General features: G+C 36.7%; 41 protein-coding genes (1 of these 41 only partly in view). 36 read left to right on the top strand and 5 right to left on the bottom strand.

Annotated elements, in window-relative coordinates; all coding sequences use genetic code 11:
* The first annotated feature begins 110 nt into the window (after positions 1–110).
* From KO464_02010 to KO464_01945, 14 genes are all read left to right on the top strand, one after another.
* Positions 111–1,037: a phosphoribosylaminoimidazolesuccinocarboxamide synthase gene (locus tag KO464_02010; GenBank protein MCC7572147.1), complete on the top strand. Its 927-nt coding sequence runs from the start codon at positions 111–113 to the stop codon at positions 1,035–1,037.
* A gap of 5 nt (positions 1,038–1,042) precedes the next feature.
* Positions 1,043–1,285: a phosphoribosylformylglycinamidine synthase subunit PurS gene (gene purS / locus KO464_02005; GenBank protein MCC7572146.1), complete on the top strand. Its 243-nt coding sequence runs from the start codon at positions 1,043–1,045 to the stop codon at positions 1,283–1,285.
* On the top strand, positions 1,282–3,591 hold the full coding sequence (gene purL, locus KO464_02000) for a phosphoribosylformylglycinamidine synthase subunit PurL (GenBank protein ID MCC7572145.1): 2,310 nt from the start codon (positions 1,282–1,284) through the stop codon (positions 3,589–3,591). The genes purS and purL overlap by 4 nt, the downstream gene beginning before the upstream one ends.
* Before the next feature lie 4 nt (positions 3,592–3,595).
* Positions 3,596–4,363, top strand: coding sequence for a phosphoribosylformylglycinamidine synthase subunit PurQ (gene purQ, locus KO464_01995; GenBank protein ID MCC7572144.1), 768 nt, complete (start codon positions 3,596–3,598; stop codon positions 4,361–4,363).
* Positions 4,364–4,365: 2 nt separating this feature from the next.
* Positions 4,366–5,748, top strand: coding sequence for an amidophosphoribosyltransferase (gene purF / locus KO464_01990; GenBank protein ID MCC7572143.1), 1,383 nt, complete (start codon positions 4,366–4,368; stop codon positions 5,746–5,748).
* 21 nt (positions 5,749–5,769) lie between these two features.
* Complete coding sequence (locus tag KO464_01985; GenBank protein ID MCC7572142.1) at positions 5,770–7,281, top strand: hypothetical protein; 1,512 nt, start codon at positions 5,770–5,772, stop codon at positions 7,279–7,281.
* Positions 7,282–7,465: 184 nt separating this feature from the next.
* Entirely contained in the window at positions 7,466–7,630 is a 165-nt protein-coding gene (locus KO464_01980; protein MCC7572141.1) for a DNA-directed RNA polymerase, read from the top strand.
* 128 nt (positions 7,631–7,758) lie between these two features.
* Entirely contained in the window at positions 7,759–8,136 is a 378-nt protein-coding gene (purE, locus tag KO464_01975) for a 5-(carboxyamino)imidazole ribonucleotide mutase (GenBank protein MCC7572140.1), read from the top strand.
* Positions 8,137–9,144, top strand: a complete 1,008-nt coding sequence (purM, locus tag KO464_01970; GenBank protein MCC7572139.1) for a phosphoribosylformylglycinamidine cyclo-ligase — start codon at positions 8,137–8,139, stop codon at positions 9,142–9,144.
* Between the two features lie 128 nt (positions 9,145–9,272).
* On the top strand, positions 9,273–11,252 hold the full coding sequence (locus KO464_01965) for a CoB--CoM heterodisulfide reductase iron-sulfur subunit A family protein (protein ID MCC7572138.1): 1,980 nt from the start codon (positions 9,273–9,275) through the stop codon (positions 11,250–11,252).
* Entirely contained in the window at positions 11,249–11,797 is a 549-nt protein-coding gene (locus KO464_01960; protein ID MCC7572137.1) for a 4Fe-4S dicluster domain-containing protein, read from the top strand. The genes KO464_01965 and KO464_01960 overlap by 4 nt, the downstream gene beginning before the upstream one ends.
* Positions 11,784–12,677 (top strand): CoB--CoM heterodisulfide reductase subunit B, encoded by an 894-nt coding sequence (locus tag KO464_01955; GenBank protein MCC7572136.1) that lies wholly within the window; start codon positions 11,784–11,786, stop codon positions 12,675–12,677. Before KO464_01960 ends, KO464_01955 begins: the two co-directional genes overlap by 14 nt.
* Positions 12,677–13,090 carry a hydrogenase iron-sulfur subunit gene (locus KO464_01950; protein ID MCC7572135.1) on the top strand — a complete coding sequence of 138 codons (414 nt, stop codon included), beginning with the start codon at positions 12,677–12,679 and terminating at the stop codon, positions 13,088–13,090. Before KO464_01955 ends, KO464_01950 begins: the two co-directional genes overlap by 1 nt.
* Position 13,091: 1 nt before the next feature.
* Positions 13,092–13,559, top strand: coding sequence for a hydrogenase maturation protease (locus KO464_01945; protein ID MCC7572134.1), 468 nt, complete (start codon positions 13,092–13,094; stop codon positions 13,557–13,559).
* Here the strand turns inward: KO464_01945 and KO464_01940 are convergent.
* Entirely contained in the window at positions 13,552–13,881 is a 330-nt protein-coding gene (locus KO464_01940) for a thioredoxin family protein (GenBank protein MCC7572133.1), read from the bottom strand. The two genes, KO464_01945 and KO464_01940, sit on opposite strands and share 8 nt — an antisense overlap.
* Positions 13,882–13,986: 105 nt before the next feature.
* Between KO464_01940 and KO464_01935 the strand changes: the two genes are divergently transcribed.
* Positions 13,987–14,589 (top strand): flavodoxin family protein, encoded by a 603-nt coding sequence (locus KO464_01935; protein MCC7572132.1) that lies wholly within the window; start codon positions 13,987–13,989, stop codon positions 14,587–14,589.
* 9 nt (positions 14,590–14,598) lie between these two features.
* On the top strand, positions 14,599–15,726 hold the full coding sequence (locus tag KO464_01930; protein ID MCC7572131.1) for a DUF1297 domain-containing protein: 1,128 nt from the start codon (positions 14,599–14,601) through the stop codon (positions 15,724–15,726).
* Here KO464_01930 and KO464_01925 read toward each other — a convergent pair.
* Complete coding sequence (locus tag KO464_01925) at positions 15,704–16,081, bottom strand: response regulator (protein ID MCC7572130.1); 378 nt, start codon at positions 16,079–16,081, stop codon at positions 15,704–15,706. The two genes, KO464_01930 and KO464_01925, sit on opposite strands and share 23 nt — an antisense overlap.
* Before the next feature lie 4 nt (positions 16,082–16,085).
* A complete protein-coding gene (locus KO464_01920) occupies positions 16,086–16,496 on the bottom strand; it encodes an Lrp/AsnC family transcriptional regulator (protein MCC7572129.1) in 411 nt (136 codons plus the stop codon).
* 113 nt (positions 16,497–16,609) lie between these two features.
* Between KO464_01920 and lysW the strand changes: the two genes are divergently transcribed.
* The 10 genes from lysW to KO464_01870 are packed head-to-tail and all read left to right on the top strand — an operon-like array spanning position 16,610 to position 25,733.
* The gene (gene lysW / locus KO464_01915) at positions 16,610–16,771 is read left to right on the top strand and encodes a lysine biosynthesis protein LysW (protein ID MCC7572128.1); all 162 of its coding nucleotides are present in this window, start codon (positions 16,610–16,612) and stop codon (positions 16,769–16,771) included.
* Position 16,772: 1 nt separating this feature from the next.
* Positions 16,773–18,167: a homocitrate synthase gene (lysS, locus tag KO464_01910; protein ID MCC7572127.1), complete on the top strand. Its 1,395-nt coding sequence runs from the start codon at positions 16,773–16,775 to the stop codon at positions 18,165–18,167.
* Positions 18,151–19,389, top strand: coding sequence for a 3-isopropylmalate dehydratase large subunit (locus tag KO464_01905; protein MCC7572126.1), 1,239 nt, complete (start codon positions 18,151–18,153; stop codon positions 19,387–19,389). The genes lysS and KO464_01905 overlap by 17 nt, the downstream gene beginning before the upstream one ends.
* On the top strand, positions 19,389–19,892 hold the full coding sequence (locus KO464_01900; GenBank protein ID MCC7572125.1) for a 3-isopropylmalate dehydratase small subunit: 504 nt from the start codon (positions 19,389–19,391) through the stop codon (positions 19,890–19,892). The genes KO464_01905 and KO464_01900 overlap by 1 nt, the downstream gene beginning before the upstream one ends.
* Entirely contained in the window at positions 19,882–20,877 is a 996-nt protein-coding gene (locus tag KO464_01895) for an isocitrate/isopropylmalate dehydrogenase family protein (protein ID MCC7572124.1), read from the top strand. The genes KO464_01900 and KO464_01895 overlap by 11 nt, the downstream gene beginning before the upstream one ends.
* Before the next feature lie 4 nt (positions 20,878–20,881).
* On the top strand, positions 20,882–21,724 hold the full coding sequence (gene lysX, locus KO464_01890; protein MCC7572123.1) for a lysine biosynthesis protein LysX: 843 nt from the start codon (positions 20,882–20,884) through the stop codon (positions 21,722–21,724).
* Between the two features lie 5 nt (positions 21,725–21,729).
* Entirely contained in the window at positions 21,730–22,749 is a 1,020-nt protein-coding gene (argC, locus tag KO464_01885) for an N-acetyl-gamma-glutamyl-phosphate reductase (protein MCC7572122.1), read from the top strand.
* A gap of 8 nt (positions 22,750–22,757) precedes the next feature.
* A complete protein-coding gene (locus KO464_01880) occupies positions 22,758–23,546 on the top strand; it encodes a [LysW]-aminoadipate kinase (protein ID MCC7572121.1) in 789 nt (262 codons plus the stop codon).
* Positions 23,543–24,706 carry an aspartate aminotransferase family protein gene (locus KO464_01875; GenBank protein MCC7572120.1) on the top strand — a complete coding sequence of 388 codons (1,164 nt, stop codon included), beginning with the start codon at positions 23,543–23,545 and terminating at the stop codon, positions 24,704–24,706. Before KO464_01880 ends, KO464_01875 begins: the two co-directional genes overlap by 4 nt.
* Entirely contained in the window at positions 24,693–25,733 is a 1,041-nt protein-coding gene (locus tag KO464_01870) for a M20/M25/M40 family metallo-hydrolase (GenBank protein ID MCC7572119.1), read from the top strand. The genes KO464_01875 and KO464_01870 overlap by 14 nt, the downstream gene beginning before the upstream one ends.
* On the opposite strand, the gene KO464_01865 is transcribed toward KO464_01870, so the two are convergent.
* Both KO464_01865 and KO464_01860 read right to left on the bottom strand, forming a co-directional pair.
* Positions 25,704–26,558 (bottom strand): CPBP family intramembrane metalloprotease, encoded by an 855-nt coding sequence (locus tag KO464_01865; protein ID MCC7572118.1) that lies wholly within the window; start codon positions 26,556–26,558, stop codon positions 25,704–25,706. The genes KO464_01870 and KO464_01865 overlap by 30 nt on opposite strands.
* A gap of 102 nt (positions 26,559–26,660) precedes the next feature.
* The gene (locus KO464_01860; GenBank protein MCC7572117.1) at positions 26,661–27,377 is read right to left on the bottom strand and encodes a hypothetical protein; all 717 of its coding nucleotides are present in this window, start codon (positions 27,375–27,377) and stop codon (positions 26,661–26,663) included.
* A gap of 280 nt (positions 27,378–27,657) precedes the next feature.
* On the opposite strand from KO464_01860, the gene KO464_01855 reads away from it, so the two are divergent.
* The 10 genes from KO464_01855 to ilvD form a co-directional block, all read left to right on the top strand.
* Complete coding sequence (locus KO464_01855) at positions 27,658–30,390, top strand: HAD-IC family P-type ATPase (protein ID MCC7572116.1); 2,733 nt, start codon at positions 27,658–27,660, stop codon at positions 30,388–30,390.
* 253 nt (positions 30,391–30,643) lie between these two features.
* Positions 30,644–32,200: a 2-isopropylmalate synthase gene (locus KO464_01850; GenBank protein ID MCC7572115.1), complete on the top strand. Its 1,557-nt coding sequence runs from the start codon at positions 30,644–30,646 to the stop codon at positions 32,198–32,200.
* Entirely contained in the window at positions 32,197–33,912 is a 1,716-nt protein-coding gene (gene ilvB, locus KO464_01845; GenBank protein ID MCC7572114.1) for a biosynthetic-type acetolactate synthase large subunit, read from the top strand. Before KO464_01850 ends, ilvB begins: the two co-directional genes overlap by 4 nt.
* Entirely contained in the window at positions 33,897–34,394 is a 498-nt protein-coding gene (gene ilvN / locus KO464_01840; protein MCC7572113.1) for an acetolactate synthase small subunit, read from the top strand. Before ilvB ends, ilvN begins: the two co-directional genes overlap by 16 nt.
* A 3-nt stretch (positions 34,395–34,397) precedes the next feature.
* Positions 34,398–35,393 carry a ketol-acid reductoisomerase gene (gene ilvC, locus KO464_01835; protein MCC7572112.1) on the top strand — a complete coding sequence of 332 codons (996 nt, stop codon included), beginning with the start codon at positions 34,398–34,400 and terminating at the stop codon, positions 35,391–35,393.
* 34 nt (positions 35,394–35,427) lie between these two features.
* Entirely contained in the window at positions 35,428–36,684 is a 1,257-nt protein-coding gene (locus tag KO464_01830; protein MCC7572111.1) for a 3-isopropylmalate dehydratase large subunit, read from the top strand.
* Positions 36,684–37,196, top strand: a complete 513-nt coding sequence (locus KO464_01825; protein ID MCC7572110.1) for a 3-isopropylmalate dehydratase small subunit — start codon at positions 36,684–36,686, stop codon at positions 37,194–37,196. Before KO464_01830 ends, KO464_01825 begins: the two co-directional genes overlap by 1 nt.
* Positions 37,168–38,292 carry an isocitrate/isopropylmalate dehydrogenase family protein gene (locus KO464_01820; protein MCC7572109.1) on the top strand — a complete coding sequence of 375 codons (1,125 nt, stop codon included), beginning with the start codon at positions 37,168–37,170 and terminating at the stop codon, positions 38,290–38,292. The genes KO464_01825 and KO464_01820 overlap by 29 nt, the downstream gene beginning before the upstream one ends.
* Before the next feature lie 10 nt (positions 38,293–38,302).
* Positions 38,303–39,871 carry a citramalate synthase gene (gene cimA / locus KO464_01815; protein MCC7572108.1) on the top strand — a complete coding sequence of 523 codons (1,569 nt, stop codon included), beginning with the start codon at positions 38,303–38,305 and terminating at the stop codon, positions 39,869–39,871.
* Positions 39,868–40,700, top strand: the 5' portion of a protein-coding gene (ilvD, locus tag KO464_01810) for a dihydroxy-acid dehydratase (protein ID MCC7572107.1). The gene runs 817 nt beyond the window's last position; 833 of the gene's 1,650 nt are visible here — the first part of the coding sequence; its start codon is at positions 39,868–39,870; its stop codon lies beyond the right edge, outside the window. Before cimA ends, ilvD begins: the two co-directional genes overlap by 4 nt.

The following is a 40,700-nucleotide window of genomic DNA, read 5'->3' as shown; positions in this document are numbered from 1 at the left end:
TTATGGCATAGGTTTTATATCAAACTTGATTTATTAAAAAAATTCTAATTCCGAATCTCTATTAATTTTAGGATAAATATATTTAAATATCAGATATAATAAATTCTAATATGAGCAACCCAAGAAATGCCTCTTCTGGATTTTCAAGAGAAGGAAAAGTTAAGAGAGTTTATGATGTTTCTGACAAAGAAATTGAATTTGAATTTACTGACAGAATCTCTGTCTTTGATAAAATAATACCTTCTAAAATTCCTTTCAAAGGAGAGACTCTATGTAGAGAAGGAACTTTTTGGCTTAAAGAAGCAGAAAAGTTGGGATTCTCAACTCACTTCATAAAGATGATTGACAAGAATAAGATGCTTGTGAAGAAAGTTAATATAATTTATGATTATAACAAAATTGATCACAATACAAAAAATTATCTTATACCCTTAGAATTTATCTGTAGGCATTACGTTGCAGGCTCTCTTCATGATAGAATTGAAAAGGGCAAGATAGACCCAAAGGAACTTGGATTCAACAAAAAAACAGTTGAGTATGGAGAAAAGATACCTGAACCTTTTATTGAAACATCTACAAAGCTTGAGCCATTTGATAGGCCATTGGAAAAGAAGGAAGCTCTAAGCATATCGAGCCTTACTGAAGAAGAATACCAGAATATCCTTGAAACAATAATTAAGATGGATTCAAAGATGTCAAAGATCGTTGAGAAGGGTGGCTTAATCCACGTTGATGGAAAAAAGGAATTTGGAATGAATGAAGATAGAACTCTAATGTTCATAGATGTATTTGGAACTGCTGATGAAGACAGATTCTGGGATAAGAAACTCTATGAGCAAGGTCAAATGGTAGAGTTGTCAAAGGAATTTGTAAGACAGCATTACATTAAAACAGGATATAAAAAAGAGTTATATGATGCTAGAGAAAAAGGTCAATCAGAACCAGATATTCCTGCATTACCTGATAGTATGATTAAGCAAGTATCTGATCTTTACATTAATATGTATGAAAGAATTACTGGTGAAAAATTTAGGTGATTTGTTTGAAGGTAGAAATTAAAGTTGGATTAAAAGAAGGAATTACGGACCCTGAAGGTCTTAATATTAAAAAATCTTTGAAATTGCTTGGTTTTGATGATGTTCAAAATGTTGAAGTGAAAAGAAGCTACGTCATAGAAATAAGTGGAAAGGATGAAAAGAAAATTAGAGAAGACGTTGATATGATGTGCAAAAAACTTCTGATTAATCCTGTAATCCACGATTACGAAGTGGAAATGATAAAATGAGTGGCAAACAAAATGTTTTTGAAATAAATCTTGACTTACCTGATGAAAAACTTCTAGAGATAAGTAGAAAAATAGGGATAGGTCTTTCTCTAGATGAAATGAAGTCAGTTAGAAATTACTTTAGAGAACAAGGTAGAAATCCAACAGACATTGAAATACAGGCAATAGGTCAGGCTTGGTCAGAACACTGTTGTTACAAATCATCAAAAAGTTTATTGAAAAAATATATTTTTAATATTGAAGCGCCTCAGAATATATTTGTTATTAAAGAAGATGCAGGCGTAGTTGAATTTGATAAAGATTATGCTTATGTTCTAGCTTTGGAGAGTCATAATCATCCATCAGCTGTTGAGCCATATGGAGGGGCGGCTACTGGAATTGGCGGTATTCTTAGAGATGTAGTCTGCATGGGGGCTCAGCCTGTTGCACTGATAGACCCAATATTTTTTGGACCTCTTGAGTTGCCTTATGACCAATTACCAAAAGGGGTAAAGCATCCTGAATTCATTTTTAGAGGCGTGGTGGCAGGAATCAGAGACTATGGTAACAGGGTAGGTATTCCGACTGTGTCGGGATCCGTTTATTTCCATCCTGGTTACACGGGGAACTGTCTTGTAAATGTTGGATGTGTAGGTATCATAAAAAAAGATGACATAATTCACAGTAGGGTAAAAGAGCTTGGGGATATATTTGTCATGGTCGGTGGAAGAACAGGAAGAGATGGAATCCACGGTGTTAACTTTGCTTCTGCAGAACTTGATGAAGAGTCTGAAACATCTTCACGTTCGGCAGTTCAAGTAGGAGACCCTATAACAAAAGAGCCGTTAATACATGCATGCCTTGAAGCTAATAAAAAAAAACTTCTGAATGGTATGAAGGATTTGGGCGGTGGAGGACTATCTTGTGTAGTAGGAGAAATGGCCCACGCTGGGGGTTATGGTGCCAGAGTCAATCTAGAAAAAGTTTTGTTAAAAGAAAAAGGAATGAAACCTTGGGAAATATGGGTATCCGAATCTCAGGAAAGGATGATGCTTGCGGTCTCAAAAGAAAATCTTAAAGTGGTTCTTGATATTTTTGATAAATGGGATGTTAATGCAGCAATTATTGGAGAAACTATTGCTGAAAAAAGAGTCTTTGTTTATTATGAAGGTGAAAAGATATTTGACATGGATTCTGAATTTTTGACAGGTGGCCCATTATACGCAAGAGATGTAAAGGTAGTCGAACGGGATCAGAAAGATATCCAAACTCAAACACCCAACGATACAAACGAGATATTAATCAAGATGCTTTCAGATCCAAATATTGCATCAAAGGATTGGGTTATCCTTCAATATGATCATACTGTTAGGGGTTCAACTTCACTTACGCCACTATATGGGGATGTTGTTAACTTTTCACCACAGGATTCTGCCATCATAAAGCCTGTAGAAGAAATTAACAAAGGATTGGTAGTCTCAACAGCTGTAAATCCATTCTTAATGGAATATGATCCATACTGGGGTGCGGCTTCTGCTATAGATGAAATTTATAGAAATATTGTTGCAGTTGGCGGTAAACCTCACTCGTTGGCAGATTGCCTGAACTTTGGAAATCCCGAGAAACCGGAGAGGTTCGGGGACTTTTATCAGGCCGTAATGGGATTAAATTTTGCCACAAAAGATCTTCAAGTATCATTTTCATCAGGCAATGTAAGCCTTTACAATGAAAGTATGGTTGGAAGCTGTCCTCCAACGCCAACTATAGTCGGAATTGGGATAATCGATGACATAGATAAGAAGGTAAGTTCCAACTTCAAGAAAGAAGGGGACTCAATTTACCTTATTGGTAATACTAAAAGGGAATTTGGCGGTTCATTGTATTACAGAATTTTAGGAATCGATGGGGGAATTGCTCCCAAAATGGATCCAGAGAAATTGATAAATTTTTCAAAGGTTCTGCTTGATTCAATGCAAAAAGGTATTGTGAAAAGCTGTCATGATTTAAGCGAGGGAGGCTTGGCTGTTGCTATTGCTGAAATGGCATTTGGTAGTGATTATGGTGCAGAAATTGAATTACCAATTATAAAAGATATGAGGGCAGATGAATTCATCTTTTCAGAATCAAATACCAGATGGGTAGTTGAAGTTAAAGACGATAAGGAATTTGAATCTCTGTTCACCAAAAATAAAGTACCTTTCATAAGAATTGGAAAAATATCGGGCAAGAATCTAATGATAAAACAGAATGGAGTTAAAATAGTAGATGCGCCTGTTGAAAAATTAAGAGATAAATGGAAAAATGCAATTTGGGAGCATATGGGGTGATTCGATGGACAGGTCTGAGATTAAAGTTTGTGTTTTGAGAATAGAGGGAACAAACAATGAAGATGAGATGTACCATGCTTTCAAGAGATTAGGTGCCTCACCTGAACTTGTTCATTTGAAAGATCTCAAAGATCTATTTGATTATAATTGCCTTATGATTCCTGGAGGATTTTCTGCAGGGGATTATGTAAGGGCAGGGGCGATATTTGCCTCAAGGATAAGGGCAAGACTGGCAAATGACTTACATAGGTTCATAGATGAAGGTTGGCCTGTAGGAGGGATTTGTAATGGATTTCAAGTTCTAGTTGAGCTTGGAGTCCTACCTGGATTTAAAAGAATGGATTATCCTGATGCTTGTCTATTTTTGAATAATTCTGTAAGATTTGAATGTAGGCCAACATTATTAAAACATGAAAACAAAGGCAAATGTGTCTTCACAAGGAATATACCTAGAGGAGAAGTAATGCTTGTTCCATCGGCTCATGGAGAAGGAAAGTTACTGTTCCCAAGAGAAAAGGAAAAAGAATACTTTGATAGATTATTTGAAAATGATCAAGTTGTATTTAGATATGTTGATAAAGATGGAGAATACGCTGGGTACCCTTGGAATCCAAATGGCTCGGCACATAATATAGCCGGTATTTGTAATGAGGCTGGAAATGTATTTGGAATGATGCCACATCCTGAAAGAGCCTATTTCGATAAAAATAAGAATGGGATTTCTGGTATGAAACTCTTTGAATCAGTTTTAAAATATATAGAGGAAAAATAAAAATGTGCGGCATATTAGGTACTTCATCAAATAATTCTGCATATGAATGCTATAGAGGGCTTTTGGCTATTCAACACAGGGGACAAGATTCGGCGGGTATACTATCATTTGATGGTATAGTACATCAGAAAAAAGAAAAAGGTCTTGTGTTGAATGTTTTCAACAATGAAGAGCTATCTAAACTTGAAGGGTCTAAAGCTATAGGACATGTAAGATATCCAACGGCTGGAACCAATACACTTTGTGAGGCTCAGCCTTTCTTTTTGAGTTATCCTTATGGGATAGGTCTTGCACATAACGGTAATATTACGAATTATCAGGAACTAAAAGAAGAACTTGAGAAAAAGCATAGATGCATTCATTCAAATTCAGATACTGAGGTTATGATAAATATTCTTTCTGAAGAGTTAATGAAAAATGATACATTTGAGGCTATAAAAGGAACTATGGAAAGAATTGATGGCAGCTATTCTACTGTAATGCTATTACCAAAAAAACTCATAGCTTTCAGAGACCCTTATGGAAACAGGCCATTGGTATTTGGAGAAAAAACTAATTTGAATGAAACTGCATTTTCTTTTTCTTCTGAAAGTGTAGGACTAGATGTAAATGGTTATTCTTTGATCAGGGATCTATTGCCTGGGGAGGCAATAGTTGTTCAAGATAATAAACTTGAAAAGAGATTGTTATGCCCAAAAGGTAGGGCACACTGTATGTTTGAATGGGTTTATTTCTCAAGACCTGATTCTGTTATAGAAGGCAAAAGTGTGTACGAAGCTAGAATAGAACTTGGGAAGAATATAGAATTTGAGGGAGAAGGGGACGTAGTTATACCTGTACCTGACACAGCAAGGACAGCGGCTTTAGGATTCTCTGAGAAGTATGGGATTAAACAAAGAGAAGGTTTGATAAAAAACAGATACATTGGTAGAACTTTCATAATGCCAACTCAAGTTTCAAGAGACATAGCAGTTAGAGATAAATTAAATGTGATAAAAAGTGAAATTAGAGGAAAAAAAATCATTCTTGTGGATGACAGCATAGTTAGAGGAACAACGAGCAGAAGAATTGTTAATATGTTAAGAGATCATGGCGCTAAAGAAGTTCACATGATATCTACATGCCCTCCAATTAAACATCCATGTTATTATGGCATAGATATGCCAACTGAAAAAGAACTAATTGCTGCAAGGAGTACAGAGGAAGTAGCAGAAAGAATTGGTGCAGATTCAGTTACATACCAGACAATAAAAGGATTGGTGAAGGCAATTGGACTTAAAAAAGAAGAACTGTGCCTTGCATGTCTAAATGGTGATTATCCAACACATATACCTGAAGAAACAAGGATGTCCCTTACAAAAACAAGAGAATGTGAGAGAACGTGAGAGTATAGGAATAGTGGTATTTTGAATGAAGTGTGGGCAGTTATAGGTGGGGGAGCAAGAGAATGGGCCTTGGCAGAATCAATTACAAGATCTAAAGAAGTATCAGAAGTCCATGTGCTACCTGGAAATCTTGGAGGGGCTTTTGAAAAAAAATGCATCTGGCCCATTGGAAATGATAGAGTCAAGATTAAAAATTTTAATGATGTGAAAAAATTTTTTATCGATTATAAACAAGAGATTCAAGAAAATAATGGAAGAGTGAAGAGACTTGATGACCTTGGGGATATTATTTCTTATCTTTCTGAAAATAACATTGATATGGTAATCGGAGGTCAAGAAAAGTATCTTTCTCTTGGATTAAAAGAAAGATGTGAAAAAAAAGGGATAACTTGTTGGGGCCCTACTTCTAAAGCCATGATAGTAGAGGCCGATAAATGCAATACAAATGACCTTATGAAGAAATGGAACATACCATGTCCACAGTTCGAGAATTTTTATAATCCAGAATCCGCCAAAGCTTTCTTAAAGGAAAATTTTGGTAAAAATGGAAAGAAATATGTTGTAAAGTATCCTTATCTGCTGGACGGTAAGGGTTCAAGGGTCTGTAATACCCTTGATGAAGCTTTGAGTGCTGTTGATGACTTTATGGTGTCTAGTATTATTTGTAATCCAGTAGATAAGTTGACGATAGAGGAAAGGCTCTATGGTGAAGAGGTAATGGTTTTTTATGCAGTTCATGAAGGTCATTTTAAATATCTTGGGAGTGCAAAAGATTTTCCGGAAAGATTTGATTCGGAAGATACATTTTTGATTGATAGATTCAATAAAAGAATGGGCCACCCAGGGCAGATGGTAAACTATATCACAGGTGGAATGGGTGTTGTCGCCCCACATCCACTTTTGAAAGATAGAGATGATTTAGTTAAAAAAATTGAAGATACGATAATAAATCCTTTTTTAACTAATCTTTTAGAAGAAGAAAAAATAGCTTTTAATGGAATAATATACTTTGGCCTATGTGCTTTAAAAGAAAATAATTCTTACAACTTTTATGTTTTTGAAATAAATGGTAGAGATGGTTCACCAGAAGCTGAAGGCAGATGGCCAATAATAGATACTTCTCTATTTGATATAGCAAGAAAGAGTTATGAAGGAAAACTTGAAGAACTAAATGTGAAGTTTAAAGAAAATGTTTGTGTTGGTGTTTTCACAGTAAGCGGAAGTTTTCCATGGTTTAGAGGATGTGGATTTGAAGCTTCTCAAATGCCTCCTGGTTATCCGGGTAAACATCTAACTGGTCAAGTTATAGATTATTCTAATGAACTTCCAAATAATTCATTCCACAGACACGCTGGCACTTTTTTAACTCAAACAGGAAATATTGCAGTTGGCGGTGGGCGTATTATACTCGGTGGTGGATTAGCAAATACATATAGTGATGCCAGCAAAATTGCATATGAAGTAATATCTGATAAATATATCAGATTTGTTGGTAAAAATTTCAGAAAGAGAATTGGTGAAGGAATCGATTGACTGATCTATTATACAATTTTAATATCATTGCCTAACATTTTTAGTTTAAGTTAATAAAAATATGTAAAAGAGTCTATTTATGGTAGAATTTAATATTTTTATCTATTAGTATAACCAACCTTATAAACTAAAGATACATTTTATTCTTTAGGGCCATTAATGGCCAAATAAAGGAGTAATTAAAATGTATGACGATAGAAGAGGGGGATACGATAGACCTCCTCGTGAAATGCACAAAGCAACATGTGCAGCTTGTGGGCAGGAAACTGAAGTTCCTTTCAAGCCAGATGGAACAAGACCTGTTTACTGCAGGGAATGTTACCAGAAGAAAAACCCAAGAAGGTATTAAGAGTATTTTTGTAAAAGGGTATTTCTAGTGATTATAGGAAAAGTCCTTTTATTTTTTATATTTAAATTTTTAGTCAAATTAATATTTTTAAACAAAAATCTTTTTAATCCAAACACCTTTCTTGATACATGATTCTAATTATAGCCGGCTCAAAAAGTGATGAACAGATTGTTAATAAAGTAAAGAAAGTTTTTGATGAAAATAATGTTGAATATGAAATTCAATATGCCTCAGCTCACAGAGAACCCGAAAGAGTGGCAGAACTTGCTAAAAGAGATTATGATATTTTCATTACTATAGCTGGACTTGCCGCTGCACTTCCAGGCGTTGTTGCGTCTCACACAAAAAAACCTGTTATAGGTGTACCTGTTTCTTCTAAATTGGGTGGCCTTGATGCACTGCTCTCGATAGTCCAGATGCCAAAAGGTGTTCCAGTTGCATGTGTGGGAATTGATAATGGCGAAAATGCAGCATACCTTGCGATGAGGATTCTAGGAGTGAAATAATTGACAACTCCCAAAGATTATAAATCATCGGGTGTGGATATAAAAGTTGAAGAAAGATCTATTGGTATTCTAGTTTCAGTTATCAAAGAAACTCTTAAATTTAGAAAAGGAAAGATTGGTGCAGCTATTGGGGGTATAGGAAGTTTCTCAGGATTCATTGAATTTGGAGAGTATGCGTTATCACTGGCTACTGATGGTGTTGGGTCAAAAGTTCTTGTTGCGCAAAAATTGAATAAATATGATACGGTGGGAATTGACGTAATTGCGATGAATGTTAATGATGTCATATGTAACGGTGCGGCGCCAATTGCTTTTGTGGATTATATTGCATTGGAGAAAACTTCAGAGTATATTTTGGGCGAAATTGCAAAAGGACTTCTTGAAGGCGCAAGGCAATCAGATATGCCGATAGTTGGTGGTGAAACTGCAACTCTGCCAGATATAATAAAGGGTGATGGAGAAGGGTTTGATCTTGCTGGAACTTGCCTTGGTGTAGTTGAAAAAAACAAAATAATTTCTGGGAAAGATATTGTCCCGGGGGATGTAATTATTGGTATTGCCTCATCAGGGGTTCATTCAAATGGACTGACTCTTGCAAGAAAAGCTTTAGGTGAAGAAGATTATCCTGAACTTTTAATCCCAACTAGAATATATGTTAAACAGGTCTTAGATCTAATTGAAAATGTCAAGGTTAAAGGAATGGCGCATATAACGGGAGGCGGCCTTCTAAATCTTAAAAGATTGAAAAAAGGTATGGTGTTCGAGCTTGAGTTGCCTGAACCACCAATGATATTCAAGAAAATAATGGATACTGGAATAGAGATTGAAGAGATGTACAGAACCTTTAATATGGGAACTGGGTTTATGATAGTTGTTTCAAAAGAAGATAAAGATAAAACCCTAGAAATATTAAATAATTACTACCATTCATATTTAATAGGAAAAGTAATCGAGGGGGATAATATAAAAGTATATGTTAAAGGTTTGAATAAGTCTTTTATTTTATGATTTATTTAGTGTAATTTTCAAATCAAACCAAAAGACATAAAAACGGTATTTCAGTTTATCAACAGATTAGGGTAATCTAATATTATATCTTTCGATAATCCTTTCTTGAAAGTTTGTGGAGTGGTATGATGGCAAAATCCCAGTCAAAGAAAAAAAAAGAAGATATTAATTTTCCTAAGATTGGCGTTTATGTGTGCCATTGTGGCACTAATATAGCTGGTAGCGTGAACATAGATGAAGTTGTTAACTATTCTAAAACAATAGATAATGTGTCTGTTGTGCGAGAACATATCTACCTCTGCTCTGAACAAGGACAGAACATTATAAAGGAGGATATAAAAAAAGAAGGAGTTAACAGGGTCGTTGCCGCATGCTGCTCACCCAGAACACATGAAGAGATTTTCAGGAAGACTCTGGAATCGGCTAATTTGAATAAATACCTCTATGAGCAGGTTAATATTAGGGATCAGTGCTCGTGGCCCCATATTAAAGATAAAGAAAATGCAACTAAAAAGGCAAAGCAGCTTGTTAAAAGTGGGGTATATAGGGCCTCTGTATTAGAATCTTTAGAAGATAGAAAACTCTCTGTTTTAAAATCTGCACTGATAATAGGTGGTGGTATATCCGGTATTAATGCCGCACTAGATTTAGCCCGTAGTGGGTATAATGTATACATTGTTGAGAGAGACCCAAGCATCGGGGGTAAAATGGCTCAATTAGACAAAACATTTCCAACAAATGATTGTTCTGCGTGTATTCTTGCGCCAATGATGGTGGAGGTTTCAAACACTCCAAACATTGAGGTTCTTACATATTCTGAAATTGAAGATGTTTCCGGACATATCGGAAAATATCATATTGTTGTTAAGAAAAAACAGACATCGGTAGACTGGGAAAAATGTAACGGTTGTGGTGAATGTAACATAGTGTGCCCCATAAAGGTTGACAACGAATTCAACTGCAACATGGACAAAAGAAAGGCCATCTATATACAATTTCAGCAGGCAATACCAATGAAAGCAGTTATTGACAAAGACAAGTGTATCAAGTGTAAGCTTTGTGAAAAACGATGTCAAGTCGGTGCTATCGATATCTCAAAAAATGAAGATGAATTTGTTGAGTTCGATGTTGGAAGTATTATTGTCACAACTGGTTATGACCTATTTGATCCTAATAGAAAAGCTGAGTATGAATATGACCATCCAAATGTGATAACTTCTCTAGAACTTGAGAGGATGATGTGCGCTTCAGGCCCAACAAAAGGAGAGATTTTGAGACCTTCAGACGGTAGAAAACCACATACAATTTCTTTTATACAATGTGTCGGCTCAAGAGATGAAAAGACAAATGATTATTGCTCTAGAATCTGCTGCACATATTCAATAAAACATGCTAGACTTTTAAAGGAAAAATATCCTGATATAGACATTTTCATCCATTATATTGACTTAAGGTGTTTTGGGAAGGGTTATGAAGAGTATTATAGAATGGCTAGAGAAAAAGGAGTAAAATTCATAAGAGGCCGGATAAGTCAGGTTGACTCGATTGGAGATAGATTGGAGGTCTCAGGCGATGATGACACCCTCGGAGAACAGATAAGTGTTGTTGCAGATCTTGTTATTTTAGCTGTTGCAATGGAATCCTCTCAAGATGCAAAGAGAATTGCCAATTTATTGAATATAAGTACTGATAAAACAGGATTTTTCAAAGAAGTACATCCAAAATTGAAACCCGTCGGTACAGACAGTGATGGGATATTTATTGCTGGTGCATGCCAAGGGCCAAAGGAAATCCCAGATGCAGTAAGCCAAGGAAAAGCGGCGGCTTCTGCTGCTTCATCTCTTATGGCTAGAGGAGAGATAGAAATAGAACCTCTCTTTGCTCAAATAATCGATGATTTATGTGCAAAATGTAGAACTTGCGAGTCACTTTGTACTTACAAGGCAATTAAATATACAGAAGAAGATAAAATGGAAGTGGATATCGCCCTCTGTAAAGGATGTGGAGTCTGTAGTGCAGCATGCCCCTCTGGAGCTATCAAGGCAAATCACTTTACAAGCAAGCAAGTTAGGATGCAAATTTTGGCTCTTACGGAGGGTATGAAATGAAAATTGTTCTTAACAACACTAACAAAGAGCTAGTAAATAAAGTCATTGAATATGGTGGTAAAAGAGTTTACGAATGCTTTCAATGCGGGATGTGCGCTTCAGGATGTCCTGTTGCAAGCGATACTGATCATAAAATTAAAAGAACTATGCATCAGGTTCTTTTAGGCCTTGACGATCAAATATTGGATAAAAAGGCAATATGGCTGTGCACTACTTGCTTTATGTGCTTGGAAAGGTGTCCTCAAAATGCCGGACCGACAGAAGTTGTACTTGCGCTAAGAAGGATTTCTGCAGAAAAAGGTATTGTTCCAGAAGCTCAAGTTGAAGTTGCCAATAATATTTATCATCTTGGGCATGCAGTTACAGTTCAAAAGGGCGTAAAGCTTAGAGAAAAAGTTGATGCGCCACCACTAAAGACCGCAGGTTCAAACAAGAAATATATAATTGAAATCCAAAAAATAGTTGATTCCACTAATGCTGGTTCATTACTAAAGATAGGAAAGGATTGGAAGTCAAAAGGAGATGATGTGATTGCCTGCGACTGATTATGCATTATACACTGGATGCATTATTCCATTAAGATATCCCGATATCGAAAATTCAATAAGAGAAACAATGCCACTTCTGGGGGTCAATGTCTATGATATGGTTGGGGCAGGATGCTGCCCTCCTGGTGGTGCGTTCTGGTCAGTTGAAGAAATTTCAGGACTTGCGCAGAGTGCTAGGAATATATCGATAGCCGAATCAATGAATAAAGATTTAATGGCAGTCTGCAATGGGTGTTTTTGTTATCTTAAGAATAGCAATATTCTTTTGAAGAGTGATAAAGAAAAAAGAGAAAAAGTAAATATGATACTCAGTAAAATAGGAAGAAAGTATCAGGGTACAATTTATGTATATCATTTAGTTGAAATACTTCACGACCATATTGGTCCTGAAAGAATTAAGGAGGCTACGAAGATAAAATTAGATGGTGCCAAGGCTGCTGTACATTATGGTTGTCATCTATTGAGACCTTCAGACCATCTAATGGCTGAAAATCCTGAAAAGCCTCACAAACTTGATGCCTTAGTTGAAGCACTAGGTATGGAAAGTGTATACTACCCGAAGAAACTATCTTGTTGTGGTGCAGGAGGGGGGATGAGAGGAAATAATCCCGATGTTACTTTGAAGATTTTAGAAAAAAAACTTCTGAACATTAAATATTCAGACCCAGACTGTATTGTTACAGCATGTCCTTTCTGCTTCCTTCAGTTTGATTTAGGTCAGAAAGGTTTAAGAGATAAGGGTGAAGATTTCTGCATACCTGTTTTTTACTATAATCAACTTCTCGGGCTTTCAATGGGCCTTCCAAAAAAGAGGATTGCTTCCATTTCTGAAACTCCAAGAGATGGATTCATAAAAAAATTTTATGGTGTTGACTGATGAATAAATTTGAGCCCAATATTATAGGTTTTGTCTGTAATTGGTGTACATATGCAGGCGCCGATTTAGCAGGCTCTTCAAGATACAGCTATCCCCCAAACATCAAAATGATAAGACTAATGTGTTCGGGAAGGGTAGACCCTGCTTTTATTCTTGAAACATTTGCTAGGGGTGCTGATGGAGTGTTTGTCGGAGGATGCCATATACCAACTGATTGTCACTATCAGCAAGGGAACTTTAAGGCTTTAAAAAGAATCACATTGTTAAAAAAACTAATTGCAGATATGGGAATTGAACCTGAAAGATTAGAGATATTCTGGATTTCTGCCTCAGAAGGAAAGAAATTCTCCGAAGTTATGACTGCATTCACTGAAAAAATAAGAGAATTAGGGCCAAATCCAATAAGAGTTTGAAATGAAAAAAATAATAGTCCTTGGCATTGGAAATCCCTATCTCAAAGATGATAGAATAGGGCCAAAAATTGTTGAGGATTTAGAAAAATATTTCAGTGAACATGGGAGTATAATCTTTGAAATTTTCTATTCTTCAGGTATTGAACTACTGGATTCTATTTTAGATTATAATTGTGCGATATTTGTCGATTCAATTATCTCGGATAATATTGGAAAAATTACTTATCTTACATTAGAAGATATCCTATCAATACCGGAAACATCTTCACCTCACTCAACAAACTTTTCGACTATGGTGAAACTTGGAATGAAGGTCTCTCCGGAAAGAATGCCAAATGAAATACTTTTTTGTGCAATAGGGATAAAGGACCCATTCACATTTTCAGATGAGTTCACATCTAATCTTGAAGAGTCGTATATAAGTATATTAGAAGAGATAAAAGATAAAATAAAAGATTTAGCTACATAGCCTTTTTTATGGCATTATGCATTATCATATCTGCTTGTGGTGTTCCAACGAAGGCGAGTTTGCCATTTATGGCAATTGCTGGTACACTCATAACGCCAAGTTTTATTGCTTTTGAATTTCCTTCAGGAGTTGCAATATTAACTATGGCTACATCAACATTATCATATTGCGATGCAACTCTATAAGCCATTTCAGCCGCTGCTGGGCAATGAGAGCATCCAGATAAAGCTAGGACTTCAACTAGTACTCTTTTCTTTTCACCTGAAAATTTTTCTTTTAGTTCATTCATCTTCTTCTGTCTTATCTCATCGATTTCTTCCATTACAACACTACACCAGATACTAGTACTTTATTTATAAAAATTTATATATGATTCTTACAAAACATTTTTATAAATAAACATTCATTAAGCAAATGGAGGGACTATATGAAAATACTAGGAGTTTGTGGATCCCCTAGAGAGGGTAATTCTTTATTTCTATTGAAGAAAGCACTTGAAACATGTAAAGAGCTTGGAGTTGAAACAGAACTTGTACATGTTGGAAAAATGAAAGTAGCCCCTTGTAAAGCATGTGGAGGATGTAAGGATACTGGAATTTGCATTCAGAAAGACGATATGACACCTTTGTACGATAAGATAAAAGGTGCTGACGGAATTATACTTGCCTCGCCGGTATACTTGGGCGGAGTGTCTGCACAGATGAAGGCTTTTATGGACAGGACCAGAGCACTTAGGGGAAAATTTGAACTTCGAAATAAGGTTGGCGCTGGAATTTCTGTAGGAGGATTTAGAAACGGAGGGCAGGAAACTACCCTACAACAGATTTTCAATTTCTTCTTGATACATAATTCAATCGTTGTTGCAGATGAGGCGACATCGCACTATGGCGGTGTTGGATTTGGTTATAATATTGGAGACTCTGATAAAGATGAATATGGCATAAAGACCTCTCAGAATACAGCAAAGAACATGATAAAGGTACTAAAGCTCATTAAAGGAGAAGCTAAAGAGGAAATAAAAACTTGGTAAGGTTATTTTATGATAGATCAGGAGGATATAAAGAATATCCTGAGCAGCTATGATCTCGATAATATAACTATAGGTGTATTGGGAGGACATTCTGCCCTTGATATTTCAAGCGGTGTAAAAAAATACGGATTCGACACAGTTGCAGTTTGTCAAAAAGGTAGAGAACAGACATATTCAAAGTATTACAAATTTAGGGATGGCCGAGGCTGTATTGATGAAGTTGTTGTCCTAGAATCATTCAAAGATATTACAAATAAAGATGTTCAAAAAGAGCTTAGAGAAATGAACACTATTTTCATACACAACAGGTATTTCTGGGTTTACTTCGATTTTGAACGAATAGAAAATGATTTCTTCGTTCCTATATATGGAACAAGAGGGCTTGTAAAGCTTGAAGAAAGAGATGTACCAAAAAATCAGTATTATCTATTAGAAAAAGCAGGAATCAGATTCCCAAAGATATTCTCATCTCCTGATAAAATTGATAGACTTGTAATTGTAAAGGTCTCAGAGGCTATAAGAGGGTATGAAAGGGCCTTTTTCTTTGCATCCTCTCCCAAGGAATATGAACAGAAAAGCAAGGAATTAATAGATAAAGGGATGATAACAAAAGAAGCATTAAAAAAGGCCGTAATTGAAGAGTATATCTTGGGCGCTCAAACTAATTTCAATTTCTTCTACTCAAATACTAACGAAGAGTTAGAACTTATGGGTACAGACACCAGAAGACAAACTAATCTAGACGGTATTTTAAGACTCCCTGCAAATGAGCAACTTGAAGTCTTAAAATACGTTAAACCCAAAATGATTGAAACAGGCCATATAACTTGCACTACAAAAGAAAGCATCTTAGAAAAGGCTTTTGATATTGGAGAGAAATTTGTAAGTGTTACAAAGAAGGAATATCCGCCTGGAATAATAGGACCTTTTGCACTCCAAGGGGCAGTGGCATCATATGAAGGAAAGGAAGAAATAGTCATATTTGATGTTTCTATGAGAATCCCTGGAAGCCCTGGAACAAAATTCACTCCACACACAGGATACCTCTATGGCAGAGAAATTAGTTATGGAGAACGAATAGGGATGGAGCTAAGAGAAGCTCTAGAAAAAGGATCTATTTATAATATCCTGTCCTAGGCCTCTTTTTTAAAACGTGTTTTTCTATTATTTTTTCTATTGAATCAATTGAGAATGGTTTGATAAGAACAAATTTTGCACCCGCGTCAAATAGATCTTTCTGTAATTCTGTATAAGCCGTGCCACCTATAACAATTGCATTTGGATTAAACTTAATTATCTCTTTTGTGGCATTAATACCATCCATAACGGGCATTTTTATGTCCATTACGACAACATCCGGTAATTCTTTTTTGTAAGTCTCTACGCCTTCCAATCCATTATTTGCAAGTAAAACCTCATGCGTGTGAAGACCTTGTTTCAATATATCCAAAAAATCTTGATTGTCATCAACGAGTAGTATTTTTACCATAATATCACTACAATACATTCAACACTGTAAGGCTAGTTGATTTATTGACGCCTTTAAGCTTTCTGATATTTTCTATTATAATATTAAACTCTTTTGGTGAATTACATAAAACATAGGCTACAACATCCCATTCGCCTGTTGTTTCGTATACCCTTTTTACCCCCTCAATTTTCATGATCTGTTTTACAATCTCGTCTGTTGATTCTTGAGTATGTGTATTTAAGAGCACCAATGAAATAAATCCAAAATTTGTAGAAACTTCAACAGTGAAGTTTTTGATTATACCTGTTTCGATAAGGTTATCAATCCTCCTTCGGATAGATCCTTCAGAAACGGATAGTAGTTTTGCTATCTCAGTGTTCTTCATCCTAGAGTTTTCTTCTAAAATCGATAATATTTGTATATCCAGTTCGTCCATAGGATAAGATCTGTATTTGGCTTTAAAAATATTTCGATTATCGTAGTTTACATACTATTTTAAACCGTAAAACTTAAAAGGAGTTTACGATTAATGCCATCGAGGTGATTTGGATGGGAGAATGTCCAGAATGTAGTTGCGTTATTGAAATAGAAAATCCAGAAGTAGGGGACATCGTAGAGTGCTCTGAGTGCGGAATAGAGCTTGAAATAATAAGCCTTGACCCATTAGTACTAGAAGTTGCCCCTGAAGAAGAAGAGGATTGGGGAGAATAAAATGGTCAAGATATTGGACACAACTTTAAGGGAAGGCGAGCAGACCGCAGGCGTTTCTTTTACAATCAATGAAAAGATGGCACTTGCTAAGATGCTTGACGATTTTGGGGTTGACATGATAGAGGTAGGTCATCCTAACGTTTCTCCAAAGATTGAAGAGTTTATCAGAAAGGTTGTGAAAGAGGAACTCAAGGCAGAAATAGTAGGACATGTCAGAGCCGTCAAGGGAGACGTAGAAATGGCTGTTGACTGTGAAGTTGACAGAGTTGCAATATTTCTTGCAACTTCTAATGTTCATCTTAAAGACAAATTAAAGATGACCAAGGAAGTAGCAATAGAGAAAGTAGTAGATTGTGTCCAATATGCAAAAGACCACGGACTTAAAGTCAGGTACACACCCGAAGATGCCACAAGGACAGAATTCGATTATCTTATTGAAATCTGTAATGCTGCCATTGATGCTGGGGCTGACAGAATAAGTGTAGCAGATACCGTTGGGGTTATGCAACCCCACATTTTTTATGATCTTGTTAAGACTATTAAAAGTAATTTAAAGCCTGTTGGAATTGATGTTCACTGCCATAATGATTTTGGACTTGCTGTTGCAAATGCTATGGCAGGTGTTAGGGCTGGAGCTGATTGTGTTCACACCACAGTGAATGGTATAGGAGAAAGAACAGGTATAGTAGATTTATCTAACTTTGTAGTGGCTACTCACATTTTAGATAATGAAAACTTAAAATATGATCTTAAGATGTTAAAACAAATCTCCGCATATGTAGAAAAGATAACAGGGATATATGTTTACCCACTGATGCCAATAATGGGGGATAATGCTTTCACACACAAAAGTGGTGTCCACACAGATGGTGTTTTAAAGAATCCATCTACTTACGAGCCTTTTTCACCGGAGATGGTTGGGAAGGAAAGGAAGATAATTGTCGATAAGTTCGCTGGCAGAAGGGCGGTTATGTCAAAGTTAAATCAGTATGGAATTGAGGCCAATGATGAAGATTTATTAAAGATAATTCATGAAATTAAGAAGGTAGGAGACGAAAGAAAGATTGTGCATGAAACAGATATCCTAGACATTGCTGAAAAGGTGCTTGGTGTTAAAGCCGTGACTATACCAACTGGAGTTGATGCTGTTTTGTTCCTAAGGCTTGAGGCCCATATATACACAACATCGATCTCTAGAAAAATAAAGAACATGAAGGGTGTTGAAAAGCTCTACGAAATGTCTGGAGACGAAGATATCTCAATCTATGCATCGTTAAAAAATGTTGCAGAGCTCAATAACTTGATAGAAGATATAAGAAGTATTCCTGGAGTTCTTGCAACAAGTACGAGAGTAGTTCTAAAGAAATATGGTGAGGTTAATGGGAACAGTTGCTGAAGAGATTTTTTCTAAGAAACTTTCTAGAGATGTGTCGGCTGGAGAAATTGTATTGGTCGATATAGATGTAACGATGAGTCATGACAATACGACACCGCTTGCAATCAAAGCATTGAGAAATACAGGCAAACCATTGTATGATAAGAACAGGATTGTTGTTATCTTTGACCATGTCCAGCCACCGGCATCAGTTGAAAGTGCCACATTACAGAAAGAAGTGTTGGAATTCATAAAAAAAGAAGGCGTAAAGAACTTCTTTAGGGAAGGGATTTGCCACCAGGTTCTTGTTGAGAAAGGATTTGTCATACCAGGTAGAGTGATTATTGGTGGAGATTCACACACCTGCACTTATGGTGCCCTTGGAGCATTTGGAACTGGAGTAGGATCAACTGATATTGGTGTTTCTTACGCTACTGGAAAGAATTGGTTTAGAGTTCCAGAAACGTTCTACTTTGATGTTAATGGATCATTTGCTAAGGGGGTGTACCCAAAAGATTTGATCTTAAAAATTATAGGGAAAGTCGGTGCTAGGGGTGCTACTTACAAGGCATGCGAGTTTGGTGGAGAAACAATTGAGAATATGGCGTTAGGAGATAGACTTACCCTCACTAACATGGCAATCGAAATGGGGGGAAAGACAGGATTGATAAAAACTGACAAAGTAACAGAGAAATTTCTAAAGTCAAGAGGATACTCATATCAGGAAATTGTTCCAAAAGATCCAAATTATGAGAAAGTCTTTGAATTTGATGTTGATGACCTAACACCCCAGCTAGCTGTTTCTCCAAGGGTAGATAATGTCTATCCTGTAGAAAAGTATGCAGGGACAGAAGTTGATGAAGTATTCATAGGAACATGCACAAACGGTAGAATAGAGGACCTAGAAATTGCTGCAAGGATGTTCAAGGGAAAGAAGTTAAGCCCGCTTCTTAAAACTATTATTGTTCCAGCATCAAATGAGGTATACTTTGAGGCAATGAATAGAGGATACATAAAAATATTCATGGATGCAGGGGCAATGGTTTGTAATCCTGGGTGTGGGCCATGTATTGGAAGACACCAAGGAGTAATTGCACCAGGAGATAGGGCCCTTACAACTATGAACAGGAATTTCATAGGGAGAATGGGTTCAGACAAAGGCGAAATTATAATAGCATCTCCAGCAACAGCTGCCGCAACTGCACTTACAGGAAAAATCACAGATCCAAGAGAGGTGATGTAGTGGGGAAAATATTCAGATTCGGTGATGATGTAAATACTGATGAAATCATACCAGGCAGATACAACGTGACAACAGATCCAAAAGCACTTGCTGAGCACTGCTTTTTTGAGGTAAGGCCAGATTTTTCAAAGACTGTAAAGACTGGTGACTTCATAGTTGCAGGTGAAAACTTTGGATGCGGCTCATCAAGAGAGCATGCACCAATTGCAATAAAGGCTTCTGGTGTAAAGGCTGTTATTGCAAAGAGCTTTGCAAGGATATTTTATAGAAACTGCATCAACATAGGCCTTCCAATTATGATTTCGGATGAGCTATATGATCTTGTCCAAGATGGAGAAGAGATTCAAGTCAACTTAAAGGAAGGGCGAATCAAAATACTAAATACTGACAAAGAGATCAGATCACAAGGATTTCCAGAATTTATTCTGAAAATTATTGATGCTGGCGGTATTGTCAATTTCTTGAAAAATCATGACATAGGTGAGCTAGAAGATGGTATATAAAATATGCGTTATCAGAGGAGACGGTATAGGAAATGATGTAATTGATGCAGGATTAAAGTTACTTTCACATGTTAATCTTGATTTTGATTACTCTTATGCAGAGGCAGGGTATGATTGTTATCTAAAAAATGGAACTTCAATTCCACAAAAAACAATTGAAGCATGTAGAAATGCAGATGCAACTTTTTTTGGGGCTGTTTCGTCACCCCCAGACATACCTGACTATAAGAGTGCGATTGTTACCTTAAGGAAAGAGCTTGATCTTTTCGTAAATGTAAGGCCGATAAAAAGTCTACCTGTGGAAATATCAAGATCAAATATCGATATAGTCATAATGAGAGAAAACACCGAAGGTATGTATAAGGGAATTGAAAGAGAAGAGAATGGAGTCGCAATAGCAGAAAGACACATTTCAGAAAAAGCCTCAAGAAGACTTGCAGAGTTTACGTACAAATATGCAAAAGAGAATAACAGGAAAAGAGTTACTGTGGTACACAAGGCAAATGTATTGAGAAAGACTTGTGGGCTTTTTAGAAGAACTGTGCTATCAGTTTCAGAAAAATTCCCAGATATAGAAACTGAAGAAGTAATTGTAGATGCAATGGCAATGAGATTGATTAAAGAGCCAGAACGATTTGATGTAGTTATTACAACTAATTTATTCGGGGATATATTATCTGATGAAGCATCTCAACTTGTAGGCGGCCTTGGCATCGCGCCCTCAGGAAATATAGGTGAAAAAACAGGACTTTTTGAACCTGTTCATGGCTCAGCACCAAAATATGCTGGCAAAGATATTGCTAATCCAACAGCAACTTTTCTTTCAGCTGCAATGATGCTAGACTTTCTTGGAGAAAAGAAAGAAGGAGACAGAATACGAAATAGTATTTTCAAAACATTTGCTGAAGGTAAGATAACAAAAGATTTGGGTGGAAATCTTGGAACTTTGGCTTTTACTGAGGCAGTAATCAATAATTTGGAGTGATTAGATGAAGATAGGAATGCTTTATTCAAGAGTCAGACACGACGAGAAGTTTTTACTCGAAGAATTTAGGAATAGAGGGATTGAAGTAGAAAGAATGGATACGAGATGTGCAATATTCAATATAACAGATTTCGAAAAAATGGATTATGATGTAGTATTGGAGAGAGAAATAAGTCATCTTAAAGCCCTTTACTCCCTTAAAGTATTAAATGAGATGGGAATCAATACAGTCAATACTTATCACACTGCTAGTACCTGTGGAGATAAAGTTTTAACAACTTTAGCTTTGACAAAACACAAAGTTCCTTCTCCTGTTACATATATTGCATTTACAGCTGAAGAAGCCCTTGAAGCGATAGAAAAAATAGGGTATCCTGTTGTATTAAAACCTGCGACTGGTTCGTGGGGAAGACTACTTGCAAAGGTAAATGACAAGGAAACAGCTGAAAGTATAATTGAGCATAAAATCATACTTGGTTCATACCATCACTCAGTATTTTACATTCAAGAGTACATTAAAAAACCTGAGAGAGACATCAGGGCTTTTGTGGTGGGGGATGAAGTGATAGGGGCCATATATAGGAACTCTCCACACTGGATAACAAATACAGCCCGCGGTGGAGTTGCCTCTAATTGCCCGTTAACTGATGAAATATCGGAAATTTGTCTTAAAGCTGCAAAAGCTGTTGGTGGCGGAGTAGTTGCAATTGATCTATTAGAAGACAGAGGAAAGCTTTTAGTAAATGAAGTCAATTATACTATGGAGTTTAAGAATAGTATTGCACCAACAGGTGTTAATATACCAGGTAAAGTAGTTGATTATGTTATTGAAGTAGCAAAGAGGTAATTAAAATGAAAGTTTCAATTATTGGTGCTTCAGGGTATACTGGAGGAGAGTTACTAAGACTATTGGTAAATCATCCTGAAGTAACACTTGATAGAATCACGTCAGAGTCAAATGCTGGCTCTTATGTGCATATGATTCATCCAAATTTAAGAGGATTTAACATTAAATTCTCATCAATCAAAGAATCCTTTGATTCAGATCTAGTATTCTTTTGTCTTCCCCATGGTGTTTCAATGGACTACCTTAGGGAATTTTATGATACAGGCGTAAAGATAATCGATCTAGGGGCAGATTTGAGACTGAAAGACAAAGATGTATACAAATCATGGTACGGTCTTGACCATAAATGCCCAGAGTTGCTGGACCAAGCTGTATATGGTATTCCTGAAATCCATAGAGAAGAAATAAAGAAGACAACACTAGTTGCAAATCCAGGCTGTATTGCAACTTCAATGATTATGGCCCTATACCCGCTTAGCCATCTTAACATTGACAAGGAAAGAATAGTAATTGATAGTAAGATTGGTTCTTCTGCATCAGGAGACTCATTTAGCGCTTCAAGTCATCACCCAGAAAGATCAAGGGCGATAAGATGTTACTCACCAATTTATCATAGGCATATAGCTGAAGTTGAGCAGGAGACTGGGTTCAAAGTCACGATGGCACCACATGCCATAGAGATGGTAAGAGGAATATTCACGACAACTTATCTCTTCTTAAATCAGCCTTATGATGAAAAACAGATCAGAGGAATATACAGAGAGTTTTCTGAGAAAAATAAGTTCTTTAGAGTTGTAAAGCAGAAGAAAGGAATTTACAGACATCCTGACCCCAAAATACTAACAGGCTCAAACTTCTGTGAAGTTGGATTTGAACTTGATAGAGAAAACAGAAGGATGATAGTCTTTTCAGCTATTGATAATCTTATGAAAGGTGCTGCAGGTGCTGCAGTTCAGAACATGAACATCATGTACGGTCTTGAAGAAGATACCGGTCTAAAATATATCGGATATCATCCAATTTAGGTGACTAGATGATTGTAATAAAGATTGGAGGAAGCCTTGGTACAGAGGTACAGAGCTTAGCAAAAGAGATAGCCGAGCTATCAAAAAAGGAAAAAATAATTGTCGTTCATGGAGGGTCATATGAGACTACAGAAATCTCAAAAAGGCTTGGAAAAGAAACAAAGTTTGTTACATCTGTTTCTGGTTTTAGATCAAGATACACCGATCTTGAAACAGTCCAAATCATGGAAATGGTAATGGCTGGAAAGATAAACAAAGAACTTGTAAAGTTACTCCAAAAATCAGGTGCGAATGCTTTTGGATTATCAGGTGCTGATGGAAAAGTCTTGCTTGCCAAGAGAAAAGATTCTATTAAGATCATTGAAGATGGAAAAAAGAAAATATTAAAGGACGATTACACGGGAAAAGTTGAAAATGTCAATAAAGACTTAATTATCATGTTGCTTGAAAAAGGATATTTGCCCATTATCTGCCCTTTAGCAATCAGTCTTGAAGGAGATATTGTGAACACCGACGGAGATAGGGTGGCTGCCTCTATAGCATCTGCTTTATCTGCTGATCTAGTGGTCATGACAAATGTTGATGGTTTTCTAAAAGATGGAAATCTTGTAACAGAACTTAATTTATTACAAATTGAGGAAGCCTATCAATTTGCAGACGGAGGGATGAAAAAAAAACTTCTTGCTGCCAAAGAAGCTGTAGAAAAGGGTAGTCCCCGAGTAATAATTGCAAGAGGTAATCTCGATAATTCATTAGAAAATGCCTTGAATGGCAAGAGAACGGTGATTTCAAGATGATCTATAAAGATCTAGAAGAAAAATATGGTAGCGGAGTCTACTATAAAAGAGATATTGAAATTATTTCAGGTAAGGGTGTCTATCTTTATGATAGCCAAGGAAATGAATATATAGATTGTGTGGCAGGCCATGGAGTTTGTCTTTTTGGACATTCTCATCCCAAAATAGTCCAAGCTATAAAAGAGCAGTCTGATAAATTAATTTCATGCCCTGAAATATTTTATAATGACAAGAGAGCAGAACTTTTGGAAAAAATAGCTGAAATTACTCCGAAAGGGCTTACAAAATCATTTTTATCAAACTCTGGTGCGGAAGCTGTTGAAGCTGCATTAAAGTTTTCAAGAAAAATCACTGGAAAGACTGACATTGTTTCATTCACATTTGGGTTTCATGGAAGAACAATGGGGGCACTTTCAGCTACATGGAAGGCTGAATACAAAAAACCTTTCTTGCCCCTGATACCAGGTTTTTGCCATACAGCTTACAATAATTTAGAAAAACTTCAAGAGTTAATTACAGACGATACCGCTGCAATTATTGTAGAGCCCATCCAAGGGGAGGGTGGAGTTAAACCCGCCAACGTGGAGTTTATGAAAGGTATCAGAGAAATTTGTGATCAAAAAGGAATATTGATGATTGTGGATGAGGTCCAGACAGGATTTGGGAGAACTGGAGAACTTTTTGCAATAAATAGATACAATGTTTCACCAGATATATTATGTCTTGGAAAAGGAATAGCCGGCGGTATACCTATGGGAGCGACTGTTATCAGGGAAGATCTATCAAATCTTGATAAGGGCGAACACGGTTCTACATTTGGGGGAAATCCTCTTGCATGTAACGCGTCACTTGCAGCAATAAGGACTCTAATGGAAGAAAAGCTTGTAGAAAGATCAAAAGAAAACGGAGAATACTTCTTAGGTCAGCTGAAGAAGAATATCGATGAAAGTGTATACAAAGATATAAGAGGTTTTGGCCTTATGATTGGAATTGAGATGAAGCAGAAGGTAGGGCCCTATCTTGCACAACTTATGGAGAAAAAAGTACTTGCACTTACAGCAGGGAAACTTGTAGTCCGATACCTCCCGCCTTTAATAATTGAAAAGGAACATATTGATAGGGTTGTAGAGGCAACGGGTGAAATTATTGGAAGAAATTAAACTACTTGAAGATATAATAAAAATTTATAGTCCATCGGGAAAGGAGAAAGAAGTTTCTGATTTTTTGTTTAATTTTCTTAAAAATATAAAATTTAATGTTGAGCAGGATAAGGAATGGAATGTTATTTCAACGATTGGTTCCGGCTCGCCTTACATTCTTCTAACAAGTCACATGGATACAGTTAGTGGAGAAGTTCCTTTTAGAGTTGAAGATAAAAAGATATACGGTAGAGGTGCATGTGATGCCAAATCGCCTCTTGCAGCTCTACTTTCTGCCTTTATTAGGTTCAAAAATAAAAAATTTAAAGGAACACTTATCTTTGCTGGGGTTACTGGGGAAGAGGCCCCAAATTCCAGGGGCACTATGGAATTAATGAAAAAAGTAAAAGCAGATTTCATATTCTTAGGTGAACCCGGTTCTGCTGATGGTATCACAATAGGTTACAAAGGCAGATTGCTACTGAAGGTATTGTTCGAAGGTAAGGCTTCACACTCATCTTCAGAAGAAGAAAATCCAATCCAAAAGTTCATAGATTTTTCAAATAAAGTTTCTAATTTACATAAAGGAAATACTCTTTTTGAGTCACTTAGTTACTCGCCAACTTCAATATGCGCAGAGTCCGATAGTAATGTGGTACCAAGTGAATGTAGAGTTACCATAGATTTTAGAGTTCCTCCAGGATTATCACATCAGGAGGTATTGAAAGAAATAAACCAACTGCTTGATGGTGAAATTGAGCTAGTCGAAGGCGTCAATGGAGTAATCACTTCAAAGAATAACATACTTGCAAAAACATTAGTAAAGGCTATAAGGGAAAATGGATTTTCCCCGAAATATAAGAAAAAAACAGGATCTTCCGATATGAATCTCCTTGTTAGATTGACAGAGAACATAGTTACCTATGGTCCAGGTGACTCATCTTTAGATCATACAGATATGGAATGTATCGACACTGACGAGTATCTTAAATCCATTGATATCTTAGAGACGGCAATATCAGAACTCCTTGGGATAACTTCTCTTTAGATCCCAAAGAAATATTATTGCAAGTAGTAGGAATGCTAGTAGCCCCGGTATTCCAAAAGGTACCCCTAAGAGCTGGTTATTAGTTTGTGCAAAGATTATCCCAAATCCAACATAGGCGTTTATTGCACCGTGCCCAAGTGCTGCAGTCAAAACTGATTTTGATTTAATTTTTAACCACCCAAAAAATATCCCTACAAATATAGTCCAAAGTGTGAAGAGAAATACGCCCGGTAAAGGATATTGGTGATAGTTATATCCCATTGCAATTAAAGGTGCGTGCCATAGTCCCCAGATAACTCCTGTTATCACTAGAGTTTTTAGAATAGAAAATTTTTCAAGTAAAAGATCTTGAAGGTATCCACGCCATCCATACTCTTCACCAAATGCAAATATAGAGTTCGGAAAAATAGGCGCAATTGAATAGTTGATTAAAAAAATATAGATAGGAATGCCCAACTGATTTGGGAATATTAAATTAATGTCAGTTCTAAGAGTTCCAAGACCCATTATTAGAAAAAGAAGAACTCCGAGTCCAATGGCTAAAAAAGGATAGAAGTATGCTGCTAAATAATATTTAATACTCTTGCCTCTGTTTATTCCAAAAGATGAAAGTTTTCTTTTAAGATAGAATTTGGTAAGTATAACAGATACAATTAGAGGCACAAACATCATGGCAATTAGAAATGCAAATGTATTCTGGTATGTAAGCCCACCATTAATATAAACAAATGCAAGCATTAGATATGTAACGATAAAGGTAATTAATACAAAATAAATAATTCCTTTTGTTGAACGATCATTAGAATTATTAATAATGGATTCCATAAGTCTCAGCCTATCACTATATTATTAAATTGTTTAAATAAGTTATTATTGAATCCGGAATTTAGAGTTCAATTTTTAATTAAAAATTAAGAAATAAAATATTTATTCTAATTTGGATTTAGATTTTAAATTCCAGAACTCTTCTGCTTCGTTATCGATAGTTTTAGCTTCAGCAAGCGTTTGTGATATCTGGTTCTTTAATGAAAAAATGTTGGCATTCATCCAGTCAGCAGGTATTGCAGTTTTCCATCCAATCGCTTTTGGTACATCCCCACATGGGGTACATGTAGTCATGCTTTGACTGAGCGAATTATCAAGGTAGCGTTTAAATGTTTCCTGTTTTTCAGTAAGATTTTTTGAAATAGTAACTGCCTCTTTATATTTACTAATCACTGATATCTTCATTAGGATATATTCTTCTTCAACGCTATCAGGGCCTGTATTTAAAGCTTGGTCGAATAATTCTAAAGCTTTACTGTTATTGACTTCTATCTCTTCTAAGAGTAATTTATGTTCATCGAAGAAGTTGTAATTATTCACAAAATATTGGCCTTTTGCTATACCTTCTTCGTAAGTTCTGAAGTCAAAAATGTAAGTAGCTAGATCCTCTTCGTTTAATCCTAATATGTTCTCAAGATATATATCCAAGTTTTTGGTAGATTGTATAAGCTCTTGATTTGCCTTAACTATTAGTAATTCGCTTTCTGATACACTATCTTTTTCAAAGACACATCCTATCATTCCCAAAACTAAAATAGAGAGAATTGGGAGTGTTAAAATGCTCCTTTGGTTTAGATTTTTTATTAATTCTCTTACCATCAGAACATCCTCCTAGTTCTACTAAGGAACAAATGGTCAAAATTTTGGAGATTTATAAAGATTACGGATTAATAATTATAAATAAATTAAATATATATTCATGAAATATTTAATAAGTTGAACAAATAGGCAGTGATTAGTTTTTTGAATATAATATCTCAGGTTGAAACATTTCATGAAAACGTAATGAATAGGAGAAAAATTAGGGTAAACGAAAATTTTATAAATAGAAGTTAATTACCTCATCTGGTAAAATAAAAATAATAAAGGAGGGATGTTTGTGGAAACAAAATTAGATTGGTGTAAATTAACTAGTAATGACATACTAAAGAAGTTGGGAACATCCACGGGCGGTCTCTCTTCTGATGAAGCGACCAAAAGACTCGAAAAATATGGATATAATGAAATTAAATTCAAGAAAAGAGGGCCGCTTATAAGATTTTTAATGCAATTTAATAATCCTTTACTAATTGTTCTTATAGTTGCAGCATTGGCATGCTTTTTCCTATGGGCTTTCATGGGAGAAGAAGACATTATAATGGACATGTGGGTTATCGTAGGTGTTGTTTTAGCAACAGCAATTATTGGTTTTATCCAAGAAGGGAAAGCTGAAGCCTCAATTGACGCTCTTAAGGATATGCTTGTTGATAAATGCAAGGTAATAAGAGATGGAGAACACAAGATTATCCCTGCAATAGAACTTGTCCCAGGAGACATCGTAATTATAGAATCTGGAGATAAAATCCCTGCCGACCTTAGGATACTATCTTCAAAGAGTTTGCACTTAGATGAATCAATGCTTACAGGAGAGTCCATGCCAGTTCGAAAAGGGCCTGAGGACGATCCTAATAATAAAAATAATGAAGGAAAATACTGCATGGCTTATGGGGGAACCTTTGTAATTAGTGGAAGAGGGCAAGGTATCGTATATGCAACAGCAGAAGAAACTGAAATTGGAAAAATAGCAAAGCTCATGAAAAGCTCTGGCCAGACAACTCCTCCAATACTAAAAAAGATTTCTGCATTTGTCAAGTTATTGATTATTTCAATTGTTTCATTTGGAGTACTGATGTTTGGGTTGGGAATACTAGAGGGATACGAAATTGTCTATATGTTTCTCGCCATGATTGGTATGATTGTGGCATTGATACCAGAAGGACTTGCTGGAGCTATAATCGCTGCTTTTGCAGTCGGTTCCACCGTTATGGCAAGAAAAAATGCTATTGTCAGAAACTTACCAGCTGCAGAAACTTTAGGAAGTGTGACAGTAATATGTTCGGATAAAACTGGAACTCTGACCAAAAATGAGATGACAGCTGTCCGAATGTTTAGTGGAAACAAAATGTATTTTATTGAAGGTGTAGGATACGAACCAGTAGGCCAAATCTTAGAAAAAGATGGAAATACTCAAGCAAAGTTAACACCTGAATTAATACAAACTTTAAGAACCGGATTTCTATGCAATAATTCTGGGATTTTAAAAGAAAAAGAAAGATATATTGCTAAAGGAAGTCATACAGAAGCAGCATTGGTTGTTTCTGCAATCAAAGCTGGTGTCGATGAAAAACTTCTAAAATTAGATGAAATACCATTTGAGCCAAAACAGCAGTACATGGCAACATTGCATGAAGATGGGGAAGAGAACATCATCTATGTAAAAGGTTCTCCCGAAAGAATTCTAAAATCTTGCAAGAATCAACTAGTTGATGGGAAAAAATTACCGTTAGATAAAGAATTAATATTGAAGAATGTAGAAGATATGGCCAAGGATGCCTTGAGGGTATTGGCCATGGCTTATAAGAAAGTTCCTAAAGATAAACTTTCACTCGATGAAAAAGATATCTCTGATTTAACTTTTGTTGGCGCCCAAGGTATGATAGATCCGCCCAGAAAAGAAGCTATTGATGCAATAGAAAAATGTAAAACAGCAGGGATTCGTTCCATAATGATTACTGGAGACCATGCCTTAACAGCAAAAGCTGTTGCAAGGCAACTAAAGATAGGTGATGGTGAAGACGAAGTATTGACAGGAAAAGAGATTTCAGAAATGACAGATGATCAACTTTTCGAAGTAGTTAATAATGTTTCAGTATACGCAAGAGTCGAGCCAGAGCATAAGTATAGAATTACAAAACAACTTCAGAGAAAAGGACATATAGTTGCAATGACAGGAGATGGTGTGAATGATGCCCCAGCTTTGAAGGCTGCAGATATAGGCGTTGCTATGGGTATTGGTGGAACTGAGGTAAGCAAGGAAGCATCGGACATAATTTTAGCTGATGATAATTTTGCTACTATTGTTGATGCTGTTGAAGAAGGTAGACACGTCTATGATAATATCTGGAAAGTTATCTTGTACATAATGCCAACAAATGGAGGTCAAGGACTTGCGATGGCAGGTGCATTATTCTTAGCTCCATTAATACCAGTTTTTAGCCATAGATTACCAATAGAGCCAGTACAGATATTATGGGTCAATTTAATTATCGCTATTGCATGCGCAATTCCTCTTATATGGGAGCCAGCTGAAAAAGGATTATTACAAAGACCGCCAAGAGACCCCAATGAAAAACTATTCAACAAGTTCTTTATAAGAAGAGTAGGAATAGTTTCTATCATTGAAGTGACAATGATATTTTCAATGTTTCTGCTATTCTTTAAGACTGTAGATAATGCTCTTGAATTTATGCCACAGGCACAGACAATTGCATTCACAACAATAATAATGATTGAAGTAGGGTATCTTTTCACAGCAAGATCTCTAAAGGGTACTGCGTTTAAAATAAATCCACTTAGAAATAAATGGTTAATACTTGGGGCATTGACTACTTTGGTCTTACAAGTCATCTTAGTCTACTCAGAGCCTTTGTTCGGAACAAGTCCTTTTAGAACTGCTCCGTTTCCAGCAATATGGTGGATTCCTTTAACTCTAGTCGCAACAACAAGCTTCATTGTGGTTGAAATAGAAAAATACATTGCTAGAAAACTAGAAACTAAAAAAACTACTATATAATAAAATATTTTTATTTTCTTTTAAATTTTAGGCAAAAATAACCGAAACCTTTAAAAAGAAATAAATTGGCATTAAAATGCATTAGGTGCATACTATGGAGTTAGTGATTAGGGGGGGTGCATTTTTGCCCCTCGCAAAGGTATAAATTCTGTATAAATTTTCTCCGTAGTCTTACCTGCAATATCAAGATTGTAAGTGATTTTTTTTCATTTGAGAGAACTTACTATATAATTTATTTTGATAGGTGGATAATATGGAAGAAGTTATTTGTGTAAGCGACTATAATAAGAAAGTACTAGAAAAGATGAATATTCAAGGTATCAAGATATTTGATACAACTCTTAGAGATGGAGAACAGACCCCTGGAGTAGCATTTAACATAGAGGAAAAGATGAAGATAGCTGAAAGTCTTGATCTATTAGGGGTTGATGCTATTGAGGCTGGATTTCCCATAACATCTGCCGGAGAGAAAGATGCTATTAAAAAAGTATGCGATATGGGTTTAAAGGCAAAGGTTTGCGGCCTTGCAAGATCTAACAAAAAAGATATTGACATCGCATTAGAATGTAATGTTGATAGAGTTCACACTTTTATTGCTACATCCCCCCTACATCGTGAGTTTAAGCTCAAGATGTCTAAAGAAGAAATTATGGATAAAGCCATAGAGGGTGTTGAATATGCAAAGGATCACGGCGTTGAAGTAGAATTTTCATGTGAAGATGCAACTCGAACTGAACTTGAGTACCTTAAAGAGATGCATAGGGCTGTAAGAGATGCAGGTGTAGATTATATCAATGTCCCAGATACCGTTGGTACAATTATGCCAAAAGCAATGAGATACCTGATAAAAGAACTTGTTGATGATATCAATGTACCAATAAGTGTCCATTGCCATAATGATTTTGGTCTTGCAGTTGCTAATTCTCTTGCTTCAGTTGAAAGTGGTGCCAAACAGGTCCACTGCACAATTAATGGTCTTGGGGAGAGAGCAGGAAATGCTTCATTAGAGGAAACAGTTATGAGCCTCATGGCACTTTACGGTGTCAGATTCTCTCTTGATACCACAAGACTAACATATATCTCTAAACTAGTTTCAAGAATATCAGGTGTTGTTGTACAACCGAATAAGGCTATTGTTGGTGAAAATGCTTTTGCCCATGAATCGGGCATACATGTCCATGGTGTATTAAGCAAAGCCTTCTGTTATGAACCCCTCACACCTAAGTTAGTTGGAAGGGAAAGCGAGATTGTTGTTGGAAAACATACAGGTATACATGCTGTTGAAAAAAAACTTAAGGACTTTGGAATTGGTCTCACAAAAGAACAGGTTCTTGAGATTGTCGATGATGTAAAGAGAATAAGAGAGAGTGGCAAGAAGATCACAGATGAAGACTTAATAGCAATAGCTGCAGGATATGTCGGAAAGGTACCAGATGAAGAGAAAGAAGTAAAACTTGAAGAGATGTCAATAATATCGGGCCTTCATATTACACCAACAGCGACAGCAATTCTAAATATCAATGGAAACAAAAAGATTGGTTCAAACATAGGCAATGGTGCAGTTGATGCGGCTTTAAATGCAATAAAATCTATTGTTCCTGAAAAGATCACACTTGAAGAGTACAGACTTGAAGCAATCACAGGTGGATCTGATGCGCTATGTCAAGTATCTGTCAGGATAATAAATGAGGACAGTATTAAGGCAATTGGAAAGAGTGTTGGCTCGGATATAGTCATGACAAGTGTCAATGCGGCAATTGAAGCCATAAATAAACTAAGAAAAATAGGTAAAGAGGCGAAAACGAAATGAATGATGGTCTAAAAGGAACAGAAATCGTTGTCAAATGTCTAAAAGAGGAAAATGTTAAACATATCTTTGGGTTTCCCGGAGGCCAATTAATACCTCTTTATGATGAACTTTATGAAGAAAAGGATATTAGAAGTATCCTTGTGAGACATGAGCAAGGAGCGGCTCACGCTGCTGATGGTTATGCTAGGGCATCTGGAGGTCCGGGAGTTTGTATGGCAACTTCCGGCCCTGGTGCGACTAATCTTATAACTGGTTTATTGAATGCGACAATGGACTCTATTCCTATTGTGGCTTTTACAGCTCAAGTTTCAACTAAAGCAATTGGTACTGATGCATTTCAAGAGGCAGACACATTTGGAATCACGATGCCTATAACAAAGCACAACTTCTTGGTAAAATCTACAGACCATTTATCCAGGACAATCAAAGGTGCATTTAAGATAGCAAATACAGGCAGGAAAGGTGCAGTAGTTATAGATTTGCCTAATGATGTCCAACAAAAAACATCGAAAGAGTATCATCACGGAGAGGTAAAATTTGCCGGGTATAATCCAAGCATAGTTCCAAATCCACTTCAGCTTAAGAGAATTGCACAAAAACTTGTTGAGGCAGAAAGACCTTTAATCCTTGCAGGAGGGGGGGTAATACTTGCAAACGCCTCTGAAGACTTAAGGATTTTGGCAGAGTATCTCGGGGCTGGAGTAGCGACTACTCTAATGGGGAAGGGTGCTATAGCTGAAACTCACCCTCTTTCTCTTGGGATGGTAGGGATGCATGGGAGACTTGGTGCAAATAAAATGATCAATAACTGTGATGTTCTATTAGTCATTGGATGTAGATTCTCCGATAGAACAACAGGTTGGGGTCTTGAATCTTTCGCACCTGATGCAATAAAAATTCACTGTGATATAGATTCTTCAGAATTAAACAAAAATATCCCTGTAGATTTCCCACTTGTAGGAGATGCCAATCTTGTGATAAGGGACTTAATTAAATTTATCAAGAAATATGAAGATGTTAAAAAAGACACAAATATTTGGAGAAAGAGAGTCAATCAGCTTCATAGCATGTGTGAAGAATGTGAAACCGTAAAACATAATGGGAAGCTTACACCTGAACTTATAATTAAGACAATTAATAATTTCCTTGACGACAATGCTATTGTCACTACAGAGGTAGGCCAGAATCAGATGTTTGCAGCTCACTACTATATTACAAAAAAGCCAAGGCAGTTTATGTCCTCAGGGGGACTTGGAACGATGGGATTTGGGTTCCCAGCTGCAATTGGGGCAAAGGTTGCAAAGCCAGATAGTCAAGTTTTGGATATTGCTGGTGACGGGTCATTTTTAATGGTCTGTCAAGAGTTAGCAACTGCAATGGCTGAAAATATACCTGTAGTTGTCGCTGTATTAAACAACTCATTCCTAGGTATGGTTAGACAGTGGCAGGAGTTATTCTGGGATAAGAGATATGCTGGAACAAAACTTGGAACAATACCTGACTTTGTAAAACTTGCAGAATCTTTTGGTGCATATGGAGAAAGAGTTGAAAAGGCAAGTGACATCGAAAAGGCACTGAAAAATGCTTTTGATTCGGGCGTTGTTTCAGTCTTAGATTTTAAGATAGAGTCTGAAACAAATATTCTTCCAATGATCCCGCCTGGAGGCAGTGTTGATGAGATGATAGGAGTGGGAAGATGCCAACACAGATAATATCAGTTCTAGTGGAAGATGAAGCAGGATCCCTAACGAGGATGAGTGGGATGTTTTCTAGAAGAGGTATTAATATTCATTCCTTAACTGTTTCTCCTTCAGAAAAAGAAGGTATGAGCCGAATGACTATAGTAATGACTGGGGATGAACGAGAAATCGAAAAGATAGAAAAACAACTAAACAAACTCATAGAGGTTGTTAAAGTAAATATCTTGGATACGAATACATCTGTAGTAAGGGATCTATGTCTATTGAAGGTTTATGCTGACAAGGAAAATAGGGCAGAGGTTATAGAAATAGCCAATGCATTTAAATCAAATATAGTAGATATTAGTATAAGAACAATAACCCTAGAGATAACAGCAGACCCGCTTGATATTGACAGATTTGTTGAGACAATGAAGAACTTTGGCATAAAAGAACTCTTCAGGACGGGAGTTACTGCCATTTCTAGGGATATTGAAAAGAAAAGCGGAGGTTAAATTATGGCAACAATGTATTATGATTGTGATGCAGACCTTAAATATTTACAAGGTAAAAAGGTAGCAGTAATAGGTTACGGAAATCAAGGAAGGGCACAGGCCCTATGTTTACACGATAGCGGTATTGACGTTGTCGTTGGAGTAAATGAAGGTGGAAAGTCATGGAACTGTGCTAAGGATGCGGGGATTAAGACGATGAGTGTTGAAGATGCTGCAAAGGCAGGAGACATCGTTCACATCTTGATACCTGATGAGGTCCAGCCACATGTATACTCAAAATACATAAAAGACAATCTAAAGGAAGGCGATGTTCTTAGCTTTTCTCATGGATTTAATATAACATTTAATCAGATTAAGCCACCAGAATTTGTTGATGTAGTAATGGTTGCGCCTAAAACACCAGGTAGTGAACTTAGAAGACTTTACAAGGAAGGCTTTGGAGCTCCAGCGCTTTTAGCTGTTGAGCAGGATTACACTGGAAAGGCAAAACATACCGCACTTGCAATGGCAAAAGCAATGAACTTAACAAAAGCAGGGGTAGTTGAAACTACATTTGAAGAAGAAGCTATAACCGATATATTTGGAGAGCAATGTGTTCTTTGTGGTGGAATTACGGAACTTATCACAGCTGGTTTTGAAACATTGGTAAGTGAAGGTTACCAGCCAGAAATTGCTTATTTTGAATGTTTGAATGAAATGAAGTTAATTGTAGATCTTTTCTATGAAGGTGGGCTAGAGCTAATGTGGGAAAGAGTTTCAAACACCGCAGAATATGGTGGAAGAACAAGAGGTCCAATGATAATCGATGACTCAGTCAGAGAAAGAATGTACGAAGTTCTTGATAACATCAAATCAGGTGAATTTGCAAGAGAATTCATGATGGAGAACTACACAGGAAGACCTGTTCTCACAAGAGCAAGAAAAGAGGGTAGCGAAAAACTCATAGAAGAAGTAGGTAAGGACATCCGGAAAATGTTCTTAAAACCTGAAAAAAAATAAAATAATTTAAATTTTTATTTTTTAGTTGATTTTTATGGGAAAGACCATATCAGAAAAAATAATAGGAAATAAAGCCGGGGTCAATACTGAGGCTGGGCAGATAGTTGAAGCTAATGTGGATTACGTCATGGTAAATGACGTAACTGGACTGCCTGCATTTGAGCAGTTTGAAAAGCTCCCAAAAGGCACAAAACCGTTTAAAGAGAAGATAGTCCTTATTCCAGACCATTATGTTCCTAACAAGGATGTTGCCTCTGCTGAGCAGGCAAAAAGGATGAGAGATTTTGCAAAAAAATATGAAATAGAAAACTACTTTGAGGTTGGAAGGGGTGGAGTATGTCACCAACTTATGATCGAGAAGGGGTTTGTTGCACCAGGTAGGCTAATTGTAGGTGCAGATTCACATACTTGTAGTTACGGTGCTTTAGGGGCATTCTCAACAGGTATAGGTTCAACTGAAGCTGCGGCTGTTATGGCTATTGGTAAGCTTTGGTTAAAAGTACCTGACAGCATTAAAATTACAGTCAACGGTAAGCTTGACAATTATGTTTATGGAAAAGATATCATACTCCATGTGATAGGAGATATTGGAGTTGAGGGCGCTTTATATCAAGCTATGGAATATTATGGGAATACTATTGAGAACTTAACACTTTCTGATAGGATATCCATTTCAAATATGGCTATAGAGGCAGGAGGAAAAGCTGGCATTATACCTCCAGATGATAAGGTATTTGAATATCTTCAGGAAAGAGTAAGGGGAAGCTACAATCCAGTTTATTCGGATGCTGATGCTTATTATATTGAAGAGCTAAAATATGATGCAGCAGATATACCACCTACTGTTGCAAAGCCCTTTTTACCGAGTAACACCGCCCCTGCTTCTGATGTTGACGTGAAGATTGACCAAGCATATCTTGGATCCTGCACTAACGGCAGAATTGAAGATTTAAGGATAGCAGCTGAAATTCTAAAGGGTAGAAAGATTAACCCAGAAGTTAGAATGCTTGTTGTTCCTGCAACAAAGGAAGTCTTTTACCAAGCTTTAAAAGAAGGATTAATTGACATCTTTGAAAAGGCTGACTGTTTTGTCTGTGGACCAACATGTGGCGCATGCCTTGGTGGATACATGGGTATACTTGCTGACGGTGAAAAATGTGTTGCTACTACAAACAGGAACTTCATAGGGAGAATGGGCCACAAGAACTCAGAGGTCTATTTAGCAAATCCTGCTGTAGTGACGGCTTCTGCATTAGAAGGAAGAATAGTTGATCCACGAGAGGTGCTTTAATGAAGGAAATTCTTGAAGGGAGAGCCATTAAATTCGGGGACAATGTTGACACTGATCAGATAATACCTGCTGAATTTTTAGTTACTGGAGATCCCAAAGAACTTGCAAAAAACGCTTTTGTAAAAGTAAGGCCAGAATTCGTAAATATAGTAAAGCAAGGTGACATGATAGTTGCTGGAAGAAACTTTGGATGTGGATCCTCCAGAGAACATGCACCAAGAGCGCTGATGGGAGCAGGCATATCTTGTGTTATTGCAAAAAGTTATGCAAGAATATTTTTTAGAAATTCTATTAATTTAGGTCTGACATTAATTGAATGTGATATTAAGGCCAATGAAGGAGATGAACTTTTAGTCGATCTGAAAAGAGGAACTATAAAGAACAAAAGATCTGGTGAGGTCTTTGAATTCAAACCACTACCTGCCTTTTTGCTTAAAATAGTAGAAAAGGGTGGGTTGATGGAATACGTGAAGGAGGCTCTAAATGAAAAAAATAGCCATAATGCCCGGTGACGGCATAGGACCTGAGATAATCGAAGAAGGAAAGAAGGTAATAGACGCAGCATGCGACATAACAGGTTTAGGTATTGAATGGGAATACTACCAAAACGGGTCTGAACAATACTTAAAAACTAGAGAATTAATTACTGAAGAAACTCTAAAGGAACTTAAGAAAAAGGATGCAATATACTTTGGTGCTATTGGTGACCCAAGGGTCGCCCCTGGAGTACTTGAAAAGGGTATCCTCCTCAAGATGAGATTTTATTTTGATCAATATGTAAATTTAAGACCAATTGTATCTTATCCAAATGTTCCTTGTCCACTAAAGGATAAATCCTACAAAGACATCAACTTCCACGTTATTAGAGAGAACACAGAAGATTTCTACATAGGAATTGGTGGAAGGTTCAAAGGAACAAAGAACAAAGAAGAACTTGAGGTAATAAGAGATCTTTACGAAGTAAAGTTTAATATGGGTATTGATATCGATAGACCTGAAGAGATAGCATATCAAATAGGTATGATCTCGAGAGCAGGTTCTGAGAGGGTTATAAGATATGCATTTGAACTTGCTAAGATGAAGGGTAAGAAAAGAGTAACATCTGTTGATAAGGCCAACGTCTTGACAAATATTTACAGTTTATGGAGAGACGTTTTTGAAGATGTATCAAAGGAATATCCTGGTTATGAAACTGAATTCGCATTTGTCGATGCGATTACAATGTGGTTTGTGAAACAGCCACAGTGGTACCAGGTTGTTGTTGCTCCAAATATGTTTGGAGATATAATCACTGATCTTGGAGCTATGATCCAAGGAGGTCTAGGTCTTGCAGCTGGAGGAAATATTAATCCTGATGGTGTTTCAATGTTTGAGCCAATACATGGCTCTGCGCCAAAATACAAGGGAAAGAATGTTTCAAATCCACTTGCCACAATATTGAGTGGAGTTATGATGCTAGAAACTATCGGAGAGCCAAAAACAGCGGCATTGATTGAAAAGGCTGTAGTCAAAGTATTGGAAGAAGGAAAGGTAAGAACACAGGATCTTGGTGGAACTTCTAAGACAACTGAGGTTGGAGATGAAATAGTCAAGAAGATGAAAGAATAAGGAGAAAAAAATGATAAGGCTTTTTGATACAACCTTGAGAGACGGAACACAGGGAGAAGGTATATCCTTCTCCGCTAATGATAAGTTGAAGGTATGTGAAAAGCTTGACGAACTAGGAATACATTACATCGAGGGTGGATGGCCTGGCTCAAATCCTAAGGATGTAGAGTTTTTTAAAAATGCCAAAGCTCTTTCTCTGTCTACTTCAAAAATTTGTGCATTTGGGAGCACAAGAAGAGCAAAGCTAAAGGCTGAAGATGATCCTAACTTAAAGGCAATTATAGATGTGGACACAGAAGTTGCATCGATTTTTGGAAAGAGTTGGGATTTTCATGTAATTGAAGCATTAAAAATTCCACTTGAAAAGAACTTAGAGATGATCTATGATTCTATTGTATTCTTAAAGGAGCATGGAATTGAAGTTATTTACGACGCGGAGCATTTCTTTGACGGATATAAGAGAAACAAAGAATATGCCATGTCGACAATTAAAGAAGCTGACAAAGCGGGTGCAGACTGCATATCTTTATGTGATACAAATGGAGGGAGCCTGCCCTTTGAGATTGGAAGTATTATTAGTGAAATTAAATCAGATGTAAAAAGTAAGATTGGTATTCACGCCCATAATGATTCAGAATGCGCTGTTGCAAACTCACTTGAAGCCGTCAAAAATGGAGCGGTACATGTTCAAGGGACTATCAATGGATATGGAGAGAGATGCGGTAATGCAAATCTTTGCTCAATAATTCCTGGCCTTAAAATTAAGATGAAGCTTAACTGTATCTCAGATGAACAGCTAAGTAAACTAAAGAATGTTTCAGCATACATAGCAGAACTCGGGAATATCTCTCCTGAGATGCATCAACCATATGTGGGCTCAAGTGCATTTGCTCATAAAGGTGGAATACACGTCAGTGCTATTCAAAGACACCCGGATACATATGAGCATATTAAACCAGAACTTGTAGGAAACAGGACAAGAGTCATAGTTTCTGAATTATCAGGTAGAAGCAATATTATTTTTAAGGCCAAAGAGTACGGTGTTGACCTAGAATCTGCTGATGCTAAACTTGATTTCATACTTGAAAAGATAAAAAAACTTGAAAACGAAGGTTATCAGTTTGAAGGTGCAGAGGCCTCATTTGAGCTTTTGATGAAGAAAGCTCTAGGAACTTACAAGAAGTTCTTCGATCTTGAAGGATTTAGAGTTGTTATTGACAAAAGAGGAGATATGGAATCCCGCTCTGAAGCTACAATAAAGCTTAGAGTAAATGATAAAGAGTTCCATACAGCTGCAGAGGGTAACGGCCCTGTAAATGCTCTGGACAAGGCTCTAAGAAAAGCTCTAATTGGAGCTTATCCTGAAATAAAAAACTTTAATCTTACCGACTATAAAGTTAGGGTTCTTGAAGGTGAGGAAGGAACTGGGTCAGTTGTCAGAGTTTTGATAAGGACTCATGGTTACAACAAGATGTGGGATACCGTTGGAGTTTCTGAAAACATAATAACAGCAAGCTGGTACTCTCTGGTAGATAGCGTTGAATATGGATTATCAAAGTTTGTGGATGTGAGTAAGTGAGAAGTTCAATAATTAAAGAGGATATTGATAAGGCAGGGGCAAGAGGACTGTTGAGGGCTGATGGACTAAAAGATGCGGACTTTAAGAAACCGTTTATAGGTGTAGCCTCAGCTTATTCAGAAATAGTGCCAGGCCACATTAATCTTAGAAAACTTACAGACCTTGTAAAGAAAGGTATTAGAGATGCGGGTGGTATCCCGTTTGAATTTGGTATGCCAGGCATATGTGATGGAATTGCTATGGGGCATCAAGGCATGAGATATTCTCTGCCATCACGAGACATAATTGCTGATTCTGTTGAACTTATGGTTTCTTCTCATCTCTTTGATGGGTGGGTAGGAGTTACAAATTGTGACAAGATAACGCCAGGTATGCTTATGGCTGCCGGTAGGATAAATATTCCAGCTGTTATGGTCACTGGAGGCCCAATGGAGCCAGGAGAATACAAAGGTAAGCAACTTGATCTGATATCAATCTTTGAGGCCATTGGTAGCTTTAAAAAAGGAGATATATATGAGAAGGAACTTAGAGAAATAGAAAAGAGAAGTTGTCCAGGTGCTGGAGCATGTGCAGGTCTATTTACGGCAAACTCAATGGCTTGTATGACTGAAGCGTTGGGTCTTTCAATTCCTGGGAGCGCTACTGTTCATGCAACTGATAAGAGAAAAGAAGAAATAGCTTATCAAACAGGGAAGCTTGTAGTAGAACTTGTTAAGAAGGACTTGAAACCAAAAGACATAATTACTAAGATGAGCTTTGAAAATGCAATTAGAGTTGATATGGGAATAGGTGGATCATCAAACACTGTTCTGCATCTGCCAGCAGTTGC

It is taken from the genome of Methanofastidiosum sp., assembly GCA_020854815.1.
Classification (GTDB): domain Archaea; phylum Methanobacteriota_B; class Thermococci; order Methanofastidiosales; family Methanofastidiosaceae; genus Methanofastidiosum.
Note: the sequence above shows the minus strand (reverse complement) of the source record. Positions and strands in the feature narration are given on the sequence as shown.

Coding starts and splice junctions, on each gene's coding strand:
- KO464_01860 (MCC7572117.1), bottom strand. CDS start 27,377: ATGGTAAGAGAATTAATAAAAAATCTAAACCAAAGGAGCATTTTAACA.
- KO464_01865 (MCC7572118.1), bottom strand. CDS start 26,558: ATGGAATCCATTATTAATAATTCTAATGATCGTTCAACAAAAGGAATT.
- purF (MCC7572143.1), top strand. CDS start 4,366: ATGTGCGGCATATTAGGTACTTCATCAAATAATTCTGCATATGAATGC.
- KO464_01830 (MCC7572111.1), top strand. CDS start 35,428: ATGGGAAAGACCATATCAGAAAAAATAATAGGAAATAAAGCCGGGGTC.
- KO464_01825 (MCC7572110.1), top strand. CDS start 36,684: ATGAAGGAAATTCTTGAAGGGAGAGCCATTAAATTCGGGGACAATGTT.
- purL (MCC7572145.1), top strand. CDS start 1,282: ATGAGTGGCAAACAAAATGTTTTTGAAATAAATCTTGACTTACCTGAT.
- KO464_01965 (MCC7572138.1), top strand. CDS start 9,273: ATGGCAAAATCCCAGTCAAAGAAAAAAAAAGAAGATATTAATTTTCCT.
- KO464_01850 (MCC7572115.1), top strand. CDS start 30,644: ATGGAAGAAGTTATTTGTGTAAGCGACTATAATAAGAAAGTACTAGAA.
- argC (MCC7572122.1), top strand. CDS start 21,730: ATGAAAGTTTCAATTATTGGTGCTTCAGGGTATACTGGAGGAGAGTTA.
- KO464_01930 (MCC7572131.1), top strand. CDS start 14,599: ATGATAGATCAGGAGGATATAAAGAATATCCTGAGCAGCTATGATCTC.
- lysW (MCC7572128.1), top strand. CDS start 16,610: ATGGGAGAATGTCCAGAATGTAGTTGCGTTATTGAAATAGAAAATCCA.
- KO464_01940 (MCC7572133.1), bottom strand. CDS start 13,881: ATGGAAGAAATCGATGAGATAAGACAGAAGAAGATGAATGAACTAAAA.
- KO464_01875 (MCC7572120.1), top strand. CDS start 23,543: ATGATCTATAAAGATCTAGAAGAAAAATATGGTAGCGGAGTCTACTAT.
- KO464_01935 (MCC7572132.1), top strand. CDS start 13,987: ATGAAAATACTAGGAGTTTGTGGATCCCCTAGAGAGGGTAATTCTTTA.
- KO464_01895 (MCC7572124.1), top strand. CDS start 19,882: ATGGTATATAAAATATGCGTTATCAGAGGAGACGGTATAGGAAATGAT.
- cimA (MCC7572108.1), top strand. CDS start 38,303: ATGATAAGGCTTTTTGATACAACCTTGAGAGACGGAACACAGGGAGAA.
- KO464_01945 (MCC7572134.1), top strand. CDS start 13,092: ATGAAAAAAATAATAGTCCTTGGCATTGGAAATCCCTATCTCAAAGAT.
- ilvC (MCC7572112.1), top strand. CDS start 34,398: ATGGCAACAATGTATTATGATTGTGATGCAGACCTTAAATATTTACAA.
- lysX (MCC7572123.1), top strand. CDS start 20,882: ATGAAGATAGGAATGCTTTATTCAAGAGTCAGACACGACGAGAAGTTT.
- KO464_01920 (MCC7572129.1), bottom strand. CDS start 16,496: ATGGACGAACTGGATATACAAATATTATCGATTTTAGAAGAAAACTCT.
- KO464_01960 (MCC7572137.1), top strand. CDS start 11,249: ATGAAAATTGTTCTTAACAACACTAACAAAGAGCTAGTAAATAAAGTC.
- KO464_01880 (MCC7572121.1), top strand. CDS start 22,758: ATGATTGTAATAAAGATTGGAGGAAGCCTTGGTACAGAGGTACAGAGC.
- KO464_01905 (MCC7572126.1), top strand. CDS start 18,151: ATGGGAACAGTTGCTGAAGAGATTTTTTCTAAGAAACTTTCTAGAGAT.
- purQ (MCC7572144.1), top strand. CDS start 3,596: ATGGACAGGTCTGAGATTAAAGTTTGTGTTTTGAGAATAGAGGGAACA.
- ilvN (MCC7572113.1), top strand. CDS start 33,897: ATGCCAACACAGATAATATCAGTTCTAGTGGAAGATGAAGCAGGATCC.
- lysS (MCC7572127.1), top strand. CDS start 16,773: ATGGTCAAGATATTGGACACAACTTTAAGGGAAGGCGAGCAGACCGCA.
- purE (MCC7572140.1), top strand. CDS start 7,759: ATGATTCTAATTATAGCCGGCTCAAAAAGTGATGAACAGATTGTTAAT.
- KO464_01950 (MCC7572135.1), top strand. CDS start 12,677: ATGAATAAATTTGAGCCCAATATTATAGGTTTTGTCTGTAATTGGTGT.
- KO464_02010 (MCC7572147.1), top strand. CDS start 111: ATGAGCAACCCAAGAAATGCCTCTTCTGGATTTTCAAGAGAAGGAAAA.
- KO464_01980 (MCC7572141.1), top strand. CDS start 7,466: ATGTATGACGATAGAAGAGGGGGATACGATAGACCTCCTCGTGAAATG.
- KO464_01820 (MCC7572109.1), top strand. CDS start 37,168: ATGAAAAAAATAGCCATAATGCCCGGTGACGGCATAGGACCTGAGATA.
- ilvB (MCC7572114.1), top strand. CDS start 32,197: ATGAATGATGGTCTAAAAGGAACAGAAATCGTTGTCAAATGTCTAAAA.